Origin of the sequence: Paracoccus salsus (genome assembly GCF_021556615.1) — a bacterium.
Classification (GTDB): Bacteria; Pseudomonadota; Alphaproteobacteria; order Rhodobacterales; family Rhodobacteraceae; genus Paracoccus; species Paracoccus salsus.
This window is the reverse complement of sequence record NZ_JAKGGD010000001.1, coordinates 283,166-338,453: the sequence shown is the minus strand read 5'-3', so window position 1 is coordinate 338,453 and position 55,288 is coordinate 283,166. Positions and strand designations below refer to the sequence as shown.

The window sequence follows — 55,288 nt, the reverse complement described above, 5'->3', positions numbered from 1 at the left end:
CTTCCGCAACCCCGCCGGCCACAGCTCGACCGGCCGCGAGGACGACAGCCACGACCTGAAGGCGTGGTCTCTGATCGACCGCGCCGGCCTGCGCGGCCATAGCTGGGGCAGCGCGCAAATGTCTGAAAAACATCCCAACTTTCTGGTCAATACCGGCGGCGCGACCGCGACCGAGCTGGAGGAGCTGGGCGAACTGGTGCGCCGTCGCGTGCTGGAGGACAGCGGCCATGACCTGCAATGGGAGGTGATCCGCGTCGGCGAACCGCTGTCCGACAAGGACCCGCAGCACTAGGCCAACATTCTGCGCGTGCAGGCAAAAATGCTCTTTTGCGATTCCCGCTTTGCGGCTATCCTTGCCGGACAGGGCGCAGGATCGGGACGAACCCGGCCGCGCAACAACCGATGAAGCCCGGGGAAACTGGGCGATGAGGCGAAAACGTGGCGGGCAGGTCGAGCAGGACAGCCCACACCGTAGCCGTTCTGATGGGCGGACCCTCGGCCGAGCGCGAGGTGTCCCTGTCCTCGGGGCGCGAATGCGCGGATGCGCTGCGGGTGGCGGGCTATGATGTGGTCGAGATCGAACTGGGCAAGGACCGGGGCGGCGATATCGCCGCGCGCCTGGTCGATGCCCGGCCAGACATCGTCTTCAATGCCTTGCACGGCCGCTGGGGCGAGGATGGCTGCGTGCAAGGCGTGCTGGAATGGCTGGGCCTGCCCTATACCCATTCCGGGGTTCTGGCGTCGGCCATGGCGATGGACAAGACGGTCGCCAAGCGGGCCTTCCGCGATGCCGGGCTGCCTGTCGTCGAAAGCCTGATCGCCGACGCGGCCGAGGTCTGCCGGCGTCACGTCATGGTGCCTCCCTACGTGGTCAAGCCGAATGACGAGGGCTCCAGCGTCGGGGTCTATATCGTCCACGACGGGGCCAATCAGCCGCCGCAATTGTCGCAGTCCATGCCCGCCCGCGTCATGGTCGAGGCGTATGCGCCCGGTCGCGAACTGACCACGACGGTGCTGGGCGATCGTGCGCTTGGCGTGACCGAGATCCTGACCGATGGCTGGTATGACTACGACGCCAAGTACAAGGCGGGCGGATCGCGTCACGTGATCCCCGCGGACATCCCCGATCAGATCACACGGGCCTGCCTCGACTACGCCGTGCGCGCCCACGACGCGCTTGGCTGCCGCGGGCTGACGCGCACCGATTTCCGCTGGGACGAGGCGCGCGGGCTGGCGGGGCTGATCCTGCTTGAGGTCAACACCCAGCCCGGCATGACCCCGACCTCGCTGGCGCCCGAGCAGGCCGCCCATGCCGGCATCGATTTCCCCGCGCTGATGCGCTGGATGGTCGAGGACGCGCTGTGCCGGTCGTGATCGATCATCGCCCCCCGCGGCAGCCTGAACGGCCCGGTCAGCCGCGCCCAAGGCGCGACCCGGCGCCCTCGCGTCTGAAATATCGTCTGCAACGCATGTGGCTGACGCCGCTGTATCGGCGGATGGTCCGTGTCGGCGTGCCGGCGTTCCTGATCGCACTGACGGCGGGTCTGTGGCTGTCGGATGCGGACCGCCGCGGTGCCCTCACCGGCGGCGTGACTGCGCTGGTCGACCGGGTCCAGAGCCGCGAGGAATTCCAGGTCCGGATGATGACTGTCGAAGGCGCCTCGCCCGTCGTGGACAAGGCGCTGCGGGCGATGCTGCCTGTCGATCTGCCTGCATCCAGTTTCGCCATCGACCTGACGGCGTTGCGCCTGCAGGTGATACAGCTGGATGTGATCGAGGCGATCGACCTCCGGATCAAGCCTGGCGGGATCCTGTCGGCCGTGGTCACGGAACGTCAGCCGGCCTTGCTGTGGCGCCACGCGCGCGGGATCGAGATCCTCGACCGGACCGGCCATCGCGTTGCCAGCGTCACCTCGCGCGAGGTCCGGCCCGACCTGCCGCTGGTCGCCGGCGAGGGCGCGGACCTGGCCACCGCCGAGGCGCTGGAACTGATCGATGCGGCGGGTCCGATCCTGCCCCGGCTGCGCGGGCTGGTGCGCCGCGGCGAACGGCGATGGGACGTGGTTCTGGATCACGGTCAGCGGATCATGCTGCCCGAATCAAACGCGGTGATCGCGCTGGAGGCCGCGATCGCGCTGCATCGCGCGCAGGACATGCTGGGCCGCGACATCAGTGCCGTCGATCTGCGCGATCCCTCGCGGCCGCTGCTGCGTCTGGGAATCGATGCGCGCAACACGATCCGGCAGGCGCGGGGCGAACCGCTTCTGGGGCCCGACGGAACGATCCTCGAAGACGAGCAGAAGGGAGGCTGAGGCGATGACGGAACTGTATCAGACGCAACGGGCGATGCGGAACATCCGGCGCGCGGCCTTGCAGCGCGGGGTGATCGGCATCCTGGATATCGGCACCTCGAAGATCTCGTGTCTGGTGCTGAAATTCGACGGGACCGGCACGTTTCGCGAAACCGACGGCGTCGGCCCGATGGCCGGACAGGCCAATTTCCGCGTTATCGGCGCCGCCTCGACCCGTTCGCGTGGTCTGCGCTGCGGCGAAATCGAGACCATGGCCGAAACCGAGCGCGCCATCCGCACCGTCGTGACGGCCGCGCAGAAGGTCGCCGGCGTGCGGGTTGACCACGTCATCGCCTGCCTGTCCGGTGGCCGGCCCGCCTCTTATGGTCTGGCGGGCGAGATCGTTCTTGAATCGGGCAAGGTCGCCGAACACGATGTCGCCTCGGTTCTGGCCGCCTGCGATGCGCCTGATTTCGGGCGCGGCCGCGAAGTCATTCACGCCCAGCCGGTCAACTTTGCCGTGGACAATCGCAGCGGCCTTGCCGATCCGCGCGACCATGTGGGCAACCGGCTGGCCTGCGACATGCATGTGCTGACCGTGGACGGCGACGTGGTCGCCAATGTCGTGCAGTGCATCCGCCGCTGCGACCTCGAACTGGCGGGGATTGCCTCGGCCTCTTACGCATCCGCACGCGCCAGCCTGGTCGAGGACGAGCAGGAACTGGGCGCCGCCTGTATCGACTTTGGTGGCGGCGGCACGGCCGTTTCCATTTTCATCAAGAAACACATGATCTTTGCCGATAATGTTCGAATCGGCGGCAATCTGGTCACGCAGGATATCGCGCAGGGATTGCGGGTGCCGCTGCCGGTGGCCGAGCGGTTGAAGACCCTGAATGGCGGCGTCGAGGCCACCGGGCGAGACGACCGCGAGATGATCGAGGTCGGTGGCGAGACCGGCGACTGGGAATCGGATCGTCGTACCGTGAGCCGCGCCGACATCATCGGCGTGATGCGACCCCGCATCGAGGAGATTCTCGAGAATGTCCGGCAAGTGCTTGATGCGGCGGGCTTCGACTTCATGCCCAGCCAGCAGATCGTGCTGACGGGCGGTGGCAGCCAGGTGCCCGGCCTCGACGGGCTGGCGGCGCGGATCCTGGGGCCGAATATCCGCTGCGGGCGTCCGCTGCGAATCGATGGCCTCGCCCATCAACTGACCGATCCCAGCTTTTCCAGCGCGGTCGGTCTGGCGCTGTTCGCGGCCCATCCGCAGGACGAGTGGTGGGACTTCGAGATGCCGGCCGAGGCCTATCCGGCCCGCAGCCTGCGACGCGCCTATCGCTGGTTCCGCAACAACTGGTGATTGCAGGAAACTTTGGCTATGGGGGCAGGGTCGCCCAGCCACCATATTCAGGGGGCTTGGCAAGATACCGCCGATCCCTCCTGGCATGACTGCCAGATTTTGCGGTGAAGGACTGTTTTTCGAGTGACGCGGGGCCTCTGAGCCGCTACGATTACAGTTAATTCGGGGGATTCGAACGGGCGGTCCACGCTCGCGGCGAACTTAAGACAAAACAGGCGGAAACCATGAATCTCAATCTGATGATGAACGACGAAGACGAGCTGAAGCCGCGCATCACCGTGTTCGGTGTCGGCGGTGCCGGTGGCAACGCGGTCAACAACATGATCGAGAAACAGCTCGACGGCGTCGAGTTCGTGGTCGCCAACACCGACGCGCAGGCGCTGGCCGGGTCGCGCGCGACGAACCGCGTGCAGATGGGCCCGAAGGTTACCGAGGGCCTGGGCGCGGGCGCCAAGCCCTCGATCGGCGCCAAGGCCGCCGAGGAAACCATCGAGGACATCGTCGATCACCTGATGGGCGCTCACATGTGCTTCATCACCGCCGGCATGGGTGGCGGCACCGGCACCGGCGCCGCCCCGATCATCGCTCAGGCCGCCCGCGAGATGGGCATCCTGACCGTCGGCGTCGTGACCAAGCCCTTCCAGTTCGAGGGCACCAAGCGGATGCGGCAGGCCGAAGAGGGCGTCGAGGCGCTGCAGAAGGTCGTGGACACGCTGATCATCATTCCCAACCAGAACCTGTTCCGGCTGGCCAACGAAAAGACCACCTTTACCGAAGCCTTCGCGATGGCCGATGACGTGCTGTACCAGGGCGTCAAGGGCGTGACCGACCTGATGGTGCGCCCCGGCCTGATCAATCTTGACTTCGCCGACGTGCGCGCGGTCATGGACGAGATGGGCAAGGCGATGATGGGCACCGGCGAGGCGTCGGGCGACAACCGTGCGCAAGAGGCCGCCGAGCGCGCCATCGCCAACCCGCTTCTGGACGAGATCAGCCTGAACGGTGCCCGCGGCGTGCTGATCAACATCACCGGTGGCTACGACATGACCCTGTTCGAGCTGGACGAGGCCGCCAACGTGATCCGCGACAAGGTGGACAGCGATGCCAACATCATCGTCGGTTCGACCCTGGACCCCGACATGGATGGCAATATCCGCGTGTCGGTCGTTGCCACCGGCATCGACGCCAGCGCTGCCGCAGAGGATGCTCCGGCCCCACGCCGCAGCATGGCCGAGCCCCTGACCCAGACCCCGTCGGTTGCCCGCAAGGACGTGCCGGCCTCGGCGGATGACGAAATGCCGGTTCCGCCGCGCCGTGTGCCCGCAGCGGAGACGCGTCCCGCAGCCGCGCCGGCCTCGGCGGCGCGGCCTGAGGAGGACATGCCGCAACCGGCCTACAAGCCCAAGGACCTGTCGCGTCCGGCAGCCGTGCAGATCGACGACGATGCATCCGACTTTGTCGCGCCCCGCGCTCCGGCCGGTGGCCGGGGCCAGCCGGCACCCGAGGTGATGGAGCGTCTGCGCCGCGCGGTCGAACATCACGGCGAAGGCCGCGCCACCGCCCAGCCCGCAGCCCGCGCCGCGCAAACCCCGCAGCCTGCCGCCGACGCCAGAAGCAACCAGCATGGCCGGATGAGCGGCATCGGTCGCATGCTCGAGCGGATGGCAGGTCACGGGACCGACCACGATGGCCAGGCGGCCCAGAAGGCCTCTGCGTCGTCGATCGCCGAGCGTGTCAGCGACCGTGTGGCCGCCCGCGCACGCCAGCAGGACGCCGATTTCGACGATCTGGCCAACCCGGACCACGGCCAGGACAATGTCGAGATCCCCGCTTTCCTGCGCCGCCAGGCAAACTGAAGCGATCACATATCTGTCAGAAAGACTGACCCTGAGGGCCGCTTCAAGCGGCCCTTTTATTATTTTTAACAACGCCTTGGCGGTCCACACCCTAGGCGTGTGGCGTGCCCGCGCCGGAATGTTTCATGCCGTTACAATTCGTTAATTGAACGCCTGTACGGGTGAGCCTAGCTGGACCTGTACCAGAGCGATGGATTCTGGCCGAAATATTTGAGGCAGACAGGTCATGCAGGCGACGCTTGGAAAGATGGCGACTTTCTCCGGGGTGGGTCTTCACTCCGGTTCCCCCGCGCGATTGGTGCTTCACCCCGCTCCGGCAGGGCATGGCATCCTGTTTCGCCGGACCGATCTTGACCAGAGCGTCGACATCCCGGCGCGTTGGGACAATGTGACGCCCTCGAAACTGTGCACGCTGCTGGACAATGGTTCCGGCGTCACGGTCTCGACGGTCGAACATGTGATGGCCGCGCTGGCCGGGACGGGCATCCATAACGCGCTGGTTGCGGTGGACGGGCCCGAAGTGCCGATCCTCGACGGCTCGGCCGCGCCGTTCGTTCGCGGAATCCTGCGGGCGGGCATCGCCATGCAGCCGGTCGAACTTCGGGCGATCCGCGTCCTGCGGCCGATCGAAGTTCGCGATGGCCTGTCGTTCGCGCGGCTGGCGCCGGCCGATCACCTCGAGATCGAATTCCAGATCGACTTCGTCGACGCCGCGATCGGCCATCAGGAAAAGCGCCTCGACATGGCCAACGGTGCGTTCCTGCGCGAACTGGCGGACAGTCGTACCTTCTGCCGTCAGGCCGATGTGGACGCGATGCGCAAGAACGGGCTGGCTTTGGGTGGCACCTATACCAACGCCGTTGTCGTCGATGGCGCGCAAGTGCTGTCGCCTGGTGGCCTGCGCCATGCGGACGAGGCCGTGCGCCACAAGATGCTGGACGCGATGGGAGACCTGGCGCTGGCCGGCGCGCCGCTGCTGGCACGCTATACCGGCCACCGCGCGGGCCATGCCATGACCAACCGTCTGTTGCGTGCGCTGTTCGCGGACCCTTCCGCGTGGGTCTGGGAAACCTGTTCTCCGGCGCTGGAGGATCGACTGCCCGGCGCCGGCGTCGCGGCCTATGGCGATCTGGCCGGGACCCAGGCGGTCGCGCTTTAGGGGACCGACACCGCAGCTGAGTCGCGCGTGCCGGCTGCGATCAATCGGACCTCGCCGGCCAGCAGAAAAATCACGCGCCGAATTCAATGGATTGCCATTTTGCGCCCTCTGATGTTCTGTGCTAGGACGTGCCGGCAGCCCGGCCTGAAACGGGCGGTCGCACGGCAGAATCGCAGGGCAGGGTAAAGATGGCGCGCTCGAAAATCTCGGCTTCCTTGATGGCTGCGGTGCTTGCGTCCATGACGCTGGCCGCGTGTTCCTCGTTCGGTTCGGGCGACGATGACAAGCGCAACCTGGAACGTTTCACGGCCGAGCAGATCTACAAGCGTGGCGAATACGAGCTTGAGAACAGCAGGAAGCCCAAGGACGCGGTCTTCTATTTCAGCGAGGTCGAGCGGCTTTATCCGTATTCCGAATGGGCCAAGCGCGCGCTGATCATGCAGGCCTACGCCAATCACCGCGCCCGGAACTATGAAGAGGCGCGGGGGGCGGCGCAGCGTTTCATCGACACCTATCCCGGCGATGAGGACGCAGCCTATGCCCAGTATCTGCTGGCTCTGTCCTATTACGACCAGATTGACGAGGTGGGCCGCGATCAGGGGCTGACCTTCCAGGCGCTTCAGGCGCTGCGTGCCGTGATCGAGCAATATCCGGACAGCGAGTATGCCCGCAGCGCGATCCTGAAATTCGACCTGGCCTTCGACCACCTGGCCGCCAAGGAAATGGAGATCGGTCGCTACTACCTGAAGCGCGGGCATTACACCGCCGCGATCAATCGCTTCAGGGTCGTGGTCGAGGAATTCCAGACGACCACCCTGACACCCGAAGCCCTGCTGCGGCTGGTCGAGGCTTATCTGGCGCTTGGCCTGAATGACGAGGCGCAGACGGCGGGCGCGATCCTGGGCTACAATTTCCAGTCCTCTCCCTTCTATGACGATGCCTATCGGCAGTTGCGCGGTCGGAATCTGGCGCTGGAGGCGCGCGGCGAAAGCTGGCTGACCAACATCTATCGCCAGATGATCCAGGGCCGATGGTTGTGACGTCCACCCGGGCGAGGTCGAGCGCGGCCAGCGGCTAGGACCATGCTGCGATCGCTGGACATCCGCGACATGCTGCTGATCGACCGGCTGGAGCTTGCCTTCGGCCCGGGTCTCAACGTGCTGACCGGCGAGACAGGCGCCGGCAAGTCGATCCTGCTGGATTGTCTCGGTTTCGTGCTGGGCTGGCGCGGGCGCGCCGATCTGGTGCGCCAGGGTGCGTCCCAGGGCGAGGTGACGGCGGTGTTCGACCTGGCCGACGGACATCCCGCGCGCGCGGTGCTGGCCGAGGCCGGCATCAGCGCCGAGGATGACGAACTGATCCTGCGCCGCGTGAACGGCGGGGACGGGCGCAAGACCGGCTTCGTGAATGATCGCCGGGTGTCGGGCGACGTGCTGCGGCTGCTGTCGGGCGCTCTTGTCGAACTGCATGGTCAGCATGATGATCGCGGCCTTCTGAACCCCCGCGGCCACCGGGCGCTGCTGGATGCGTTCGGCGCGCTGGACACGGCCCGTGTCCGGCAGGCCTGGGCTGCACGGCGCGAGGCGGGCAAGGCGCTGGAGGCCGCGCGCAAGGCGCTGTCGGCGGCACGCGAGGAAGAGGATTACCTGCGCCACGCGGTGAAGGAGCTTGACGACCTGGCCCCGCAGGAAGGCGAAGAAGCATCGCTGGATACCGATCGCCGCGCCATGCAGGCCGCGGAACGGATACGCGGCGACGTCCGGCGCGCGCTTGAGATGCTTGGTCCGGCGGGTGCCGAGGGCACGATGCTGGACGCGACCCGCTGGCTGGAAACCTCGGCCGAGGGGGCGGACGGGCGTCTGGACATGCCGATCGCCGCAGTGTCCCGGGCGCTGATCGAACTGGGCGAGGCCCATGCCGGCGTGGAAGATGCCTTGTCCGCGATGGATTTCGACCCCTCGGCGCTGGAGAACACGGAAGAGCGGCTTTTCGCGCTGCGCGCCCTGGCGCGCAAGCATGGTGTTCTGGCCGACGACCTGGCCGGGCTGGCGGATCAGCTGCGTGACCGGCTTGACCGCATTGATGCGGGCGATGCCGCCATGGCTGACCTGCAAGCCGCCGCCGACCAGGCGGATGCGGCCTATGAGAAAGCCGCCTCGGACCTGACCGCGATGCGGGTTGCCGCGGCCGCGCAGCTGGACAAGGCCGTGTCGTCCGAACTTGCCCCGCTGAAGATGGAGCGCGCGGTGTTTGAAACCCGCCTCGGTCCCGCGGATCCCGGCCCCGAGGGTCGGGACGCCGTGGCCTTTACCGTGGCGACAAATCCCGGCGCGCCGGCCGGGCCGCTGGACAAGATCGCGTCGGGGGGCGAGCTGTCCCGGTTCCTGCTGGCCTTGAAGGTCTGCCTGGCGCGCGGGAACGAGGCGCTGGTCCTGATCTTCGACGAGATCGACCGCGGCGTCGGCGGCGCGACCGCCGACGCGGTGGGCCGGCGCCTGAGACGGCTGGCCGAGGATTCTCAGGTTCTGGTCGTCACCCACTCACCGCAGGTCGCAGCGCAAGGCTGCCACCATTTCCGGGTCGCGAAATCCGTCAGCGGTGGCATGACGACCTCGACCGTCACGGCCCTGGACGAATCCGCGCGCGTGGATGAGATCGCCCGCATGCTGTCCGGCGACCGCATCACGGATGCCGCCACACATGCCGCCCGAGCCTTGCTGGCGGGATGATCGCGCGGGCAGGCAGGCGCCTGTCCTTGGCGGGTCAGGCGGACCTCACCGCCTCGCGGACAAGAGCGCCGTGGTGCAGGATGACCCGGCGGCTCAGATCATGGGCCTTGCGGATTGCCGTGGCCGGATCGGCGCCGTTCAGTGCCGCCGCCAGATAGCCGGCGTTGAAGCTGTCGCCGGCCGATGTCGTATCGACCGGCGTCACCCTGGGCAGATCGCAGATCACCCCGGCCCCGGCCGCCCCCGCGAAACTGACCGGACCATCGCCGTTCTTGATGATCACCTGCCCGGCGCCCAGACGCAGATAGCGTTCGGCGGTGACGTGCGCATCCGCATCCCCGAAATGCGTCATCTCGTCTTCGAGGCTTGGCAGGACAAGGTCGGCCCGTGCCGCTGCGTCCTCGACCCAGCGGCGCATCGGCGCGGCGTCGGTCCAGAGCCGCGGGCGCAGATTGGGATCGAAAACGATGCGGCATTGCGATGCGCGCGCACGGTCAAGCGCCTTCAGCAGGTTCCGGCGGCCGGCATCGGGCAGGATCGCCATCGTGATACCCGAGAAATAGGCGGTGCCACAGGCGGCAAGCGCGGCATCCAGACTGTCGGGATCATCCGCCAGACCCCGGGCGGCGGAACTGTCGCGCCAATACGAGAAGCTGCGTTCACCATCCTTCAGCGAAATCGCATAAAGCCCGACCTCGCGCAGGGGATCGCGGCTGACCAGATCGGTCTCGATGCCTTCGGTCTGCATGAAATCCAGAAGTTCCCGCGAGAACTCGCCGTTTCCGACGCGGCTGAAATAGCCCACCCGCCATTGATGGCCCAGCAGCCTGCGCAGGTACCAGGCGGTGTTCAGCGTGTCACCGGCAAAGCCCATCCGCCAAAGGCCGGGACCGTCCGCCCCTGACAGCTCGACCATCGCTTCGCCGATGCACAGGATCAGGTTGCGCGTCACGATCTGGCCCCTTTCGCGATGTGATAGCGCTGTGGCGAGACACGCCCGGACCACCTTGCATGCCGGACGGGGCATTGCCGCGGACGACCATGGCCACAGCCAGGACAGCGCGTCCGGGCGCCGTGGGCCGGGCCACCCACCCGACCTCTGCCTTGCCCCCCCGGGGCCGTGCAGAACCGGCCGGCGCGGTCCCTCCTCGCGATCAGCCGACCCGCTCGATCGCAAGCGCGGTGGCCTCGCCCCCGCCGATGCACAGGCTCGCCATGCCGCGCGTCAGGCCGTGCGTCTGCAGGGCCGCCAGCAGCGTGACCATGATGCGCGCGCCCGAGGCGCCGATCGGATGCCCCAGCGCGCAGGCGCCGCCGTGGATGTTCACCTTGTCATGCGGCAGGTCCAGCTTTTTCATCGCGGCCATCGCCACGACCGCGAAGGCCTCGTTGATCTCGAACAGGTCGACATCCGCAAGGTTCCAGCCGGTTCGATCCGCCAGCCCGCGCAGCGCGCCGACGGGTGCGGTCGGGAACAGGCTGGGCTTGTCGGCGTGCGTCACATGGCCACGGATGATCGCCAGCGGCGTCAGCCCCTCGCGTTCGGCCCGCGACCGGCGCATCAGGACAAGCGCGGCGGCCCCGTCCGAGATCGAGCTGGAATTCGCCGCCGTCACCGTCCCGCCCGCGCGAAAGGCGGGCTTGAGGCCGGGTATCTTGTCGGGACGTGCCTTGCCGGGCTGTTCGTCGGTATCGACGCGATGGTCGCCCGCGCGGGTCGCGATGGTGACCGGCGTTATCTCGGCCGCGAACCGGCCCCCCGATATCGCCGCCTGTGCCCGTTCCAGCGAGGCGATGGCATAGGCATCCTGGTCCTCGCGGCTCAGAGAAAGCTCTTGCGCGCAATCCTCGGCGAAGGTGCCCATCAGGCGGCCCTTGTCATAGGCGTCTTCCAGCCCGTCAAGGAACATGTGGTCCAGAACCTGGCCGTGGCCCATCCGATAGCCGCCGCGCGCCTTGGGAAGCAGATAGGGCGCATTCGACATGCTCTCCATGCCGCCCGCCACGGCCACGCCGGCGCTGCCGGCGATCAGCAGGTCATGCGCCAGCATCGCGGCCTTCATCCCCGACCCGCACATCTTGTTCACCGTCGTCGCGCCCGTCGACACTGGCAGTCCGGCGGCAAGACCGGCCTGACGTGCCGGGGCCTGACCCTGACCGGCGGGCAGAACGCAGCCGAACACCACCTCGTCCACGGCATCGGGCTGCAAGCCGGTGCGCGCGACCGCGGCGGAAATCGCCGCCGCGCCAAGCGCGCTGGCGGTCGCGCCGGCCAGATCGCCCTGAAAACCGCCCATCGGCGTGCGGGCCATGCCCGCGATCACGATCGGATCATCCATGCTCATTCTTCCATCTCTCCCCTGGTTTCGGGCTCAGCGCGGCGGCATCCGCAACGCGCCGTCAAGCCGGATCACTTCGCCGTTCAGCATGCGGTTGCCGATGATGTGCTCGACCAGCGCGGCGTATTCCGCCGGGTCTCCGAGCCGCGCGGGAAACGGCACGCTGGCCCCCAGCGCATCCTGCACATCCTGTGGCAGCCCGGCCATCATCGGCGTCGCGAAGATGCCGGGCGCGATGGTGACGACGCGAATGCCGTGCCGCGCCAGTTCGCGCGCGGCGGGCAGGGTCAGCGCCGCGACACCGCCCTTCGACGCGGCATAGGCTGCCTGGCCGATCTGCCCATCCTGGGCGGCGATCGACGCGGTGTTGACGATCACGCCCCGCTCTCCGTCCGGGCCCGGCTGCTGTCGCGACATGGCGTCAGCCGCCAGGCGCAGCATGTTGAACGTGCCGATCAGGTTGATCGAGACGGCGCGCGCAAAGCTGTCCAGGCCGTGCGGGCCGTCGCGTCCGACGATCTTCTCGCCCGGCGCGACGCCGGCGCAATTGACCAGCCCATCCAGTTGCCCGAAGGCTTCGAGCGCGGCGGCGACCGCGGCCGTTCCATCGGCATCGCTGGTGACATCGGTGCGCCGAAAGCGTGCCGTCTCGCCCAGTTCCACGGCCACGGCGCTGCCAGCCGCCTCGTTGATGTCGGCCAGCAGCACCCTGCCGCCAAGCGATGCAAGGCGCCGCGCCACCGCCGCGCCCAGTCCCGATCCTGCACCCGTGACAATGAAGCTCTTGCCTTCGATCTGCATCCTGTCCTCCGTCTGACTGCGCGATCCCGGCGACCGGCAGGGTCGATGCGGATCTTAATCCGAACGATGTGGCATTCAATGACGCTGGCGGTCTTGCAACCTGATCGAAAATGCCATGCGGTGATCGCATGGAACACAATGGCATCGCCGCAGGATTTGTCGAGGACGCTCTGGCCTGCCTGCGCGCCAGCGGTCGCGATCCGGCCCCGGTGATTGCGGCGGCGGGGATCGGGCCCTTGGCAGGACCTGTGTCGCCGCAGTGCTACAGTCGCCTCTGGCTGGCGATCGCCGCCGCCATGCAGGACGAGTTCCTCGGCCTTGGCGCGAGACCCATGCGTCCGGGCAGCTTCGCGCTGATGGGTCATGCGGTGCTGCACGCCGGCACGCTGGAGAGGGGTTTGCGGCGGGCGCTGCGATTTCTGAATGTCGTTCTGGAATACCCGCGTGGCCGGCTGGATACGCGGGCCGGCGAGGCGGTGATCCTGCTCGAGGATCCCGATACCGAGCGTGGCGCCTTTGCCTATCGGACATATTGGCTGATCCTCATGGGGCTGGCGTGCTGGCTGGTCGGGCGCAGGATCCCCCTGCGGCGACTGGATTTCACCTGCAACGCACCGCCCCTTCGCCAGGATTACCGGCAGTTCTTCGGCGCCCCGGTCCGGTTCGATCAGCCGCAAAGCTGCCTGCAGTTCGACGCCGAACATCTGCGCCTTCCCACGATCCGGTCCGAGGCCGCGCTGAAGAGCTTTCTGAGCGCGGCGCCGGGCAACATCCTGATGCGCTATCGCCACGACGGCGGGCTGGCGGCACAGCTGCGTGCCCGTCTGGCGGCACGCGAGCCTGGCGACTGGCCGGACTTCCTCGCCCTTGCCGGCGAGATGGGCGTCGCGCCCGCGACCCTGCGGCGCCGGCTGAAATCGGATGGACAGAGCTTCATGGCGATCAAGGACGAGCTGCGTCTTGCCATGGCGCAGCGCCTGCTGCGCGAGACCGGGCAGGGCGTGGCCGATGTGGCGGTCCGCCTTGGCTACAGCGAGCCGGGCGCCTTTCATCGGGCGTTCAGGTCATGGACGGGACAAAGCCCGGGCGCGTTTCGCCGGAACCTGAAAGACATGTGATCGCGGCGGGCAGGGCTGATGCGGGCGTTGGCTTGACCGGGCCGCCCGGCTTCGGTATCAGCGCGCGGTGCCCGGATCGGGTACCGACTCAACGCAGCAAGAAACGCCGTGTCCGTCCTGTATCGCTTCGGGGATGTGTCCGGCTTAGGAGAAGCGACATGAAACTGCACGAAATTCGCGACAACGAAGGCGCGAACCAGTCCAAGAAGCGCGTGGCGCGTGGCCCCGGTTCGGGCAAGGGCAAGACGGCCGGCCGTGGTATCAAGGGCCAGAAATCGCGCTCGGGCGTTGCCATCGGCGGCTATGAGGGCGGCCAGATGCCGCTCTATCGGCGCCTGCCGAAGCGCGGCTTCACCAAGCCGAATGCGAAATCCTTTGCGGTCGTCAATCTGGGCCAGATTCAGGGCTTCATCGACGCCGGCAAGATCGACCCCAAGGCGGAACTGACCGAAGACGCGCTGGTCGCGTCGGGTCTGGTGCGTCGCAGGCTGGACGGAATCCGCCTGCTGGCCAAGGGCGAGTTGAAGGTCGGCCTGACCATCGCGGTCACCGGCGCGTCGAAATCCGCCGTCGAGGCGGTCGAGAAGGCGGGCGGCAAGGTTTCGCTTCCGGCCGAACCGGCGGCGGCGGAATAAGCTGTTGTATGGGGCGTTCGCGCCCCATAGATAGCGGACAGGTTTTCCAGGCGCCGCCGGTCCCCGGAAACGGGCCGGCGGCGCTGTCATGACACGGGACGTAAAAAACATGGCGTCAGCCGCAGAACAGATGGCCGCGAACCTTTCTTGGGGTGCATTCGGCAAGGCCACGGAACTTCGCCAGCGCATCTGGTTCACGATCGGACTGCTGATCATCTATCGCGTGGGCACCTACATCCCGGTTCCGGGCATCGATGGCGCCGAATTGCGCAACTTCATGGAACAGGCGCAGTCGGGCATCGGTGGCATCCTGTCGATGTTCACCGGCGGTGCGCTGGGGCGGATGGGTGTATTCGCGCTGGGGATCATGCCCTATATCAGCGCCTCGATCATCGTGCAGCTGCTGGCCTCGATGGTGCCGGCGCTCGAGCAGATCAAGAAAGAGGGCGAGCAGGGCCGCAAGAAGATCAACCAGTACACGCGCTACGGCACCGTGCTGCTGGCGCTGTTCCAGGCCTACGGGCTGGCGCGCAGCCTGGAGGCAGGCGGCCTGGCCCACACGCCGGGCCTGTTCTTCCAGGCATCGGTCGTCATCACGCTGGTCGGCGGCACGATGTTCCTGATGTGGCTGGGCGAACAGATCACCGCCAGGGGCATCGGCAACGGCATCTCTCTGATCATCTTCGTGGGCATCGTCGCGGAAATTCCGGCTGCGCTGGCGAATTTCTTTGCGCAGGGCCGTTCGGGTGCGATCTCGACCCCGGTCATCCTGGGCGTCGTGGCGATGGTCATCGCGGTGATTGCCTTCGTGGTGTTCATGGAACGCGCGCTGCGAAAGCTTCGCATCCAGTATCCGCGGCGCCAGGTCGGCATGAAGATGTATGACGGCCAGTCCAGCCACCTGCCGATCAAGGTGAACCCCGCAGGCGTCATTCCGGCGATCTTCGCCAGTTCGCTGCTGCTGCTGCCGATCACGATCTCGACCTTTTCGGGCAACCAGACCGGCCCGATCATGTCCACTGTTCTGGCCTATTTCGGCCCCGGGCAGCCGCTTTACCTGGTCTTCTTCGCCGCGATGATCGTGTTCTTCACATATTTCTACACCCAGAATGTCAGCTTCAAGTCGGACGACGTCGCCGACAACCTGAAGAACCAGGGCGGCTTCATTCCGGGCATCCGGCCCGGCAAGCGGACCGAGGAATATCTGGACTACGTCGTCAACCGCCTGCTGGTCATCGGCTCGGGCTATCTGGCGGCGGTCTGTCTGCTGCCCGAGATCCTGCGTCACCAGTGGTCGGTGCCGTTCTATTTCGGCGGCACGTCGGTGCTGATCGTGGTGTCGGTGACGATGGACACGATCAACCAGGTGCAAAGTCACTTGCTGGCGCATCAGTATGAAGGTTTGATTGAGAAATCCCAGCTGCGTGGTAAACGGAAGTCGGGAACCGCGAAACCGCGCCGCGCGCCTTCGCGGCGCTGAGACTGACTGAACCGCAGCCAGCCGAGGGGGACAGGCTTTCATGACGACCAACATCATTCTTTTGGGGCCTCCGGGTGCCGGCAAGGGAACGCAGGCTCGCAAGCTTGAGGAGGGGCGCGGGCTGATGCAGTTGTCCACCGGTGACATGCTGCGCGCGGCGCGCACATCGGGCACCGAGATGGGCCAGCGCGTCGCAGAGGTCATGGACCGCGGCGAGCTTGTCACCGACGAGATCGTCATCGGCCTGATCCGCGAAAAGCTGGCCGAAGGCGGCAACGGCTTCATCTTCGACGGCTTTCCGCGCACGCTGGCGCAGGCCGATGCGCTTGGCGCGCTTCTGGACGAAACCGGCATGACGCTGGACTCGGTGATCGAGATGCGCGTGGACGACGAGGCGCTGGTCCGCCGGATCACCGGCCGCTTTACCTGCGGCAATTGTGGCGAGGTCTATCACGACGACACCAAGCCGACGGCGAAACCGGGCATTTGCGATGTCTGCGGTTCGGACGATCTGAAGCGCCGCGCCGATGACAACGAGGACAGCCTGAAGACCCGGCTGCTGGAATATTACAAGAAGACATCGCCGCTCATCGGCTACTACTATGCCAAGGACAAGCTGGCGCCCGTCGATGGATTGGCCGAGATCGACGAGGTCGCACGCCAGATCTCAGCCGTGCTGGACGGAAAATAGATCGGCGCTGCAAGGTTCCTGCGGCATGTCAAGTGTTTTCGACCCACGCCCTTGACGGGGCGTGGGTCACGCTTTAGATCACGGCATCTCGCAAGAGAATCATCCGGTCCGTCCGGGTGGACCATAGACTGGCCCGAAGGCATGGCTTTCGGGCTTTAAGTTGTGAAAAAAGGTTCCGGCGCTACGGAACCGCAACCGAAAAGGATAACGCGTGGCTCGTATTGCTGGCGTCAACATTCCGACGGGGAAGCGTGTCCCCATCGCCCTGACCTATATCCACGGCATTGGCACGATGTTCGCCAATCAGATCTGCGAGGCCGTCGGCATCGACCCGGCCCGCCGCGTGAACGAGCTTTCGGATGCCGAGGTTCTTCAGATCCGCGAATATATCGACGCGAACCTGACCGTCGAAGGCGACCTGCGCCGCGAAGCGCAGATGAACATCAAGCGCATGATGGACTTGGGTTCCTATCGCGGCCTTCGTCACCGTCGTGGCCTGCCGGTCCGCGGTCAGCGCACCCACACCAATGCCCGCACCCGCAAGGGCCCGGCGAAGCCGATCGCCGGCAAGAAGAAGTAAGGGGTAACGGACATGGCACGCGAAAAGACTCGCATGAAGCGCAAAGAGCGCAAGAACATCGCCACCGGAGTGGCGCATGTGAATTCCAGCTTCAACAACACCAAGATCCTGATCTCGGATGTGCAGGGCAACGCGATCGCGTGGTCGTCGGCTGGCACGATGGGCTTCAAGGGGTCGCGCAAATCGACCCCCTATGCCGCGCAGATGGCCGCCGAAGACGCTGGCCGCAAGGCTCAGGAACATGGCGTCAAGACGCTGGAAGTCGAAGTTCAGGGCCCCGGCTCGGGCCGCGAATCGGCGCTGCGTGCGCTGGCCGCAGTCGGCTTCAACATCACCGCCATCCGCGACGTGACGCCGATCGCCCATAACGGTTGCCGTCCGCCCAAGCGCCGTCGCGTCTGATCCTGGATCATTACGAACCGGACCGCGTGTAATCCGCGCGGTTCGGACTTTTCGCATTTCACCTCGGGCGTTTCCGGCCTTGGTCATGGGCCGGAAACAAGTATGGAGGAAAATCCATGATCCACAAGAACTGGGCCGAATTGATCAAGCCGACGCAGCTTGTCGTCAAGCCGGGCGCGGACGCCACGCGCACCGCGACACTGATCGCCGAGCCGCTGGAGCGGGGCTTCGGCCTGACGCTTGGCAACGCATTGCGCCGCGTGCTGCTGTCGTCGCTGCAGGGTGGGGCGATCACCTCGGTGCAGATCGACAACGTCCTGCATGAGTTCAGCAGCGTGCCCGGCGTCCGCGAGGACGTGACCGACATCGTGCTGAACCTCAAGGGCGTCACGCTGAAGATGGATGTCGATGGTCCCAAGCGCCTGACCCTGTCCGCCAAGGGCCCGGGCGAGGTCAAGGCCAGCGCCATCCAGGAAACCGCCGGCATCACGGTGCTGAACCGCGATCACGTCATCTGCCATCTGGACGACGGTGCCGAACTGAACATGGAACTGACCGTTCAGACGGGCAAGGGCTATGTCGCCGCCGACAAGAACCGTCCCGACGACGCGCCCATCGGTCTGATCCCGATCGACGCGATCTTCTCGCCGGTCAAGCGCGTCAGCTATGAAGTCACCCCGACCCGTGAGGGCCAGGTTCTGGACTATGACAAGCTGACCATGAAGATCGAGACGGACGGGTCGCTGACCCCCGAAGACGCCGTGGCCTACGCCGCGCGCATCGTCCAGGATCAGCTTTCGGTGTTCGTGAACTTCGACGAGCCGGAATCGGCCAATCGCCAGGACAGCGACGACGGGCTGGAATTCGATCCGCGCCTGCTGAAGAAGGTGGACGAGCTGGAATTGTCTGTCCGCTCGGCCAACTGCCTGAAGAACGACAACATCGTCTATATCGGCGATCTGATCCAGAAAACCGAGGCCGAGATGCTTCGGACCCCGAATTTCGGCCGCAAGTCCCTGAACGAGATCAAGGAAGTGTTGTCGGGCATGGGACTGCATCTGGGCATGGACGTGGTCGATTGGCCGCCAGAGAACATCGAGGACCTGGCCAAGCGTTTCGACGATCAGTTCTAAGAGCAGGGCAGGGCGCGTCAGCGCCCCGCCAACATGGGCTCCACGCCCCAAGGAGAGTGGCCCGCCACGCATGGGCCGCCGGACAAAGCAAAACACGCTGTAGGAGAAAATCATGCGTCACGCTCGCGGCTATCGCCGCCTCAACCGCACCCACGAACATCGCAAGGCGCTGTTCGCCAACATGGCCGGCTCGTTGATCGAGCACGAGCAGATCAAGACGACCCTGCCCAAGGCCAAGGAACTGCGCCCGATCATCGAGAAGCTGATCACGCTGGCCAAGCGCGGCGACCTGCATGCGCGCCGCCAGGCCGCCTCGCAGCTGAAGCAGGACATGCATGTCGCGAAGCTGTTTGACGAGCTGGGTGGCCGCTACAAGGATCGTCAGGGCGGCTATGTGCGCGTCCTCAAGGCCGGTTTCCGCTATGGCGACATGGCGCCGATGGCGATCATCGAGCTGGTCGATCGTGATCCGGCAGCCAAGGGCGCCGCTGACCGTGCGCGTCTGGATGCCGAGATCGAGGCCGAGGACTGATCAATCCGGGGTCGGCCCCCCGGGGGGCGCGACCTTCACGAATCACAAGCCCCGCTGCTGCACAAGTAGCGGGGTTTTTTCTTGGCTTGACGGTGGGTTGACGAAAATCAACTGCTGCATAAGTGCCACGCCCACCTCGTGGGTTTCCACTGAGTCCAGAAGGCCGGCCGTTTCGAATGCAAGCAATTGCTGACGCAAACCGGCAGGCAGGTATAGCGGTCGATCCGAAGTGGCCATGCGTTGTACCCCAGACAATTAACTGACTAGCAACTAATTTGTTCCATGCTTACTTTGTACGTTGACGGTAACGAACTCAATTTGTCTAAAAAGTCATGTCATCACGCGCAGATATAAACGCCGGATTGCGGAAGCTGGGCAAGTTTGCCCCCTCAGGCTATTTTGTTGGCCTGCACATCCGTTTTGCGGCACCCCTGATGCAATTCCAGACCTACCCCGAGGCATGGTCGGAATTCTATTCCCAGAACGGCTACGCCCTCAGGGACCCGACGATCGCCTGGGGCTTCTCGACGACCGGCGCTTGCCGCTGGTCCAGCCTGCCGATCCCGGACCCGTTCAACATCCTTCAGGACGCGGCCGATCACGGGCTGACTTTCGGGCTGACGGTATCTCACGGGCCAATCGCTTCTCGCACCATCGCCAGCTTTGCCCGCGATGACCGCGAATTCACGGATGACGAGATCGCTGAGATCTCGGCGACTGTACGACGGCTTCACGACATCACGGAGCCGCCGGCGAGCCTGACAAAGGCTCAAAAAGAAGCCCTTCGTTGCATCGCGGAGGGCGACCGTCACGCAGCAGCGGCTGCCAAACTTGGCATTACCGAAAGCGCGTTCAAGGCAAGGTTGATTTCGGTCCGGGAAAGACTGAAGGCGCGTACCACTGCCGAGGCGCTGCAGAGGGCCAAGGAATACCGTCTGTTGTAGGCGTTCGCCCAGGGGATCCGTGCGGCGGTGAGGGGTACCTCACACCCCAGGAGTACGTAAGAAATGCAGACGACGACCCTTTCATTCTCGAATCTCCACAACCACGGAGAACTGTTCGCGAACCTGTTTCGCGCGCGCAAGCAAAGCTTCATCATCCAGAAGAACTGGGACCTGCCAGAGGCAGAGGACATGGAGTTCGACCAGTATGACACGCCGCAAAGCCGCTGGATCGCGATCCATGACATGGGCGAGGTGCTGGCCGGCATTCGCTTGACGCCCACGACGGCGCGCTGCGGAATCTACAGCTACATGATCCGCGATGCTCAGAAGGGCATCCTGGGTGGCTCGATCCCGCAGGACCTGCTCTATGCCGAAGCGCCGGTGGATCCGCAGACCTGGGAATGTTCGAGGGTCTTCGTCAGCCATTCGATTCCGCAGATGTATCGCCGGAAGGTGCACTTCAAGATGGTCGAGGCGATGACCGGCTCTGCCCGCGAACTGGGGGCGACCCGGCTGATCGCGCTGACCGGATCGAACTGGCCGCGCTGGTATGGCCGGTGCGGTCTCGAGGCCGAGGCGATCGGGCGCCGGATGTGGATCGACGACGGCGATTTCCAGTGCGTCTCGATCAATCTGGCCGGCAAGATGCACTGATCTGGCGGGGTGTGGGAAGGGGGCTGGCCGGCCCCCGGCCTCGCGCCTAGTATGGCATCGCCATGGCCGATCTTTTCGACACCGCCCCGTCCACCGACCCCTCGCCGTCTTCTGCGGTGAGACCCCTTGCTGATCGCATCCGCCCTATGCGCATGGCGGATGTGATCGGGCAGCGCATGATCCTCGGGCCAGACGGGCCGCTGGGGTCGATGCTGCTGGCCGGCAGCCTGTCCTCGCTGATCCTGTGGGGACCGCCGGGTGTCGGCAAGACCACCATCGCCCGGCTTCTGGCCGACGAGACGGATCTGGTCTTCGTTCAGATCAGCGCGATCTTCACCGGCGTGCCCGACCTGCGCAAGGTGTTCGAGGCCGCCAGGCTGCGCCGCGACCAGGGTCGCGGCACGTTGCTGTTCGTCGACGAGATCCACCGTTTCAACAAGGCGCAGCAGGACAGCTTCCTGCCGCACATGGAGGACGGCACGATCCTCCTGGTCGGTGCCACCACCGAAAACCCCTCATTCGAACTGAACGCCGCCCTGATGTCGCGCGCCCAGGTGATCGTCCTGGAACGCCTGAGCCTTGCCGATCTCGAGCGGCTGGCCCAACGCGCCGAGAAGGAACTGGGCCGCAAGCTGCCGCTGACGCCGCATGCGCGCGAGGCGCTGCTGGAGATGGCCGACGGCGACGGACGCGCCGCGCTGAACCTGATCGAGCAGGTGGCGGCGTGGAAGACCGATCAGCCCGTCGATGTCCCGGCCATGGCGCAGCGCCTGATGCGGCGGGCCGCGAAATACGACAAGTCCGGGGACGAGCATTTCAACCTGATTTCGGCTCTGCACAAATCCGTGCGCGGCAGCGACCCGGATGCCGCGCTGTACTGGCTGGCGCGGATGCTCGAGGGCGGCGAGGATCCGCGCTACCTGGCCCGCCGCATCACGCGCATGGCGGTCGAGGATATCGGGCTGGCGGACCCCGCCGCCGCCCGGCACTGCCTTGACGCCTGGGCCATGTATGAGCGTCTTGGCAGCCCCGAGGGCGAGCTGGCACTGGGTCAGGCCGTCATCTACCTGGCGCTGGCGCCGAAATCCAACGCGGGCTACGCAGCCTACAAGGCGGCCCGGGCCGAGGCGCGGCGCACAGGCAGCCTGATGCCGCCCGCCCATATCCTGAACGCGCCCACCAGGATGATGAAGGACCAGGGCTACGGCGCGGGCTACGCCTATGACCACGATGCGGAGGATGGGTTCAGCGGCCAGAACTACTTTCCCGACGGCATGAAACGTCCGGTCCTCTACACGCCCGTCGAGCGCGGCTTCGAGCGCGAGCTGAAGAAACGGCTCGACTGGTTTGTCGGCCAGCGGCTGAAGCGCGGAGGTTGACTTTGCGCCGCTTCCGGCACAGGACCACGCCATGATGAATCCGTTCCTTCAGGTCGCCATCGGAGGCGCGATCGGCGCCACCGCGCGCTATTCCGTCTATCGCGCCATGCCGTGGCACGGGCCGGGATTTCCCGTCGCCACCGGCGTGGTGAACGCCGTCGGAAGCCTGATCATGGGGCTGCTGGCGGCGTTCATGGCGCATCGCTGGAACAATCACTACGCCCCGCTGCTGCTGTCCGGGGTGCTGGGCGGATTCACGACGTTTTCGGCCTTTTCGCTGGACGCGCTGACGCTGTGGGAACGCGGGCAACCCTGGGGTGCGCTGATCTATGTGGTCGGTTCGGTCGTGCTGTCGCTGGCGGCGGTGATCGCCGGCCTGGCGCTGGGGCGGGGGCTGTGGGCATGAGCGGCGTCCAGACCCTGCGGGTGGGCAGCGACGAGGGCGATCAGCGCCTCGACCGCTGGCTGAAGAAGAAATTTCCGCAGTTGACCCAGGGCGCCGTCGAGAAGATGTGCCGGACCGGTCAGCTGCGTGTCGACGGCGGACGTGTCAAGGCCGCAAGCCGCATCGAGGCCGGGCAGGAGGTGCGCATCCCGCCGCTGCCCGACATGCAGCCGGCACCGATCAGGGCTGTCGCACCGCGCCTTGCCGACAGCGATCAGGCGATGATACAGGACGCGGTGCTGTGGAAGGACGAGCACATCATCGCGCTGAACAAGCCTCCGGGCCTGCCGTCCCAGGGGGGCAGTGGGCAGGGCAGCCGGCATGTGGACGGCCTGACCCGGGCGTTGATGTTCGGATACAAGGACCGGCCCAAGCTGGTCCACCGGCTGGACAAGGACACATCGGGTGTCCTGCTGCTGGCCCGGACCGACCGCGTCGCCCGCGCCCTGTCCGAGGCGTTCCGGTCTCGCGAGACGCGCAAGATCTACTGGGCGGTGGTTGCCGGCGTGCCGACCCCGCGCATGGGCACGATCCGCTATGGCCTGGTCAAGGCCCCCGGGCACGGAAGGGGGGGGGAGGGCGAGAAGATGGTCGCGGTTCACCCGCGCGACATCGACAGCACCGAGGGCGCCAAGCGCGCCACCACCGACTATGCCGTGCTGGAGGCATTGGGAACCCGCGCCAGCTGGTGCGCGCTGGTGCCGATCACCGGGCGGACCCATCAGCTGCGCGCCCACATGGCCGAGCTTGGCCACCCGATCGTGGGCGACGGCAAATATGGCGGTTCGGGACAGGAAAACCTGGGCGACGGTTGGGGCGCACAGCTTGGCGGCGAGATCAGCCGTAAGCTGCACCTGCACGCTCGCAGCCTGTCCTTCGATCATCCGATCACCAGGAAACGCATCACCCTGACCGCGCCCTTGCCCGATCACATGAAACGCACCTGGAAGACGCTTGGCTGGAACGAGGCGGACGTGCCCGACGACCCCTTCGCGGAGGATGCATGAGGCTTGTCGTCTTCGATGTGGACGGCACGCTGGTCGACAGCCAGCATCTGATCTGCGCGTCGATGGATCGGGGCTTCGCCGGTGTCGGACTTGAAGTGCCGCACCGCGAGCGCATCCTGTCCTGTGTGGGACTTTCGCTGGATCAGGCGGTGGCCGAACTGGCTCCTGACGCAGATGGGACGGCGCGGCGCCGGATCGCGTCGGGGTATCGCTCGGCCTACAGGTATGGGCAGATGGCCCACACGGCGCCGCTCTATCTCGGCGCTCTCGAATGTCTGGATCGCCTGGCTGCGCGCCCGGACATGCTGCTTGCCGTCGCGACCGGGATGTCCCGGCGCGGACTGAACGCGACAATCGCGGAACAGGGTCTCGAGGGCCGGTTTGTCAGCCTGCAAACGGCCGATGACCACGCCTCGAAGCCGGATCCCGCGATGCTGCTGGCGGCCCTGTCCGAGACCGGCGTCGATGCCGCGAACGCCCTGATGATCGGCGATTCCGGCGCCGACATGACCATGGCGCAGTCCGCCCGGGTCGCCGGCTTCGGGGTCGGCTGGGGGTATGAGACGGCCGGGGCCCTGCGCGCGGCGGGTGCGGTCCATGTGGCCCCCGATTTTTCCGCGCTGACCGCCGCCATCGAGGAGTGGGCTGCATGAGCGAATGGAAGGCACGTCGGTTCTGGCAGTCCGCCAGCGTCCGCGACCTGCAGGAAGGCTGGGAGGTGGCGCTGGACGACCGCCCGGTCCGGACGCCGGGAAAGCACCCGCTGATCCTGCCCACGCTGCCCCTGGCGCAGGCCATCGCCGACGAGTGGGATGCCCAGGTCGATGTCATCGACCCTTACAGCATGCCGCTGACACGCGCCGCAAATTCCGCCATCGAAAAGGTGGCGCCGCAATTTTCCGCCATCGCCGCGATGCTGGCCGACTATGGGGGCACCGACCTTCTGTCCTATCGTGCCGATCAGCCCGAGATGTTGATCCGCATGCAGGCCGAGGGCTGGGATCCCCTGATCGACTGGGCTGCGACCGAATTGCGGGCTCCGTTGCGCATCACCCACGGGGTGATCCCCGTCGCACAGGATCCCGAGGTTCTGAAAAGGCTGCGGGACGAAGTCGAGGCACTGGACAGTTTCGGGCTTACGGCGCTGCACGATCTTGTGACCCTGCCCGGATCGTTGATCATCGGATTGGCGGTGCTTCGGGGTCGCATCGACGCGGACCATGCCCACCGCCTGTCGCGCATCGACGAGACCTACCAGGCACGCCAGTGGGGCGAGGACGAAGAGGCGATGGCGGCTGCCGAAAACCGACGGCGCAGCATCCTCTCGGCCGCGCGATTGTGGGAGTTGTCACGGCCGCGATGACAGCGACATGACCTAAATGGTCGGGTTGACCTGCCAGACGGTATCGGCACAATGATGCCGACTGGGAAAGTTCGTGAAGGTCGGCTGTTTCCCTCACGACAAGAGGTGCGAACACGGCGTCTTGGCGCGCATCCAGGGTCCGAAAAGAGGGGCGGTTATGATTGCATGGACGATACTGGGCGCTATGACCGCCATCGGGCTGGCCGCAGGGGCGGCGTCCGCGGACGTGCTGGCGGATGTCAAGGCACGCGACGAGTTGCTGTGCGGCGTGAATCCCGGACTTGCCGGCTTTGCCGCGCCCGATGCCAACGGCAATTGGTCCGGGTTCGACGTGGCGTTCTGCAAGGCGGTCGCCGCGGCGGTGCTCAGCGATCCTTCCAAGGTCAGGTTCGTGCCAACCGATCTGGAAAGCCGCTTTCAGATTCTGAATGAAGGCCAGGTCGACCTGCTGGTCCGCAACTCGACCTGGACCTTCTCACGCGATACGGCGCTGAAGCTGGAATTTACCGGACTGAACTACTATGACGGCCAGGGCTTCATGGTCCGCAAGGAACTGGGCCTGACCTCGGTCAAGGAACTGGAAAACGTTTCGATCTGCGTGCAGCGGGGTTCCACGAGCGCGCAGAATCTGGCGGATTACTTTCGCACCCACGGCATGACCCTGGCGCAGGTGGATGTCGAAAGCGACGCCGAGGGCGAGCGGCGCTACAGTGCCGGCGACTGTCAGGCCTATACCACCGACGCATCCGCGCTGGCCGCGACCCGCGCGGCGTTCGCCGATCCCCAGAACCACATCGTGCTGCCCGAGATCATCTCGAAAGAGCCGCTGGGGCCGGTTGTCCGTCAGGATGAAGGAGAATGGGCGGATGTCGTGCGCTGGGTCCTGTTTGCCTTGATCGCTGCCGAGGAATACGGCGTAACGTCGAAGAATATCGAGGAACTGGTCAAGTCATCCGGAAACCCCGAGGTGCAGCGGCTTCTGGGCGTCAGCGACAATCTTGGGGCGATGATCGGCCTCGACGCCGCCTGGGCCAGGCGCGCCATCCAGGCCGGCGGCAATTATGGCGAGATCTTTGCCGCCAATATCGGGGAACAGACGCCGATCGGTCTTGCGCGCGGGCTGAACGCGCAATGGACGCAAGGCGGGCTGCTTTACGCGCCGCCATTCAGGTGAGTCCCGCGATACCGGGCCGGGCCTGAGCGGGGGCGCAAACGCCGCCCCGGCGCTGGCCGGCCCCAGACCTGCGACCCGCGCGCCAGCGCAGCGGGGAAGCCTCGGTCCTCAGGCCCGACCGTCAAGGCGCACGAAATCCATCACGCTCCCCTCGCCGGGCTGCAAGTCGGACCAGCTTTCGATCTGGAAATCCACAACCAGCGTTGCCCCCGTCGGGTAGCGCCGGAAATCGGGGTCCAGAGGGGGTCGGGCCGGCAGCAGGGCTGCAAATTCCGAGATGCCCGGATTGTGGCCGAGCATCATCACGGTGGGATGGCTGGCAGTGCGCAGGATCGTCAGCATCTTGTCCGGTCCGGCGTGGTACAAGCCCGGCTCAAGGCGAATCAGCGGACGCACCTCAAGCGGAGCACCGGCGATCATCGCCCAGGTTTCCTGCGTGCGCTTGGCCGAGGAACACAACACTTCCTCGGGCTCGTAGCCACGGCTGGCCATCCAGTCTCCAAGCGCCCTGGCAGAGCGCCGCCCACGCTCGTTCAGGGGGCGGTCGTGATCGGACAGGGTCGGATCGTCCCAGGCCGATTTCGCGTGGCGGGTCAGGATCAGGCGTCTGTGTCCAGAGGGGATCATGTGTGGAACTGCCTCATATGCCATGCCGATTGTTCAGGCAGCCTGCCACAGCCCTTGCTGATCGGGCAAGCGCGTCTGACACGGCAACCCGAATTCATGCAATCCAGGCCGTCTTTTCCGTCCAGCCACGCATGACATGCGTTCACGTCATAGCCCTCGGCGAAGGCAGAGGCCGGACAGGCCGTCAGGCAGGGGCGATCGCAGTGCGCGCAGGGATCCGGGAATGATGTGGTTCGCGTCGCCTCTTCGGGAAGGATGATCGCCCCCCGAAAGCTGATGAAAAGTCCCATCCGCTCATGGACCAGCATGGCCACGGGCGAGGATCGGCAGCGACCGGTGGCCAGGGCCCAGTCCGTGAAGGGCGCATAGGGCGGTCCGTCCGAGGGAAAAACCGCCTCGGCGCCGAGGCCTGCCGCCCACCCTCCGATCACCCGTCGCGACCAGCGATCCAGCGGGTCCGGCGCATGATCGGCGAATTCGGGGGCGGCCGTGAAAACGCCCCAGAAGCGCGGCTCGTCAGGGGCGATCAGGGCGAGGGTGCGTCCGTCCAGCGGCGCCAGCCCGGCGACCGTCAATCCGTCAGGCGGCTTCAGCCGCACCTCACAATCCATCCTCGCCCTGCCGCAGCCCGCGTGGCTTGACGAGCGGTTCGGTCGAACGGATCAGCGAACCTGCACCGTGCTCGGTGAACAATTCCAGCAGGCACGCGTTCGGCACGCGCCCATCCAGGATCACGACGGCGCGCACCCCCTCTTCGATAGCCTTCAGCGCGGTTTCGGTCTTGGGGATCATCCCGCCCGCGATCTGCCCGTCGGCGATCATGCTGCGGACCTGATCGGGGTGAAGCTGTGTCACCACCTGGCCAGAGGCGTCCTTGACGCCGGCCACATCCGTCAGCAGCAGCAACCGGTCGGCCCGCAGAGCCCCTGCGATCGCCCCGGCGGCGGTGTCGGCGTTGACGTTGAACGTCTCGTTGTCCTCCATGCCGGTGGCGACCGGCGCGATGACCGGGATCATCCCGGCGGTGTAGAGATCGCGGATGATCTGGACGTTCATTTCGACCGGGCGGCCGACGAAGCCCAACTCGGGGTCGTCCGCCTCGCAGACCATCATGTCGTCGTCCTTTCCGCTGATGCCCACGGCGCGCCCGCCGGCGTCGTTGATCGCCTGCACGATGCGCTTGTTCACAAGGCCCGACAGCACCATTTCGACGACCTCGACGGTCTCCTTGGTGCTGACGCGCTTGCCCCTCACGAAGCGGCTTTCGATGCCCAGCTTCTCCAGCAGCTGATTGATCATCGGGCCGCCGCCATGACAGACAATCGGGTTCATTCCGACCTGCTTCATCAACACGATGTCGCGGGCGAAATCGCCCATCGCCTGATCGTCGCCCATGGCATTCCCGCCGAACTTCACGACGACGACCGCCCCCGAATATCGTTGCAGATAGGGCAGTGCCTCGGACAGCGTGCGAGCAGTGGCGATCCAGTCCCGGTTCATTTTCTGTGTTCTCATCCTTGCGGCCCCTATGCGACGACACGGACCCTAGGACGCCGGGCGCGGTCAGTCCAGACCGGCGATGATCGCGCGAAGCGTCGCGATCCCGTCGGCCTTTTCCGACGAGGTCAGGACAAGCTGCGGAAACGCGGCGGGATGCTTCTGCAGTTCTTCCCCGACCTGCGCCAGGACCGGCTTGATGGCGTTCGGACCCAGCTTGTCGGCCTTGGTGAGAACGACCTGGAACGGAACCGCCGACCTGTCGAGCAGGGTCATGATCTCGTGATCCACGGGCTTGACGCCGTGACGCGAGTCGATCAGGCAGAAGGCGCGGCGCAGCGTGGGGCGGCCCGACAGATAGGATTTCAGCAGCCCCTGCCATTTTGCCACGACCGCAACCGGCGCCTTGGCGAAGCCATAGCCCGGCAGGTCCACCAGGTAGCTGCGCTCGCCCAGAGTGAAATAGTTGATTTCCTGTGTCCGGCCGGGCGTGTTCGATGCCCGTGCAATGCCCTTGCGCCCTGTGAGCGCATTGATAAGGCTGGACTTGCCGACATTGCTGCGGCCGGCGAAGCAGACTTCGGGTCGGTCGGCCGGCGGCAGCCCGTCCATGGCGACCACCCCCTTGAGGAATTCGACGGGGCCGGCGAACAGTTGCCGCGCGCTCTCGGCTGTTTCGGGTTCGGGTTCGCCGGCGACCGGAAATGCAACCTTCATGCGGTCACCTCGTCTTCCGATGCGATGCGCCCGCCCGTCACGACCTCGGCGAAGACGCCGAATTCGGTATGACCGAAAAGCCGTTGCAGTGAATCGACCATGTCGATATCGCGTTCGCCGCTCTCGGTATCGGCGCTGGTCGCGTCGCAGCGGCCGATATGATCGGTGACGCGCAGCTCGACTTCGCCGATGCGGATGATCCTGCCGACCAGGTCACGTTCCGCAAAACCCGTCCAGCCCTTGATCCACAGGTTCCCACGCCAGCGATGGATGCCAAGCCGCCGCCCGACCCATCGCTCCAGCTCGGCCAGGCTGTCCAGCGACAGGATCGAGATCCACGGCCATTTGCTGTCGGTCCAGATGGCTGCGCCCTTGACCAGCCGCGAGGGGGGCGCCGCATCGGCGGGCCATAGCGGCCGAAGCCAGTCGATCAGCCGGGCTGCCTCGGTTTCCGGGTCGAAGATCAGCTCAGCCCGGGTCGGATGGCGCAAGGCGATCCGCCCCTGCTGCCAGCCGCCGTCGATGGCCTGGACCTGTGCCGAGGACACGCCGCGGACAAAGCAGGATTTCGGCAGCCAGCGATCGGGCGCGCCATCGGTCTCGCTGGCCCTTGCGTTTCGCTCGCCCGTTTCGGTCAGGACCGCGTATTCGCGGTCACCGGGCAGCCGCCGCGCGGGTCTCAACATGACATTGTCCAGCCCCTCTGCGCCGATCGACTTGATCGGATGCCGACGGATATGGGCCAGCCGGGCCGTCACTTGCCCTTGCCTTTTCCCTCGGGCTTTCCGTCCTTGGTCGCACCACCATCGGCCCGTGAGCGCTTGGGTATTGCGGCCTTGATGTTGCCGAACAGATCGGGCCGGTGGCCATGCATCGACATGATCGAATACTGCTGCATGATGGTGATGACGTTGTTGGTGATCCAGTACAGCACCAGCCCCGAGGCAAATCCGCCCAGCATGAACATGAAGATCCACGGCATCCAGGCGAAGATCATCTTCTGCGCGGGATCGGTCGGTGTCGGGTTCAGGCGCTGCTGCATCCACATGCTGACCCCCAGCGCTATCGCCAGGACCGGCAGCGACAGCGAGTGCAGCAGCGTGCCTTGTGCCGGCGGCGAGAAGGGCAACAGGCCGAACAGGTTCAGCAGGCTGGACGGATCGGGCGCGGCAAGGTCGCGGATCCAGCCGATCCACGGAGCGTGGCGCAATTCGATGGTGACGAAGATCACCTTGTAGAGCGCGAAGAAGATCGGGATCTGCAACAGCACCGGAAGGCAGCCGGCGGCCGGGTTCACCTTCTGGGTCTTGTAAAGCTCCATCACCTCTTTCTGATACTTCATCCGGTCGTCGCCGGTCCGCTCCTTGATCGCCTCCATCTGCGGTTGCAATTCCTTCATCTTGGCCATCGAGATGTAGGATTTGCGCGCCAGAGGGAAGACCAGCAGCTTGAGGATGAAGGTCAGGGCGATGATCGACCAGCCCATGTTTCCGATATGCGTGTTCAGCCAGTGCAGCAGGCTGAAGATGGGTTTGGTCAGGAAATAGAACCAACCCCAGTCGATCGAGTCGACAAATCGCTGGATGCCCGGCGTTTCCTCGTAATCGCGGATGATCTCGGTCACCTTGGCGCCGGCGAACAGATAGCCGGTCGAGGTCAGCTGGGTCCCCGGCTGGACCGTCTGCATCGGATAGCGCGCCTCGGTCTGGTAGATGTCGGCAGCTTCGGCGTATTTGATGACGGCGGTGAAGGCCTGGCCCGGGGCGGGCGCAAGCGTGGTCATCCAGTATTTGTCGGTGAAGCCGATCCAGCCATTCTCGTTCACCGGAATGAGATCGGCGCGGCCTTCGCGTTCAAGCGGGTCAAGATCGACGATCTTCTTGTATTTCAGCTCTACCAGTTCGCCATCATGCATCCCCACGGCACCCTCGTGCAGCACGAAGAAGTTCTGGGTGTCGGGACGGCCGTGACGGGCGATGATGCCATAGGGCGCCGCGCTGAAGGCTGCGTCGCCATTGTTCTCCAGACGTTGCGACACGGTGAAGAGATAATTCTCGTCCAGTTCGAACACGCGGCGGAAAACCTGACCTGCGCCGTTGTCCCAGACCAGCGTGACCGGCTGGCCGGGTGCCAGCGTCTCGCCGGATTCCACTGACCAGACGGTCGAGGGGCCGGGCACCAGACCCGGGTCTGTGCCGGCCGACGCCGTCCAGCCGTAGACGGCGTAATAGGGTTTTGCGCCTGCGGTATCGAGCGCCGGATCGGCGGTGGCCGAGGAGGGGGCCAGCAGCCTGACATTCGAGGAATTCGGGTCAAGCGTCTCCTGGTACTGGGTCAGAAGCAGGTCGTCGACCCGCCCGCCGGCCAGCGAGATCGAGCCTTCCAGCGATGGCGACTTGATGAGGACGCGACCGACGCTGGCCTCGGCGCCCGCGGCGGCGTCACCGCCCAGATCGGCGGTCGTCGTGGCCGAAGGGGCGGTCGGCGTCGCTGGGGCGACGGTCTGGCCCTGTTCGGTGACCGGCTGCCCGCCGCTCTGTTCGGCCGGTGGCTCTGGCGCGAAGACGGTGTACCAGATCAGGATCACCAGAAACGACAGGACCGTCGCCAGGATCAGATTTCGGTTGTTGTCTTCCATCAGGTCACCACTGTCATCGCGTCAGTCGCGCCGGTTCAACAGAAGGGGGGGTCAAAGGTCAAGCGCATTTGCCGCGAAGCGGGGAACAAGGCCAAGAAATTCAGGGCAGATCCGGTCGGATCGGGCTTTCCGGGTGACGGAGAACCCCGGCTTGGGCACCGCGGAGCCGTGAGTGTGGACCCTGGCGCATGATGTTGAACGGGGCGCCGAGGGCCGGTCCTTCACCGCCGTGGATCGTCATCGGCGGCTGGCTCAGCCGGCGCTGCGGCGCGGCATGCCGGGCAATTCGCCCGCATTCCGTTCCTGATTTGCCAGGAATTGCAGTGTCTCGGGCAGCGGCATCGGCCGCGCCACCGCATAGCCCTGGACCTCGTCACACCCCATCTGCGCCAGGAAGCCATGCTCTTCACGCGTTTCAACGCCCTCGGCCAGCGCCGAGATGTTCAGCCGTTCGGCCAGCGCCAGAATGGCCAGGATCATGCGCTGCTGGCCGGGGTCGATATCGCAGCCCATCACGAAGCTGCGGTCTATCTTGATCCGGTTGACGCCGAACTGACGGATCGCGTCCAGACTGGCATAGCCGGTGCCGAAATCGTCCAGATCCACGCGGCAACCTGCCTTGGTCAGCAGGGACAGATTCTGACGGGCCTCAGAGCCGCTGGTGACCGGAGCGACGCTTTCCAGAACCTCCAGCACCACCCGGTCCGGACGGACATCCTGCCGGTCGAGTTCCCACAGCAGGCTGTTGGCAAAGTCCGGATCCGACAGCTCGCTGTTCGATATGTTGACCGAGACGGTCGGGACCTGGCAGCCCTGGGAATCCCAGAATTTCAGCGCCTCGATCGACTGGCGGATCATGCGTCGGGTCAGGGCCTTGTGATCGGCATCGACCATGCGCGACATGAACGCGGCGGGCAGCAGCAGCCCGCGGGTGGGATGGTTCCAGCGGGCCAGAGCTTCGAAGCCTGTGACGCGGCCTGAATCGCAGCAGATCTGCGGCTGGAAATAGGCGACGATCTGGCCTGTCCCGGCGGCCTCGGCCACCGTCGCGGGCAGGTCGCCGCCTTCAAGGGCCGGATCGTGTTCGAACAGGCTTACGCCACCCAGTCGATCCACGCCCAGTTGCGCCAGACGGCAACGCGCATTCCGGATCGTTTCGTCCAGATCGGCTTGCCTGGCGCCTTCGGCATGTATGAGGACGCCGGTCAGGACCGGGGTGATGGAGAGGCCGGAAACCGCAAGCGGCTGTTGTGCGCGCCCTTGCAGACGCTGCGCGACCCGCATCGCTTCGGCCTCGCTGCGGTCGGTCAGCACGATGGCGAATATTCCGGTTTCGGGGATCTTGACGGGGTCTTCGGGTCGGATCGCACGGTTCAGCCGAACCGACAGGCTGACCAGCAGATGTCCGAACCCCGCCTTGCCCAGATGCGCCGACAGCGTGTCCATGTTTTCCAGCCGCAGAAGCAGCAGGCTTCTTGCACCCGGCGCCGCCGACGCGGGCCGTAACGATCGCGATCGCTGCCACAGCCTCTGCCCGGTTCTGATCAGCCTCGCCAACATCGCGGCCCCTTCCAGGAAACTTCAGGACCCGGTCTAGGCAAGAAAGATTTGTGTCCCGTTAATGGTCCTGAGGCGCCTTCCGCAAATTTAGCTTGGATTTGAATCTTTGGGTAACAATGAAACGAAATCAAACAGTTGTGGATCAAGCAGGTGGGAGGGGCGGACATTCATCAGCGATCGGAACATGACCTGCCGGCGGCCGGGCGAGCGTGCCTCCCATTCATCCAGCAATTTCTTGACCTGGACACGCTGCAGACCCTCCTGGCTGCCGCACAGGTCGCAGGGGATGATCGGATATCCCATCGAACGCGCGAATCGGTCGCAATCCGCCTCGGCCACATAGGCCAGCGGACGCAGCACGGTCAGGTCCCCCTCTTCGTTCAGAAGCTTGGCAGGCATGGCGGCCAGCCGCCCGCCGTGGAACAGGTTCATGAAGAAGGTCTCGAGGATGTCGTCGCGATGATGGCCCAGCACAACGGCGGAACACCCCTCTTCGCGCGCGATCCGGTACAGATTGCCGCGCCGCAGCCGCGAACACAGCGCGCAGTAGGTGCGCCCCTGCGGAACCTTTTCCATGACGATCGAATAGGTGTCCCGGTATTCGATGCGATGCGCGACGCCGCGCTCGGTCAGGAATTGGGGCAGGACAGTCGCCGGAAAGCCCGGCTGCCCCTGATCCAGATTGCAGGCCAGCAGATCGACCGGCAGCAATCCGCGCCATTTCAGCTCGTGGAGGACCGCCAGCAACGTATAGCTGTCCTTGCCTCCGGACAGGCAGATCAGCCAGCGGTCGCCGGGACGGACCATCCCGTAATCCTCGATCGCCGCCCGGGTCTCTCGGACCAGTCGCTTGCGCAGCTTGCGGAACTCGGTCGAGGACGGGGCGCCCGCGAACAGCGGATGGATCTCGGCGTCGTCGGCATCATCCAGCATCGGAATGTCTTTCATGGGCGGGATCATCGCCCGGGACCGGGTCATACCCACGCCCGCCCCAAGGGTGACAGCGCGCAATGCGCCGAACGGCCAGCCAGCTTCCCCGGATCGCTCCGTGACGCCGCAACGCGTTCAGCGCATAGGCCGAGCAGGTCGGCTGGAACCGGCAGCCATGCCCCACCCAGGGCGAGGCGACCAGACGGTAGGCCCGCACCGGCAGCGCAAGCATATGGGCCAGTGGGCTCATCGGTGCATTTTCCGCAGCGCGCGGCACAGATCGTCGCAAAGCGCCGCAAAGTCGCGGCTGGCGGTCACGTCCGGTCGGCCGACCAGCACATAGTCCCATCCAGGCCGCGCAAGCCGGGACAACCGCAGGCGAGCGACCTCGCGCAGGCGACGCTTGGCCCGATTGCGCATCACGGCGTTGCCGAGTTTCTTCGAGCAGGTGAACCCGACACGCGCCGGTCCGTCATCGCCGCGATCGCGGGCCTGCAGCAGAAAACCCGGCATGCCCTGCCGCAGCGACCTTGCTGCGGCCAGGAAATCGGCACGTTTGGTCAGGACGGGCGGCATCGAAAGCCGCGACCCGGACATGCGAAATGCCGCCGTGCCGTCATCCACTGGCCGAATTTCAGCGTGGGGATCGGGCAAGGGCGGCATGTCCAAGGCCTTTCGTCGGCGGGTTCGAAACCCGCCGGACACTGTCAGGCCGACAGGCGCTTGCGGCCTTTGGCGCGGCGGGCATTCAGCACGCGGCGGCCGCCTTTGGTGGCCATGCGGGCGCGAAAGCCGTGACGGCGCGCACGAACGAGGTTCGAAGGTTGGAAGGTGCGCTTCATGGTCAGGTCTCCGGGTCGGTGCTTGCGGTTGGCGGTCCAGTGGGGCATGACAAAAAGCCACGGACCCGCACGCAGACATGCCGGTTGTTCGAAGCCCGCTGGATAGTGCAAGGTGGGGGTGGCGTCAACCGCCAAGACCTGCGTTTATGACGCCTGTGAAATCGTCGTCCTGCGGAACCTGGGCGCGATCACATTCGTTTGATGTGCAATCGCCGACATGCCCGGCAAAAGCGGACGCCACGATCCCACGACCCGGAAAAGATGCGACTGAACACCATATCTGGCCGATTTGCTGCCTTGACGATGATCTTCGTCGTGTTGGCCGAGCTGTTCATCCTGTTGCCGGCCCTTGCCGGCTTTCGGCTGGACTATGTCGAATCGCGGCTCGAGCGGGCGCAGATCGCCAGCCTTGCGCTGCTTGCGACCGACGAATCGCTTGCCCTCGATCTGGAATCCGAATTGCTGCAGAATGCCGGGGTCTTCAACGTCGTGCTGCGGCGTAACGATATCAGGCAACTGGTGCTGTCCTCGCCGATACCGGGGCCCGTCTTCGCGACCTACGACCTGCGGGACGTGAATCTTCTTGAGGCCATGCTCGACGGCGTGGCAACGCTGCTGGACGCCAAGGACCGGGTGGTCCGCGTGATCGGCGCACCGGTCAACCAGGCCGGGCAGCTGATCGAGATCACCATGCCGACCGCGCCGCTGCGTACCGCGATGGTCGATTACGGGCTGCGGCTTCTTGCCGTGTCGGCGGCCTTTTCGATCCTGACCGCGGTTCTGCTGAACCTGGCCGCGCAGCGGCTGATCCTGGTCCCGATCCGCCGCGTGATCAGCAACCTGTCCGCCTATGCCGGCGCGCCCGAGGATCCGCGTCACATCATCCGTCCCGATGCGCGTCTGGCGGAGCTGCGCGAGGCCGAGACCGCGCTCGAGGCGATGCAGAAGACCGTCACATCGTCGCTGAAGCAGAAGGAACGCATGGCGTTGCTGGGACAGGCCGTGGCCAAGATCAGCCACGACCTGCGCAACATCCTGACCACGGCCCAGATCTTCGCGGACCGTCTGGAGGACAGCGCCGATCCCAAGGTCAGGCGCGCCGCGCCCAAGCTGGTCAACTCGATCACCCGCGCCGTGCACCTGTGCGAAACCACCCTGGCGTTCGGCAAGGCCGAAGAGCCGCCGCCGACCCTGTCGCGCTTCAACCTCTCGCAGCTGGTTGCCGAGATGGTCGAAGCCGAGTCGCTGGCCGGGCAGGCCGAGGGCCGGGTCGAGTTTCTCAGCGATATTCCTGCCAGCCTGATGATCCGCGCAGACCGCGATCAGCTGTACCGAGTGCTGACCAATCTGGTCCGCAACGCCCGCCAGGCCATCGAGGGCAGTTCAAAGCCCGGCATTGTCGAGATCGGCGCGGGCGAGACCGACGCCGAATGGTGGATCAGGGTGGGCGATTCAGGGCCGGGCCTGCCGGAAAAGGCGCGCGAGTTCCTGTTCAAGCCCTTCACGGGCAGTGCGCGCAAGGGCGGGACGGGGTTGGGGCTGACCATCGCGGCGGAGCTTGTGCGCGGACATGGGGGCCGGCTGGACCTGATCCGCAGCGATGCCGAAGGCAGCGAATTCCTGATCCATGTGCCGCGCGACGCGGGCATGGAGGCCCTGCGACAGGCCGGTTCCGCGCGCTGAGAGCCAGGCCAACTTTTTCGCGCTGCCCCCTTGCATCCCCCGAACCACAGCGATAGATCAGCCCCCTACGACGGACCCGTAGCTCAGCTGGATAGAGCACCAGACTACGAATCTGGGGGTCGGGCGTTCGAATCGCTCCGGGTCCGCCATTCATCCTATTGATTTCAATGCTTTTTCGGCAGTGCTGATCGGCCCCATCCGGTTCGGTTGCAGACCGCATGTCCGGGCTGCTTTCAAGGCCATGATCGCGTCCCGCCACAAGGCGGGCGTCATGGCAAGATCCCGTTTCAGGATGCGCCTGCGGGATCGCAGCCGGTGGCCACGCGCGGCGCAGATCTGCGACAGACCCTCGCCCGGATCCGATCGTAGCGCGACAGCAGTCCCACGCGGGTCCTTCAACCGCAGATGCGCGGCTGTTTCGCCCTGAGGCAGATCCGCATCTCGTTTTGGGGACGCAGGCCGCGAGCAACCGCATCGGCCAACCTTTGAGAGCCTGAGGCAGCCAGGCAGATCGGCGCGGCTCTGTCGCGCATCCGGCAGATCTCTTGACCCGTTCGCCCGGTTTTCAGCGACGAGAAGAAGCCCGGGATCGCAGGATTGTCCCGGACATGTCCGGCACGATCACGGACTGGTCTCTGCGAGCATCTCGGCCGGCCTGCCGGACATCTCGAGGGGGTTCGCTGTGGCAGGCTCGTGGGGTGCGATCCTCAGGGCACGCAGCGCGTTCAGGATCACGGCGACGTCGATCACCTCCTGCAACAATGCCCCCTGCACCGGCGTGAGATAGCCGAAGGCGGCGGCGATCATGCCGAGGACCGAAAGTCCAATGCCGGCGACGACGCTTTCGACGGCGATCCGACGCGAGGCCCGCGCGATCTCGATCCCCGGCCCGAGCCGGTCGATCCGATCGACCAGCAGCACCACGTCGGCGGCCTCGGCCGAGGCGGCGGCCCCGCGCGCTCCCATGGCGACGCCGACATCGGCCGCCGCCAGAGCGGGGGCATCGTTCACACCGTCGCCCACCATCATGACGGGCCCGTGCTTGCGCTCGGAAAGGACAAGCATGACCTTCTGATCGGGCGTGAGCCCGCTGCGCAGTCCGTCCAGTCCGAGCCCCTCGGTCACGCGCTCTGCCACCGCGGCGCGGTCGCCGGTCGCCAGAAGAATGCGCGCGATCCCTTCGCGGCGAAATCCGGCAAGCATGGCGGCAATGCCATCACGCAGCGGATCGGCCATCACGAGACGTCCCGCCATCTGGCCGTCGACCGCCACGGCGACGAGGACGGATCCTGCCTCGATGGCTGTATGGTCCTCGCTCCCCTTGCGCCCCACGCGCTTCGCGACGAAGCCGTCGCCGCCCACAACGACCTTGCGGCCTTCGACGCGACCCTCGACGCCTTCGCCGGGAAACTCCGCCACCTCCGAAGGGACGGGCAGCGCGAGGCCCCGCGCCTTCGCGGCTGCGACGACGGCTTGCGCCACAGGATGCTTGGATGCCTGATCGAGTGCGGCGGCGAGGCGCAGGATGTCGCCCTCGTCCATGCCGTCGTGACGGTCGATCGACACGATCTCGGGGCGGCCTTCGGTGAGCGTGCCGGTCTTGTCGAGAATCAGGGTGCGGATGCGCGCCATCGCCTCAAGCGGGCCAGCACCCTTGATCAGCACGCCGAAATGGGCCGCGCGCGAGAGGCCCGCGACCAGCGCCACGGGCACGGCGAGGATCAGCGGGCACGGGGTGGCGACGACCAGCACGGCGACGGCCCTGATCGGATCACCGGTGAACCACCAGGCGGCAAGGGCGATGACGACCGTGACGGCGAGAAAGCCAAGGGACCAGCGGTCGGCCAGCCGGGACATTGGCGCCTTCGACCGCTGCGCTTCCTCGACCAGCCGGACAATCCCGGCATAGGTGCTTTCCTTCGCGCGGTGCGTCGCGGTCAGGTCGAACGCCTCGCCAGCATTCGTCGAGCCACTCATGGCCTCGGCCCCGCGTTCCAGCCGCGCGGGCAGCGATTCGCCGGTCAGCGCCGAGGTATCGAGGAAGGCCTTGTCCGAGGCCACGGTGCCGTCCACGGGCACGACGTCGCCCTGCCGGATCAGAAGACGGTCGCCCGGCGCGATCTCGTCAAGAGGCACCTCCTCGAGCCCGCCGTCGAGATGGCGCGTTGCCGTCCGGGGCACGCGCGACAGCAGGTCGTGCATCTCCCGCCGGGCGCGGCCTTCCGCGAAGCTTTCGAGGAAGCTGCCTCCGGAATACATCACCGCGACAACCGCCGCCGCAAGCGTTTCACCGAAGACCAGCGCCGCGGTCATGGACAGCGCCGCAACGATGTCCAGCCCGACCTCGCCCCGACCGATGCTGCGCAGGATCTCGAAAAGAAGCGCGGCGAGCGCGGGAACGACCCCGGCGATCCAGAAGAGGTTGGCGATGTCGGCCTGGCCTGCGACGCGGAATGCAAGACCCGCCATCAGGCCGATCGCGGCCAGCAGCAGGATTGCGGTCTTGAAGCGATCGGTGCCAGTCTGCTCCACGGGGCTCATCCTTCCTCGGCAAAGGGTGTTGCCGCTGGCTTCTGGCAAGAAAGCCGTCCGACGCTGACACCGCTTGTGCGACCTTCATCATCGCGCAGCAGGAACAGCGCGTCGAGGCCGCGTTGTCTTGCCAGTGCGGCCCCCTTGTCAACGCCAAGAACCATGAGCGCGGTCGCCCGGGCATCGGCCTGGGCACCGCTGCGGGCCACGACCGTGACCGAGGCCGGCGAAGCGATCAGCGCTGCGCTTCGGATCCATGCTGTGCGAAAGGCGACGGCCCCGCAGTTCGACCCCGTGACGGTAGTCGCCCGAGGTCGCCACCGCGGCGTCCCGAAGCGCGAGAGAGGCGCCGTCGCCGCCAGGGTCGTTGAGGGTCGTTGTCAGCGTCACCGGCCTTGCCACGGCGAGGCCGGGCAGCGTCAGCGCGGTGGTCAGCGCAAGCGTTGCAAGAAGCGATTTCATCGGATGAATCCTCGTTGGGAGAGGTTCCAAGGAGCGGATCAGTTCACCTGAACCTGCGGCGGAGCGCCATGACCGAAGTGCCCGTTCTGCGGCGGTGCGGCAGTACCTGCCGGTACGGGATTGCGAGCGCCGCCACGACAATCGTCATCACCGTCGTGACCGCGCCGCGCGCCTTCGCGCCAGCCGCGATCGTCATCGTCACGGGCAAGAGCCAGCAGCATCGCGTGCGAGCCCTCTTGGAAGAGCGCGGCGAAAGGTGGAAGGCCGCCGCCGGCGGGGGCCATCCTCGCGCTGCGGGCCGCGACGCCGATGGCGGCGGTCAGCGCCGTGGACGCGACAAGAAGTGTCAGGATCGTGTTCATGGCAGGGCCTCCTTGCGTCTGCTCGGGACGATCTGGCGAGCCGACCTGGGGGCTTCCACACGGCGAAGCGACTTCCGCTTCCGCTTGTCGTCACGAAGAACAGGGCCCCGCCTGTGACAGCGGGCCGGGTAGAGGCCGACGGAACGTCGGCCCCGGGATTTCCGTCTGTCGTGGAGGACGCAGCAGCGGGACCAGTTCCCGGACCTTGCCCGGCCTCCCGATGTTGATCTGCGCTGTGTCCTGCGCGGTGGCATCAGTCATCGCCGTCCGCTTCGCGATCCCCTTGCGGGCGCGCATCGTCGTCCTCATCGTCGTCCTCGTATTCGAACTCGATCACCTGAAGCGTGGCCGGATGGACCTTTACCTCGATCCGGCGCCCCTCGGCGTCGCGGCCGTCGATCTCGTAGCAGCCGTCGTCGATCTTGATGCGGCCCACGGTCCAGCCGTTTTCTTCGGCCAGCCGGACGATGGAATCACGCGGCTGCCAATCGGCCATCGGTGAGAAGCAGTCGTCGTCCGCCAGCGCGAACCCGGCCGGGAAGACGGCGAGAAAGCCGAGAATCGTCACGGTCGTCTTCATGGGCCAAACTCCTTGGCAGGGCCATCTTGAGGCAATTCATGCGCCGCGAAGCTGACGGCAGCCTGAAGGGGGTGCGCACGCCGGCGTCAGTGTGGCGCAAGCCAGGCGGATCATGACGGGTCATCGGGAAAAGGAACGGGAACCACCATGCGCATCCTGCTGATCGAGGACGACACGACTCTCGGGGCCGCCGTGCGCGATCAGATCGGGGCCGATGGCCAGTCGGTTTACCGGGTCACGCGCCTCGACACGGCAGGCCACGCGGTGCGCGGCAGGTCCTAAGATCTGATCCAGCTTGACCGCATGAGAATGGGCGCTGCTGGACGCCTTCCGCACACGGCCGGGTCGGCTGTTGTCGAAGCCGCAACTGCAGGAAAAGCTCTACGCTTTCAACGCAAAGGTCGAGGGCAACACCATCGAGGTCCATGTCAGCCGCCTGCGCAAGAAACCGGGCGCGCAGGTCATCGAAACCGAGCGCGGCATCGGCTATCGGCTGGGCAGGCCATGAGGTCTCCGCGCAGCCTTCAGGCGCGGCTGGCGCTGTCGCTCGGCGTCTTGCTGAGCCTGCTTCGGATCGCTGCCGCTTCCGTGACCGCCCTCCTGCTGCGGCACGAGATGGACGAGGTCTTCGACTCGGCCCTGCAGGAAACCGCGCCGCGTCTCTTGCCGCTGGCGGTGGTGGCTATCGTGGGACGAGAGGACGATGGCGTCACCCAGCGGCTTGGCGCGGTCCGCGCACATGACGCGTTCCTCTCATACATCGTCCGCGACGCGGATGGGCGCGTCCTGCTTCAGTCGCTTGCCGGCGCAATCGCGCAGGCGCAGCGGTTGCCGTCGGAAACCCGCGAACCGGCCGCCTTGGCACGGCCAGCCGATATCGAGGCGACGCTCAAGCGGCTTGCGCGCGTGTCGGAACGCTTCATGCAGCCTGCACGGGCCGAGGACGGGCAGCGTCGCCTTGATCGTGCCACCGATCTGAGTGCCGTGGCGCGCGTCATGGTCGACGATCTTGCACGAAACGAGGTTGCCGGTCGGGTCGCGCCGACGCTGCCAGAGGGGCCAGCGATGTCGGATCCGGGTCCCGTCGCGTTCGGAATCCTGCGCCGGAACCTTGTGCAGAGCGCCCTGCGTCACGGCGCGGCGGGCCTGCCTGTCGAGGTGACGCTGATGCCGGATGGGCGTTTCAGCATTGCAAATGAAGGTCCGATCGTGCCGCCTGAAACGCTGGCCCGTCTGGCCGCCCGCTTCGAGCGCGCGGGCGCTGACAGCGACGGCAGCGGAGTTGGCCTCGCGATGGTCGTCGCCATTGCGGATCGTATCGACAGCCCGCTGGTTGCGCGTTCGCCAGGCCCTGGCGCTCGGTCCGGGTACCAGGCGTCCGTCACGTTGCCGACAGAGGTTGCGAACACCCGAAAGTGAACCGGCACCCCGCCGCGCGGACGACAGGCGCGGCATATCTGCCGCCTTCTACATGGACATCCCGGTGAGCGATGCCTATCTTTGCGCCATGCTCACGCGTGTCATCGCCCTGTTGGCCATCGTTGCAATCACCGTCCTCACGACGACGGTGTCAGGGCATGCTGCGCGCATGAATGGCGAGCCGGCCCACGCTGTCCCGGTCGGCGAGATGATGCATGGTGCCGACGGCGGCGAACGCTCGTGTGACACCGGACCGCGTTGCGGATCGACCGATGCCGCGATGTGCGAGTTCGTCTGCGCGGGCCTTTCGGCCATCCTGACCTCGCCAGGCGGGGAATGCGGGCATGTCTTCGGCAGCGCCAGTCATGACCTCCCGTCCGAGGCAATCCACGTCTGCCATGCGCCGGGACTGAACGAACGACCCCCAAAGCTCCGTCTCCTCTGAGCGCGCGCCCGGGCCGATGCCCGCGGCGTCCCATCGGCCTTGATGAACGGGACGGCATGTCCCGAGGAGACGACCATGAACATGCTTTCACGACGCGGCTTTCTGGCCGCAAGTGCTGCCGCCTTTGGCATGGCACACATGCCCCGGATCGCCTTCGCGCAAGGGGTGGTGCCGATCAGCCTCGCCGCCGCGAAACGGACCCTCGATATCGACGGGCGCGCGGCCACCGTGTTCGGCCTTGCCGGTCCCGGCGGCCAGGGGCTGGTGCTCGACCCCGGCCAGAGGTTCCGGGTCGACCTGACAAACGATCTCGACGTCGGAACGATCATCCACTGGCATGGCCAGATCGCGCCCAACGCGCAGGACGGCGTGCCGGACCTGCCGATGCCCCTTCTCGCGCCGGGAGAGACGAGGAGCTACGATTTCGAGGCGCGGCCGGGCACCCACTGGATGCACAGTCATGTGCCGATCCAGGAGATGCGGTTGCTCGCGGCGCCATTGATCGTTCGTTCGCAGGATGATCTTGCCGCCGACCGGCAGGACATCGTGATGTTCCTGCATGACTTCTCGTTCAAGTCTCCCGAGGAGGTTCTCGCCGAAATCGGCGCTGGTCATGGCGTTGGACACGGCGCTGGCCACGGGACAGGTGCGCAGCCCGATCAAGGAGCGCCAATCGGTGGCATGGGCGCGACGCAGGGCATGGATCATGGCGCCATGGGCCATGGCGCAATGGGCGGCGTGCCGATGGGCAACATGCCCGGAATGGGCGGGATGATGGGCATGGGCGGCCAGACGGGCGGCATGGCCATGGACCTGAACGACCATGACTGGGATGCCTATCTCGCCAATGACCGGACGCTTTCGGACCCCGAAGTGGTGCAGGTCGAGCGCGGCGGCCGCGTCCGCTTGCGGGTGATCAACGCCGCCGCGGCGACCGTGTTCTGGATCGACACCGGCTTGGCGCAGGCCAGACTGGTTGCGGTGGACGGACATCCCGTCCAGCCTCTCTCGGGTGCGCGGTTCGGCCTGGCGATGGGCCAGCGGCTGGACATCGAGATCGACCTGCCGAACGAAGGCGGCGCCTGGCCGATCCTCGCATTGCGCGAAGGTGCGCGGGAACGCACCGGCCTGATCCTCGCCACGCAGGGTGCCGAGGTCCGGCGCCTCGATGCCCTGGCAGAGTCCGAAGCGCCCGCGTTCGACACCGATCTTGCGCAGGAGGCGCGCCTGATCGCCCGCGACGCCCTGCCGGACCGGCCGGTGGACCGCCGCCAGATGCTGATGCTGGGCGGCACGATGCAGCCCTATGTCTGGACGATCAACGGGGCCGTCTGGGGCCGGCACCAGCCGATCACCGCGCGAAGCGGCGAACGGGTCGTGCTGTCCTTCCACAACATGTCGATGATGGCCCACCCGATGCATCTGCACGGCCATGTGTTCCAGGTCGTCGGGCTGAATGGCCGCGCCGTCGCGGGCGCGATGCGCGACACGGTTCATGTGCCGCCGATGTCGATGGTCGATATCGCGCTTGATGCCGGCGAAACCGCGCGCTGGATGCTGCATTGTCACCACATGCCGCATCTTGCGAGCGGCATGATGACCGAGTTCGCGGTCGACGCATCGGCCTGATCGGGGCGGGGCGTTCGGACCCGTCGCCCCGATACCGACCATGTGCCGTACTGTCCCGCTCCCATGAGGTCGCAAGGGCGGGTCACAAGGCACAGCCTTCCGCTGTAAGAACAGGAGGACGAGATCATGAACTGGAACGAAATGGGCCACGGAATGGGTTTCGGAATGGGGTTTGGATGGCTGTTCGGGCTGCTGATCCTTGCCCTTGTGGTTTTGGCCATAGCTGCGCTGATCAAATATCTTCGGAAATGAGAGAAAGGACGTCTCGATGGCTTATACAATCAATCGCACGATCCCTGATGCCGGGATCGACGACGTCGACGCCCGCGCGCGAAAGGCGCTTGCGGATCACGGCTTCGGAGTTCTGACCGAGATCGACGTCAAGGCGACGATGAAGACGAAACTGGATGTCGAGATGCCGGCCTATCGCATCCTTGGCGCCTGCGACCCCCGGATGGCGCATCGGGCGATCGGGATCGAGCCCAGGGTCGGCGCGATGCTGCCCTGCAACGTCATCCTGCGCGAGGTCGAGGGCGGTGTGGAGGTCAGCGCCGTCGACCCGGTGGCGTCGATGCAGGCGATCGAGAACGCCGACCTGACGGCCCTCGCGGCTGAGGTGAGGGACTCTCTGGCCAAGGCCGTCGCGGCGATCTGAGATGAGCCGGCCCGACATCATCTTCGTGGCCGTGGTGATCCTTGCGCTGGTCCTGCTCGGCGTCTGGCTGTTGGCGCCTTCGGTGCTCATCGAGGCATGCGGACTGATGGACGGCAAGCGTCTCGAAGCGCCGGTCGCGCGCGCTGGTCTCTGGGGGCCGGTCGTGAGCGTCACGCTCATGACCGTCACTGTCGTGGCGAGCCCCATCCCCGGCGCGCCCATCGCGCTGGCGGCCGGGGCGGCCTGCCTGCATCCACGGGGGACAAGGCAGGTCGTGACCGGTGCCGGGATCGGGGCGCTGATCCGCTAATCGTCGTGATCGGCGGGGTCTGCTTGGCGGTGGCGTTCCAGTTCGTCGGAGTATTCCTGGCGCAATCCTGTCTGGGAAAGCGCTCACGACGAGCAACAACAAGGGCTTGAGCTTCCAGTTTCTGGACGCCGCAAGCTGAAACAAGCGATTGAAAGGCCGACAGACCATGGAGCACGATCACCATCACGCGTCGCCCGAGATCCCGGCGGGGACCGAGACGGCGAAAGACCCGGTCTGCGGGATGACGGTCGCGGTCAAGACGGACGGGCGTCACGCCGGGTTCCAGGGAGAGACCTTTCATTTCTGTTCGGAGAAATGCCTCGCGAAATTCAAGGCGGATCCCTGGTTCTACGCTACGGGCCGGGCCGCAGCGCGCCCGAAAGCGGCCCCGGCGGACGTCCAGTATACCTGCCCGATGCATCCCGAGATCGTCCGGGATGCGCCTGGGGCCTGCCCGATCTGCGGCATGGCGCTGGAGCCGATGGTCCCTTCGGACGAGCCAAGCGAGGAACTGACCGACTTTACACGCCGGATGTGGATTTCGGCCGCCGCCGCGGTGCCGCTTGTCATCCTGACGATGGGCGAGATGGTCGCGCTGCCGGTGCGCGACTCGATCGGGCATCAGACCGCAAGCTATCTGGAATTCGTGCTGGCCACGCCGATCATCCTCTGGGCGGCCTTGCCATTCTTCCGGCGCGGCCGGGATTCGGTCGTGAACCGCAGCCCGAACATGTGGACCCTGATCAGCCTCGGCGTGGCGGCGGCCTATCTCTATTCGATCGTCGCGACGTTCCTGCCGGGGCTGTTCCCGCAGCAATACCGGATGGGCCACGGTGTCGGCACCTATTTCGAAGCCGCTGTGGTGATCGTGACGCTGGTCTTCGTGGGCCAGGTGCTGGAGTTGCGGGCGCGCGAACGCACCGGAGACGCGATTCGGGCGCTTCTGGACCTCGCCCCCAAGACCGCGCGGCGCATCCTGCCGGATGGAACCGAATACGATGCACCGTTGGAAAACATCATGGAAGGCGACCGGTTGCGCGTGCGCCCCGGCGATGCGGTCCCCGTCGATGGGACAGTGATCGAGGGACGCTCGTCTCTGGACGAAAGCATGCTGACCGGCGAGTCGATGCCGGTCGAAAAGGGCCCGGGCGATGCGGTGACCGGGGCGACGATCAACAAGAACGGCTCTCTGGTGATCGAGGCGGGCAAGGTCGGGTCCGATACCGTGCTGGCGCAGATCGTCGCCATGGTGTCGAACGCGCGCCGGTCCCGCGCGCCGATCCAGGGTCTGGCCGACCGGGTCTCGGCGGTATTCGTGCCAACCGTGGTCGCCATTGCGATATTTGCCTTCGTGGTCTGGATGATCTTCGGCCCGGAGCCCGCGCTGGTCTTCGCCATAGCATCCGCCGTTTCGGTCCTCATCATCGCCTGCCCCTGCGCGCTGGGGCTTGCGACACCGATCTCGATCACCACGGCCGCGGGGCGCGGCGCACAGGCGGGCGTGCTGATCAAGGACGCCGAGGCGCTGGAGCGCATGGCGGGTGTCGATACTCTGATCGTGGACAAGACCGGCACGCTGACCGAGGGCAAGCCGACGCTGACGGATACCGTGGCGCTGGCGGACGTTCCCGAGGCTGACCTGCTGTCGCTGGCTGCGGCGCTGGAGCGCGGCTCGGAACACCCGCTGGCCGAAGCCATCGTCGAGGGGGCAGAAGCACAAGGGGCGCAACGGAAGGAAGCCACAGACTTCGAGGCGGTCACCGGCAAGGGTGTGCGTGGCAAGGTTGGCGGCCGTGCCGTGGCGCTTGGCAATGCGGCAATGATGCGGGAGATGGGGCTCGACTCCACGCAGGCCGAGGCAAAGGCCGACACCCTGCGCGCCGAGGGCAAGACGGCGATGTTCATCGCGCTCGATGGCGCGCTCGTCGGCATTGTGGCGGTCGCCGACCCGATCAAGCAGAGTAGCGCGCAGGCCATCAAAGAACTGCACGCCCAGGGACTGCGGGTCATCATGGCGACGGGCGACAATGAGCGCACGGCGCAGGCGGTCGCGGGAAGGCTCGGCATCGACGAGGTGCGCGCCGGCATCCTGCCCGAGGCAAAGAAGGATCTCATCGACCAGCTTCGCCGAGAGGGCCACAAGATCGCAATGGCGGGCGACGGGGTGAACGACGCGCCCGCGCTGGCTGCTGCCGACGTGGGCATCGCCATGGGCACCGGCGCGGATGTGGCAATGGAAAGCGCAGGCATCACCCTCCTGGGCGGCGACCTGATGGGCATCGTGCGGGCGCGCAAACTGGCCCGTGCCACCCTGCGCAACATCAAGCAGAACCTGTTCTTCGCATTCGCCTATAACGCTCTCGGCGTCCCCATCGCAGCAGGACTGCTCTACCCCGTGACCGGCCTTCTACTCTCGCCGATGATCGCGGCGGCGGCGATGAGCCTGTCGTCGGTCTCGGTGATCACCAACGCTCTACGGCTCAGGCGGGTCGATCTCTGACCTGTCAGTCCACCCATGCAATCTCGAAAGGAAGATCAGATGACCCGACACACGTTCTCCCGCCGCACCCTTCTGATCAGCGCTGCTGCGCTAATGGCTGCGTCGCCCTTGAGGACCCTGGCACAAGGCGCCGGTCCGGCAATCCACGTGATGAAGGACCCGAACTGCGGCTGCTGCTCGGCCTGGATCGAGATCCTCGAAAACGACGGTTTCGCAGTCACGACCGAGGCGAGCGGGGGAACGCTCCTGATGCGCTACAAGCTGGACAACGGCATCCCGCAGGAGATGGTCTCCTGCCATACGGGTCGCGTAGATGGCTACATGATCGAGGGCCACGTGCCCGTTGCCGACATACGCCGTCTGCTGGACGAGCGTCCGGACGCAGTCGGTCTCGCAGTGCCCGGCATGCCCTATGGCTCGCCCGGCATGGGTCCGGAGTCGCAGCGAGAAGCCTATGTCGTCTATCTGATCCGTCGTGACGGCACGGCAGAGACATTTTCAAGCTATCAGGCGGCCTGAGATTTGCATGGCATTCCGGGTCGCGCCTTGGCGGCCTCTCAGAGCTGTGACGACCAGCGGGGATGCTGGTCGTCCACGACGAACGGATGCGCGTGACGCCGCGCACCCTTGAGATGGGGGTGGTCGAGCGGCAGGTTGTCATGGCTGTGCTCGAGGATCTCTGGATCCTCCTTTGGCCAGAGGCGCAGAGCCGATAGCGCGCCGACGCCTGCCAGCGCCGCAAGCGTCCCGAGGGCCGCGACCGGTCCGAACTGCGTCATCAGCCAGCCGGAAAGCGGATAGGTCACAAGCCAGCAGGCATGGCTGAGCGCGAATTGGGCGGCGAAGAGCGCGGGGCGATCCTCCGCATGGGCGGACCGTCGCAGCAGGCGGCCTGAGGGTGTGAGCACCGCCGAATACCCCAGGCCCACCAACAGCCACGCGCCAAGGAGGACGGGCCAGTTCAGCCCAAGGGCGGCGACCTCTCCGGCGAGACCGAGGAGCGTCAGGACCATGAGCGCGGCCCCGGCGACCATCACCGGCCGGTCCGGCACGCGGTCGAGCAGCTTCGGCAGCGCAAGGGCTGCCAACATCGAGCCCGCGCCGAAGGCGAACAGCGTCCATGCCAGCGCGGATGCGTCCAGCCCCAGCGTGCTGCGCACCAGCACCACCGAGTTCACCAGCACCATCGCACCCGCAGCGGCGGCGGCGAGATTCAGCGCCAGCAGGCCGCGCAGGCGTGGTGTCGCGAGGTAGATGCGGATGCCGCGCGTCGTGCGGTCGTAGATGCCGCGCGGCTCGGCTGGTTTCGGCGAAGGCAGCAGGACCGAGACGACCAGCGCCGCCGAAGCCGCAAACCCCACCACCGTTCCAAGGAAGAGGGAGTTGTAGCTCACCACCGCCAGCAGGAGCCCGGCCAGCATCGGGCTGACGATGTTCTCGAGGTCATAGGCCAGCCGCGACAGCGACAGCGCCCGCGTGTAGCGCGCCTCGTCGGGCAGCACGTCCGGGATGGTCGCCTGGAAGGTCGGCGTGAAGGCGGCAGACGCCGATTGCAGCAGGAAGATCAGCACGTAGACCTGCCAGACCTCGGTCACGAAAGGCAGGCACAGCGCGACACCCGCCCGAACCAGATCCAGCGCAACCAGAAGCGCCCGACGGTTCACCCGGTTCGCGAACGCGCCGGCGATCGGGGCGATGCCGACATAGGCCACCATCTTGATGGTGAAGACCGTGCCCAGCACCATCGCCGCGTTATCGCCCGCCAAATCGTAGGCCAGAAGCCCGAGCGCGACAGTGGCAAGACCCGTGCCCAGAAGCGCCACGACCTGCGCGGCGAAGAGATGGCGATAGGTCCGGTCGGCAAGGACTTCCAGCACGGGGGCCTCAAAGGTAACGGGAGATGGTTTTCAGTTCATCGCGGTCCGCGAGCGAGTGATCGGCATCCAGGCAATGGTCCACGTGGTCGTGGATCAGCGCCCGCTTGGCGTTCACCACCGCCTTCTCGACCGCCTGAAGCTGCTGCGCGATCTCGAGGCAGGGCTTGCCCGCCTCGATCATGCCGATCACGGCGCGCAGGTGGCCGTCGGCACGTTTCAGCCGGGCGATCAGGGCGGGATGGGTTGCGTGCACATGCGGCCTTGTCATGGAAGGACGCTATCCTCCCCGAGAGGATAGAGCAACTCAGCCCGCGCACGCGATCGCGAACTGACGACGGGCGGGCGGCCCCGCGTCACCTGATCAGGCCGGCCGCCATGACCCGTGACCCATGACCCGCATCGCGCCCGCGCTGGCGCAGAATGTCGGCCACGGCGAACGGCTCCGTCCCGGCCGAGTACGGCACCTGGAGCTATCCTGTCGCGCGCGAACACGATTCAGTTGCCGATGATCGTCAGATCGAAGCCCGGCAAGCCCGGACGGAACCGCAGCACGGCCCGTGACCGGCCATGGCACAGCGCATTCAACTGCGCGCGACGGGTGCCTGACTGATCGGTCGAATTCTGTTCGGGCGCCTCGCCGCTCGGCTTCCATCTCGCGCTTGCTGCGGGTGGAAGACCCAAAAGATCCACTTGAGCGTAAAAACGGCTATAGACATCAATGTGTTCTATCCTTAGCCTTTTACAATTGCGCTGAAAATCGTGTAAGGTCGGCGTCGCATATCAGCCAGCTGTGTCGTTTTGTCACGGTCATCTGGGACGCCATGGCGTAAGAAAGGCCGTCCGCGCCAGCTTTTGTGAACCGGCTGCACGGCTGATCGGGCCGAACCAAAACAGTGAGGAGGAAACGTCATGTTCAAGAAAATTCTGGTCCCGGTCGATCTGGGCCATCTGGACCGATTGCAGAAGGCATTGGCTGTCGCCGCCGCCGAGGCCGGGCATCATGCGGCAAGCGTTGTCTATATGGGCGTGACCGAAGAGACGCCGGGCGCCGTTGCCCACAACCCGAAGGAATACGAAGCCAAGCTTGCGGACTTTGCCGCCGAGCAGGCCAAAGCACATGGCATCACGGCCGAGGGGCTGGCGGTCGTCAGCACCGATCCGGCGGCCGAGATCAACAAGCTGATCCTGAAGGCCGTGAAGGATACCGGCGCCGATCTGGTGGTGATGGCGAGCCACCCGCCCCGGATGCTGGACTGGATCCTGCCGTCGCATGGCGGGCATGTCGCCGAGCATGCAGAGATCTCGGTTTTCGTCATACGCTGAAGCGACCAGCGAAAGAATTGCACACACGAGGAGGGACAAGATGAACGAAAACGAACAGGATCCACAGGTCGAACAGCCGGAGGTCGAGGCGATCCCCGAACCTGAAGGCGAAACCGAGATCATTCAGACCAATTACGACATCGGCCAGGACAATTTCAGCGGCACCGTCGCGCTCGACTGGGACATCCACAAGATCGTCTTTTCGGTCTCCGCGGTCAGCATCATGCTTTTCGTCTTTCTGACGATGGCTTTCCAGACTGAAGTCGAGCCATTGTTCGTCGGCCTGCGCGATTGGCTCACGGGCAATCTGGACTGGTTCTTCCTGCTGTCGGGCAACATCTTCGTCCTCGTCTGTCTGGGACTGATCATCTCGCCTCTGGGCAAGGTGCGCCTTGGCGGGACCGAAGCCACGCCGGATTTCAGCTATATGGGCTGGTTCTCGATGCTGTTCGCGGCGGGCATGGGCATCGGGCTGATGTTCTATGGCGTGTCCGAGCCGATGTCGCATTACTCGTCCGCGATGGGCGGCATCACCGTCGGCGAGGACGGGTTGCGCACCGACTGGGCGCCCCTGGGCGGCGCCGAAGGAAACGAAGTCGAGTCGCGGCGGCTGGGCATGGCGGCGACGATCTTCCACTGGGGTCTGCACCCCTGGGCGATCTATGCCGTGGTCGCGCTGTCGCTGGCGCTGTTCAGCTACAACAAGGGCCTGCCGCTGACGTTGCGGTCGTGCTTCTATCCGATCTTCGGCGAACGTGTCTGGGGTTGGCCGGGCCACATCATCGACATCCTGGCCGTGCTCGCCACGATTTTCGGGCTGGCCACCTCGCTGGGGATCGGCGCGCAGCAGGCGGCGGCAGGGCTGAACTTCCTGTTCGGTATGGGAACCGGCAATTCGATGCTGATCCTGCTGATCATCGTGATCACGCTGATCGCCATCGTTTCGATCATCCGCGGGCTTGAAGGCGGGGTCAAGGTGCTGTCCGAGGTCAACATGGGTCTTGCGGCGCTGCTGCTGGCCTTCGTGATCCTGGCCGGGCCGACCATGGCCATCCTGACCGGGTTCTTCGACAACCTGGTCGCCTATGGCCGGCACCTGCCGGCGCTGTCGATGCCCTTCGGGCGCGAGGACAGCAACTTCGCCAGCGGCTGGACGGCCTTCTACTGGGCCTGGTGGATCAGCTGGTCACCGTTCGTGGGCATGTTCATCGCCCGCGTCAGCCGGGGCCGGACGGTGCGCGAGTTCCTGATCGCCGTGCTGATCGTGCCGACGGTGCTGTCGGTGCTGTGGATGACCGCGTTGGGCGGGACGGCCATCGGGCAGGTGGTGAACGATGGCTACACGGCCGTTCAGGATGCCGCGCTGGAGCTGAAGCTGTTCCAGATGCTGACCCAGCTGCCGCTGACGGCGATCACCTCCTTCATCGGGATCGTTCTGGTGGTGGTGTTCTTCATCACCTCGTCGGACTCCGGCTCGCTGGTGGTCGACACGATCGCCGCAGGGGGCAAGACCAACGCACCGGTGTTCCAGCGCGTGTTCTGGGCCAGCTTCGAGGGCGTGGTCGCGATTGCGCTTCTCCTTGGCGGCGGGCTGGCAGCGTTGCAGGCGATGGCGGTGTCCACCGGCCTGCCGTTCACAGTGGTCCTGCTGGCCGCCTGCTACGCGGTCGTGCGCGGGCTGCTGAACGAACCGCGCTGACACAAGACGTCCCGGCGCTGCATCGTTGCAGCGCCGGGATGCCGCCGACACGTCGCGCGGAATATGCCCTGGACCCTGCCGCTGACCGTGTCACCCGGGTCGGAGTCTGGAAAAGACAGAGGCGGCAATTCCCTTTTGCGCAAGAACGGCGGCTCTGATCTTGTCGGGGCTATGCAGAGACGCGAGCCCTTCAGATGACCACCCCGCAGATGCTGATCCTTGCCATCCTCATCGCGACGATGGGCCTGTTCCTGTGGGGCCGGTTCCGACACGACATCGTGGCGCTGATGGCGCTGATGGCCTGCGTGGTCACCGGGTTGGTGCCGGCGGCGGACGCCTTTGCGGGCTTCGGTCATCCGGCGGTGATCACCGTGGCCTGCGTCCTGATATTGAGCCAGGGCCTGAAGAACACTGGCGCCGTCGATTGGCTGGCGCGGACCGTGCTGCCGCAGAAGGCCGGGCGATTGACGAGCATGGCCACGCTGATGGGGCTGGGCGTGCTCTTGTCCGGGTTCATGAACAACGTCGGCGCCATGGCGCTGTTGATGCCGGTTGCGGTGCAACTGTCGGATCGGCTGGAGCTGACCCCGGGACAGGTGCTGATGCCGCTGTCCTTCGGCACCATCCTGGGCGGCATGACCACACTGATCGGCACGCCGCCAAACCTGATCGTCTCGGGGTTTCGCGCCGAGGCGGGGCTGGGCGATTTCGGCATGTTCGACTTTGCCCCGGTGGGCGCGGCGGTGGCGGTTCTGGGCGCGGCCTTCGTGGCGCTGGTCGGCTGGCGTCTGGTGCCGATACGCAAGGCGGCCAGGGCAGAAGGGTTCGAGACAGGCTCCTATCTGACCGAAGTCTGCGTGCCGGAGGACAGCAAGGCCGTTGGCCTGACCCTGCGCCAGTTCGAGAGCAAGATCGAGGACAGCGAGGCGCAGATCGTGGGCCTGGTGCGCAACGAGGTGCGGATGACCGCACCGTCTGGCGGCCGCCGCATCCGCGAAGGAGACATCCTGATCCTGGAGGCCGATGTCGAGACCCTGGCCAAGGCGCTGTCGGTCTTTGGGATCAAGCTGGAAGAAGAGGAGGCGTCCTCGAAAGACGACGACAGGACAGAAGCAGAATCAGCCAACGCCGGGAAGGACGGGAAAACATCCAGCGAGGCACAGGATGACGCGGAAGACGATGACAGCAAGCCTGACGACAGCATCGTGCTTCGCGAACTGGCCGTGCTCCCCGGTTCCAGCATCGTGGGAAGTTCGGCCAGCGACCTGCGGTTGCGCACACGCTACGGGCTGAATCTTCTGGCGGTGTCGCGCAAGGGGCAGCCACCGAAGACACGGCTGCGCACGCTCAAGCTGAAATCGGGCGACCTGCTGCTGATGCAGGGTCCCGCCGAGGTGATCTCGGAGTTCGTCAACGACACCGGCTGCGTGCCGCTTGGCGAGCGCGAATTGCGCATTCCCGACAAGCGCATGGCAGTCATCGCGGGTGCGATCATGCTGGGATCGGTGGGTATCGTCACCGCCGGCTTGCTGCCGGCAGCGGCGGCCTTCACGCTTGGGGTGATCGCGTCGATGCTGTTGCGCACGCTTCCCCCGCGGCAGGTCTATGCCGCGATCGACTGGCCGGTGATCGTGCTTCTGGCGGCCCTGATCCCGGTCGCGGGGGCGATGCAAGTCACGGGTACCGCCGACCTGCTGGCGCGGTTTCTGGTTGAGACCATCGCGCAGGGCAACCCCGTCGCCGCGCTGGCGGTGGTGCTGGTCACCACCATGTTCCTGTCGGACGTGATGAACAACGCCGCCACCGCCGCAGTGCTCTGCCCCGTCGCCATCGGCATCGCCGCCACATTGGGTGTCAATCCCGACAGCTTCCTGATGGCCGTGGCCATCGGCGCCTCTTGCGCCTTCCTCACCCCCATCGGCCACCAGAACAACACCCTGATCCTCGGTCCCGGCGGCTTCGGCTTCGGCGACTACTGGAGACTTGGCCTGCCGCTCGAGGTGCTTGTGGTCGCGGTCAGCATCCCGCTGTTGCTGATCGTCTGGCCATTGTAAGGGGCCGCAGACAGCCGAGATCGGACTGGTTCCTGCAACTCGGCTGGTCGCGCCGGCTTTCGTCGTGACCCGATGGGTCCGGATGGACCTCGTGGCGCTGCTGGGACTGTCGGCGCTGGCGCCTGGCGGGCTTGTGACCCGGGCCAAGGCGTTCTCGGAATTTTCCCACCCCGCCATCACCACCGCCTGGTCAAGCTTCATCATGAGCGTGGGCCTTGCGCGCATATTGCCCATGTCGGCGCACTGCCCGGTCGCAGCGGAAAATGCGAACCTGGCCTTCGTATCCCAGCCGGTCAGTCGTCTTCGTCAACCTTGTCGGGCAGATTTTCGTGCGAGGTGGCGGCGAAGTCTTCAAGTTCCTCTTCCGTCATGGTGTCGAACATCTCTTTCGACGCGCCTTTCAGGCTGGACTTGTCGGCCTCGCCCCGCTTGACGGCGAGGGCGGCCCCGGCCGCCTTTTGCTGTGCTTTCGATCTGGCTGGCATGGCTGTCTCCTGGCAATGTGGCCGACGCGCCGTGGATGAGGGAAGGACACGACGCGCGCGTTGGAACGATAGCCGTGGTCCCCTGGCTCTGTCCGGGATGCGGGGACGCTGGCGCAAACCGTGTGCGGCCAAGCGGACGGTCCGTGACCCCGACCGCCATTTGCCGATCAGAAATCATATCACCCTGCTCGATGATTGCACAGCCGGCCAGCAGGTCTCGGCGGCCGTGCCTTGCGATGGGCAAGATCGTGCAGATGGCGGCGATCCGCGCTGCGATCAAGATCAATGCTGCCAGGGGCATCGTCACCGAAGGGACGTCCGTCCGGTCGATGGAGGCGCTGCGCAGCCTCGGCGTGCTTCCGCCATGCCGGTTCCTCCAAAGGGCAAAGC

At 65.9% G+C, this 55,288-nt stretch carries 62 protein-coding genes, 1 tRNA gene and 1 pseudogene (2 of these 64 cut by a window edge); 40 read left to right on the top strand and 24 right to left on the bottom strand.

Annotation, left to right across the window (positions count from 1 at the left end; translation table 11 throughout):
• From murB to recN, 8 genes are all read left to right on the top strand, one after another.
• Positions 1-292, top strand: the 3' portion of a protein-coding gene (gene murB, locus L1965_RS01675; RefSeq protein WP_235754669.1) for a UDP-N-acetylmuramate dehydrogenase. 653 nt of this gene lie to the left of the window's left edge; only the last 292 of its 945 coding nucleotides appear in the window; its start codon lies off the left edge, out of view; it ends in the stop codon at positions 290-292.
• A gap of 191 nt (positions 293-483) precedes the next feature.
• Entirely contained in the window at positions 484-1,374 is an 891-nt protein-coding gene (locus tag L1965_RS01670) for a D-alanine--D-alanine ligase (RefSeq protein ID WP_235754982.1), read from the top strand.
• Positions 1,362-2,312 (top strand): cell division protein FtsQ/DivIB, encoded by a 951-nt coding sequence (locus L1965_RS01665; protein WP_235754668.1) that lies wholly within the window; start codon positions 1,362-1,364, stop codon positions 2,310-2,312. The genes L1965_RS01670 and L1965_RS01665 overlap by 13 nt, the downstream gene beginning before the upstream one ends.
• A gap of 4 nt (positions 2,313-2,316) precedes the next feature.
• Positions 2,317-3,651: a cell division protein FtsA gene (gene ftsA, locus L1965_RS01660; RefSeq protein ID WP_235754667.1), complete on the top strand. Its 1,335-nt coding sequence runs from the start codon at positions 2,317-2,319 to the stop codon at positions 3,649-3,651.
• A gap of 224 nt (positions 3,652-3,875) precedes the next feature.
• The gene (gene ftsZ / locus L1965_RS01655; RefSeq protein ID WP_235754666.1) at positions 3,876-5,507 is read left to right on the top strand and encodes a cell division protein FtsZ; all 1,632 of its coding nucleotides are present in this window, start codon (positions 3,876-3,878) and stop codon (positions 5,505-5,507) included.
• Between the two features lie 226 nt (positions 5,508-5,733).
• Positions 5,734-6,666: a UDP-3-O-acyl-N-acetylglucosamine deacetylase gene (gene lpxC / locus L1965_RS01650; RefSeq protein ID WP_235754665.1), complete on the top strand. Its 933-nt coding sequence runs from the start codon at positions 5,734-5,736 to the stop codon at positions 6,664-6,666.
• A 188-nt stretch (positions 6,667-6,854) separates the two neighbouring features.
• Positions 6,855-7,706 carry an outer membrane protein assembly factor BamD gene (locus L1965_RS01645; protein WP_277882924.1) on the top strand — a complete coding sequence of 284 codons (852 nt, stop codon included), beginning with the start codon at positions 6,855-6,857 and terminating at the stop codon, positions 7,704-7,706.
• Between the two features lie 42 nt (positions 7,707-7,748).
• The gene (gene recN, locus L1965_RS01640) at positions 7,749-9,395 is read left to right on the top strand and encodes a DNA repair protein RecN (RefSeq protein ID WP_235754664.1); all 1,647 of its coding nucleotides are present in this window, start codon (positions 7,749-7,751) and stop codon (positions 9,393-9,395) included.
• Positions 9,396-9,429: 34 nt separating this feature from the next.
• On the opposite strand, the gene L1965_RS01635 is transcribed toward recN, so the two are convergent.
• From L1965_RS01635 to L1965_RS01625, 3 genes are all read right to left on the bottom strand, one after another.
• Positions 9,430-10,347, bottom strand: a complete 918-nt coding sequence (locus tag L1965_RS01635) for a sugar kinase (RefSeq protein WP_235754663.1) — start codon at positions 10,345-10,347, stop codon at positions 9,430-9,432.
• Positions 10,348-10,549: 202 nt separating this feature from the next.
• Positions 10,550-11,734: an acetyl-CoA C-acyltransferase gene (locus L1965_RS01630; protein WP_235754662.1), complete on the bottom strand. Its 1,185-nt coding sequence runs from the start codon at positions 11,732-11,734 to the stop codon at positions 10,550-10,552.
• A gap of 33 nt (positions 11,735-11,767) precedes the next feature.
• Positions 11,768-12,535, bottom strand: a complete 768-nt coding sequence (locus L1965_RS01625; protein WP_235754661.1) for an SDR family NAD(P)-dependent oxidoreductase — start codon at positions 12,533-12,535, stop codon at positions 11,768-11,770.
• A gap of 128 nt (positions 12,536-12,663) precedes the next feature.
• Between L1965_RS01625 and L1965_RS01620 the strand changes: the two genes are divergently transcribed.
• The 8 genes from L1965_RS01620 to rplQ all read left to right on the top strand — a co-directional run bounded on the left by L1965_RS01620 (position 12,664) and on the right by rplQ (position 19,106).
• Positions 12,664-13,653, top strand: coding sequence for an AraC family transcriptional regulator (locus tag L1965_RS01620; protein ID WP_235754660.1), 990 nt, complete (start codon positions 12,664-12,666; stop codon positions 13,651-13,653).
• A 158-nt stretch (positions 13,654-13,811) separates the two neighbouring features.
• Complete coding sequence (gene rplO, locus L1965_RS01615) at positions 13,812-14,288, top strand: 50S ribosomal protein L15 (protein ID WP_235754659.1); 477 nt, start codon at positions 13,812-13,814, stop codon at positions 14,286-14,288.
• Between the two features lie 109 nt (positions 14,289-14,397).
• Positions 14,398-15,768, top strand: a complete 1,371-nt coding sequence (gene secY / locus L1965_RS01610; RefSeq protein ID WP_235754658.1) for a preprotein translocase subunit SecY — start codon at positions 14,398-14,400, stop codon at positions 15,766-15,768.
• 40 nt (positions 15,769-15,808) lie between these two features.
• Positions 15,809-16,459 (top strand): adenylate kinase, encoded by a 651-nt coding sequence (locus L1965_RS01605; RefSeq protein ID WP_235754657.1) that lies wholly within the window; start codon positions 15,809-15,811, stop codon positions 16,457-16,459.
• A gap of 211 nt (positions 16,460-16,670) precedes the next feature.
• Positions 16,671-17,039, top strand: coding sequence for a 30S ribosomal protein S13 (gene rpsM / locus L1965_RS01600; protein WP_235754656.1), 369 nt, complete (start codon positions 16,671-16,673; stop codon positions 17,037-17,039).
• Positions 17,040-17,051: 12 nt separating this feature from the next.
• A complete protein-coding gene (gene rpsK / locus L1965_RS01595) occupies positions 17,052-17,441 on the top strand; it encodes a 30S ribosomal protein S11 (RefSeq protein WP_235754655.1) in 390 nt (129 codons plus the stop codon).
• Between the two features lie 116 nt (positions 17,442-17,557).
• Positions 17,558-18,574, top strand: a complete 1,017-nt coding sequence (locus L1965_RS01590) for a DNA-directed RNA polymerase subunit alpha (RefSeq protein WP_235754654.1) — start codon at positions 17,558-17,560, stop codon at positions 18,572-18,574.
• A 112-nt stretch (positions 18,575-18,686) separates the two neighbouring features.
• Positions 18,687-19,106, top strand: coding sequence for a 50S ribosomal protein L17 (gene rplQ, locus L1965_RS01585; protein WP_235754653.1), 420 nt, complete (start codon positions 18,687-18,689; stop codon positions 19,104-19,106).
• A 42-nt stretch (positions 19,107-19,148) separates the two neighbouring features.
• Here the strand turns inward: rplQ and L1965_RS01580 are convergent, their stop codons facing one another.
• Positions 19,149-19,343 carry a hypothetical protein gene (locus L1965_RS01580; RefSeq protein WP_235754652.1) on the bottom strand — a complete coding sequence of 65 codons (195 nt, stop codon included), beginning with the start codon at positions 19,341-19,343 and terminating at the stop codon, positions 19,149-19,151.
• A 95-nt stretch (positions 19,344-19,438) separates the two neighbouring features.
• Here L1965_RS01580 and L1965_RS01575 point away from each other — a divergent pair, with 95 nt between their 5' ends.
• From L1965_RS01575 to L1965_RS01540, 8 genes are all read left to right on the top strand, one after another.
• On the top strand, positions 19,439-20,050 hold the full coding sequence (locus L1965_RS01575; protein WP_235754651.1) for a helix-turn-helix transcriptional regulator: 612 nt from the start codon (positions 19,439-19,441) through the stop codon (positions 20,048-20,050).
• A gap of 63 nt (positions 20,051-20,113) precedes the next feature.
• A complete protein-coding gene (locus tag L1965_RS01570; RefSeq protein WP_235754650.1) occupies positions 20,114-20,704 on the top strand; it encodes an acyl-homoserine-lactone synthase in 591 nt (196 codons plus the stop codon).
• Positions 20,705-20,766: 62 nt separating this feature from the next.
• Positions 20,767-22,083: a replication-associated recombination protein A gene (locus L1965_RS01565; protein ID WP_235754649.1), complete on the top strand. Its 1,317-nt coding sequence runs from the start codon at positions 20,767-20,769 to the stop codon at positions 22,081-22,083.
• Positions 22,084-22,114: 31 nt separating this feature from the next.
• A complete protein-coding gene (gene crcB / locus L1965_RS01560; protein ID WP_235754648.1) occupies positions 22,115-22,489 on the top strand; it encodes a fluoride efflux transporter CrcB in 375 nt (124 codons plus the stop codon).
• Positions 22,486-23,535 carry an RluA family pseudouridine synthase gene (locus L1965_RS01555; RefSeq protein ID WP_235754647.1) on the top strand — a complete coding sequence of 350 codons (1,050 nt, stop codon included), beginning with the start codon at positions 22,486-22,488 and terminating at the stop codon, positions 23,533-23,535. Before crcB ends, L1965_RS01555 begins: the two co-directional genes overlap by 4 nt.
• Complete coding sequence (locus tag L1965_RS01550; protein ID WP_235754646.1) at positions 23,532-24,188, top strand: HAD-IA family hydrolase; 657 nt, start codon at positions 23,532-23,534, stop codon at positions 24,186-24,188. Before L1965_RS01555 ends, L1965_RS01550 begins: the two co-directional genes overlap by 4 nt.
• The gene (locus L1965_RS01545) at positions 24,185-24,898 is read left to right on the top strand and encodes an ATP12 family chaperone protein (protein WP_235754645.1); all 714 of its coding nucleotides are present in this window, start codon (positions 24,185-24,187) and stop codon (positions 24,896-24,898) included. The genes L1965_RS01550 and L1965_RS01545 overlap by 4 nt, the downstream gene beginning before the upstream one ends.
• A 157-nt stretch (positions 24,899-25,055) precedes the next feature.
• On the top strand, positions 25,056-26,072 hold the full coding sequence (locus L1965_RS01540; protein WP_235754644.1) for an amino acid ABC transporter substrate-binding protein: 1,017 nt from the start codon (positions 25,056-25,058) through the stop codon (positions 26,070-26,072).
• A 108-nt stretch (positions 26,073-26,180) separates the two neighbouring features.
• Here L1965_RS01540 and L1965_RS01535 read toward each other — a convergent pair whose 3' ends face one another.
• The 11 genes from L1965_RS01535 to rpmH all read right to left on the bottom strand — a co-directional run bounded on the left by L1965_RS01535 (position 26,181) and on the right by rpmH (position 34,883).
• Positions 26,181-26,699 carry a SixA phosphatase family protein gene (locus L1965_RS01535; protein ID WP_235754643.1) on the bottom strand — a complete coding sequence of 173 codons (519 nt, stop codon included), beginning with the start codon at positions 26,697-26,699 and terminating at the stop codon, positions 26,181-26,183.
• Positions 26,696-27,298 carry a ferredoxin gene (locus tag L1965_RS01530; RefSeq protein ID WP_235754642.1) on the bottom strand — a complete coding sequence of 201 codons (603 nt, stop codon included), beginning with the start codon at positions 27,296-27,298 and terminating at the stop codon, positions 26,696-26,698. Before L1965_RS01530 ends, L1965_RS01535 begins: the two co-directional genes overlap by 4 nt.
• A gap of 1 nt (position 27,299) precedes the next feature.
• On the bottom strand, positions 27,300-28,199 hold the full coding sequence (argB, locus tag L1965_RS01525) for an acetylglutamate kinase (RefSeq protein ID WP_235754980.1): 900 nt from the start codon (positions 28,197-28,199) through the stop codon (positions 27,300-27,302).
• Between the two features lie 63 nt (positions 28,200-28,262).
• Positions 28,263-28,913, bottom strand: a complete 651-nt coding sequence (gene yihA, locus L1965_RS01520) for a ribosome biogenesis GTP-binding protein YihA/YsxC (RefSeq protein ID WP_235754641.1) — start codon at positions 28,911-28,913, stop codon at positions 28,263-28,265.
• Positions 28,910-29,671 (bottom strand): MOSC domain-containing protein, encoded by a 762-nt coding sequence (locus L1965_RS01515; protein ID WP_235754640.1) that lies wholly within the window; start codon positions 29,669-29,671, stop codon positions 28,910-28,912. The genes yihA and L1965_RS01515 overlap by 4 nt, the downstream gene beginning before the upstream one ends.
• Positions 29,668-31,551, bottom strand: coding sequence for a membrane protein insertase YidC (yidC, locus tag L1965_RS01510; RefSeq protein WP_235754639.1), 1,884 nt, complete (start codon positions 31,549-31,551; stop codon positions 29,668-29,670). Before yidC ends, L1965_RS01515 begins: the two co-directional genes overlap by 4 nt.
• Positions 31,552-31,803: 252 nt before the next feature.
• The gene (locus L1965_RS01505; RefSeq protein ID WP_235754638.1) at positions 31,804-32,997 is read right to left on the bottom strand and encodes a GGDEF domain-containing phosphodiesterase; all 1,194 of its coding nucleotides are present in this window, start codon (positions 32,995-32,997) and stop codon (positions 31,804-31,806) included.
• 201 nt (positions 32,998-33,198) lie between these two features.
• Complete coding sequence (gene ttcA / locus L1965_RS01500) at positions 33,199-34,044, bottom strand: tRNA 2-thiocytidine(32) synthetase TtcA (RefSeq protein ID WP_235754979.1); 846 nt, start codon at positions 34,042-34,044, stop codon at positions 33,199-33,201.
• On the bottom strand, positions 34,034-34,291 hold the full coding sequence (gene yidD / locus L1965_RS01495) for a membrane protein insertion efficiency factor YidD (RefSeq protein WP_235754637.1): 258 nt from the start codon (positions 34,289-34,291) through the stop codon (positions 34,034-34,036). The genes ttcA and yidD overlap by 11 nt, the downstream gene beginning before the upstream one ends.
• The gene (rnpA, locus tag L1965_RS01490) at positions 34,288-34,638 is read right to left on the bottom strand and encodes a ribonuclease P protein component (RefSeq protein ID WP_235754978.1); all 351 of its coding nucleotides are present in this window, start codon (positions 34,636-34,638) and stop codon (positions 34,288-34,290) included. Before rnpA ends, yidD begins: the two co-directional genes overlap by 4 nt.
• A gap of 110 nt (positions 34,639-34,748) precedes the next feature.
• On the bottom strand, positions 34,749-34,883 hold the full coding sequence (rpmH, locus tag L1965_RS01485) for a 50S ribosomal protein L34 (RefSeq protein WP_028725980.1): 135 nt from the start codon (positions 34,881-34,883) through the stop codon (positions 34,749-34,751).
• Positions 34,884-35,144: 261 nt separating this feature from the next.
• On the opposite strand from rpmH, the gene L1965_RS01480 reads away from it, so the two are divergent.
• Positions 35,145-36,566: a sensor histidine kinase gene (locus L1965_RS01480; protein WP_235754636.1), complete on the top strand. Its 1,422-nt coding sequence runs from the start codon at positions 35,145-35,147 to the stop codon at positions 36,564-36,566.
• A gap of 72 nt (positions 36,567-36,638) precedes the next feature.
• A tRNA-Arg gene (locus tag L1965_RS01475) sits at positions 36,639-36,715 on the top strand.
• A gap of 472 nt (positions 36,716-37,187) precedes the next feature.
• Here L1965_RS01475 and L1965_RS01470 read toward each other — a convergent pair.
• The 6 genes and pseudogenes from L1965_RS01470 to L1965_RS01450 form a co-directional block, all read right to left on the bottom strand.
• Positions 37,188-39,107: a heavy metal translocating P-type ATPase gene (locus L1965_RS01470; protein WP_235754635.1), complete on the bottom strand. Its 1,920-nt coding sequence runs from the start codon at positions 39,105-39,107 to the stop codon at positions 37,188-37,190.
• Positions 39,104-39,307: a hypothetical protein gene (locus tag L1965_RS16225; RefSeq protein ID WP_439332031.1), complete on the bottom strand. Its 204-nt coding sequence runs from the start codon at positions 39,305-39,307 to the stop codon at positions 39,104-39,106. The genes L1965_RS01470 and L1965_RS16225 overlap by 4 nt, the downstream gene beginning before the upstream one ends.
• Complete coding sequence (locus L1965_RS16220; protein WP_439332041.1) at positions 39,246-39,419, bottom strand: hypothetical protein; 174 nt, start codon at positions 39,417-39,419, stop codon at positions 39,246-39,248. The genes L1965_RS16225 and L1965_RS16220 overlap by 62 nt, the downstream gene beginning before the upstream one ends.
• 12 nt (positions 39,420-39,431) lie before the next feature.
• Positions 39,432-39,560: pseudogene (locus L1965_RS01460) on the bottom strand (DUF2271 domain-containing protein); the annotation flags it as partial.
• A 38-nt stretch (positions 39,561-39,598) separates the two neighbouring features.
• Positions 39,599-39,922 (bottom strand): hypothetical protein, encoded by a 324-nt coding sequence (locus tag L1965_RS01455; RefSeq protein WP_235754634.1) that lies wholly within the window; start codon positions 39,920-39,922, stop codon positions 39,599-39,601.
• A gap of 253 nt (positions 39,923-40,175) precedes the next feature.
• Complete coding sequence (locus L1965_RS01450) at positions 40,176-40,502, bottom strand: PepSY domain-containing protein (protein ID WP_235754633.1); 327 nt, start codon at positions 40,500-40,502, stop codon at positions 40,176-40,178.
• 147 nt (positions 40,503-40,649) lie between these two features.
• Here L1965_RS01450 and L1965_RS16215 point away from each other — a divergent pair, with 147 nt between their 5' ends.
• From L1965_RS16215 to L1965_RS01410, 10 genes are all read left to right on the top strand, one after another.
• Positions 40,650-40,784: a hypothetical protein gene (locus L1965_RS16215; RefSeq protein WP_277882923.1), complete on the top strand. Its 135-nt coding sequence runs from the start codon at positions 40,650-40,652 to the stop codon at positions 40,782-40,784.
• A 70-nt stretch (positions 40,785-40,854) separates the two neighbouring features.
• Complete coding sequence (locus L1965_RS16210) at positions 40,855-41,010, top strand: winged helix-turn-helix domain-containing protein (protein ID WP_235754632.1); 156 nt, start codon at positions 40,855-40,857, stop codon at positions 41,008-41,010.
• Positions 41,007-41,921 (top strand): sensor histidine kinase, encoded by a 915-nt coding sequence (locus tag L1965_RS01440; protein WP_235754631.1) that lies wholly within the window; start codon positions 41,007-41,009, stop codon positions 41,919-41,921. The genes L1965_RS16210 and L1965_RS01440 overlap by 4 nt, the downstream gene beginning before the upstream one ends.
• A gap of 64 nt (positions 41,922-41,985) precedes the next feature.
• Positions 41,986-42,366 (top strand): hypothetical protein, encoded by a 381-nt coding sequence (locus tag L1965_RS01435; RefSeq protein ID WP_235754630.1) that lies wholly within the window; start codon positions 41,986-41,988, stop codon positions 42,364-42,366.
• A 75-nt stretch (positions 42,367-42,441) separates the two neighbouring features.
• Positions 42,442-43,995, top strand: coding sequence for a multicopper oxidase family protein (locus L1965_RS01430; protein WP_235754629.1), 1,554 nt, complete (start codon positions 42,442-42,444; stop codon positions 43,993-43,995).
• A gap of 126 nt (positions 43,996-44,121) precedes the next feature.
• Complete coding sequence (locus L1965_RS16005; RefSeq protein ID WP_277882922.1) at positions 44,122-44,247, top strand: hypothetical protein; 126 nt, start codon at positions 44,122-44,124, stop codon at positions 44,245-44,247.
• Positions 44,248-44,263: 16 nt separating this feature from the next.
• Positions 44,264-44,650 (top strand): DUF302 domain-containing protein, encoded by a 387-nt coding sequence (locus L1965_RS01425; protein ID WP_235754628.1) that lies wholly within the window; start codon positions 44,264-44,266, stop codon positions 44,648-44,650.
• A gap of 1 nt (position 44,651) precedes the next feature.
• A complete protein-coding gene (locus L1965_RS01420) occupies positions 44,652-44,960 on the top strand; it encodes a hypothetical protein (protein WP_235754627.1) in 309 nt (102 codons plus the stop codon).
• A gap of 166 nt (positions 44,961-45,126) precedes the next feature.
• Positions 45,127-47,460, top strand: a complete 2,334-nt coding sequence (locus L1965_RS01415; protein WP_235754626.1) for a heavy metal translocating P-type ATPase — start codon at positions 45,127-45,129, stop codon at positions 47,458-47,460.
• Between the two features lie 39 nt (positions 47,461-47,499).
• Complete coding sequence (locus L1965_RS01410) at positions 47,500-47,979, top strand: DUF411 domain-containing protein (RefSeq protein WP_235754625.1); 480 nt, start codon at positions 47,500-47,502, stop codon at positions 47,977-47,979.
• Positions 47,980-48,017: 38 nt separating this feature from the next.
• Here L1965_RS01410 and L1965_RS01405 read toward each other — a convergent pair whose 3' ends face one another.
• Entirely contained in the window at positions 48,018-49,337 is a 1,320-nt protein-coding gene (locus tag L1965_RS01405) for an MFS transporter (RefSeq protein ID WP_235754624.1), read from the bottom strand.
• Between the two features lie 7 nt (positions 49,338-49,344).
• Positions 49,345-49,605: a metal-sensing transcriptional repressor gene (locus L1965_RS01400; RefSeq protein ID WP_235754623.1), complete on the bottom strand. Its 261-nt coding sequence runs from the start codon at positions 49,603-49,605 to the stop codon at positions 49,345-49,347.
• A gap of 641 nt (positions 49,606-50,246) precedes the next feature.
• Between L1965_RS01400 and L1965_RS01395 the strand changes: the two genes are divergently transcribed.
• The 3 genes from L1965_RS01395 to L1965_RS01385 all read left to right on the top strand — a co-directional run bounded on the left by L1965_RS01395 (position 50,247) and on the right by L1965_RS01385 (position 54,413).
• Positions 50,247-50,660, top strand: coding sequence for a universal stress protein (locus L1965_RS01395; RefSeq protein ID WP_235754622.1), 414 nt, complete (start codon positions 50,247-50,249; stop codon positions 50,658-50,660).
• Positions 50,661-50,700: 40 nt separating this feature from the next.
• Positions 50,701-52,359: a BCCT family transporter gene (locus L1965_RS01390; protein ID WP_235754621.1), complete on the top strand. Its 1,659-nt coding sequence runs from the start codon at positions 50,701-50,703 to the stop codon at positions 52,357-52,359.
• A 194-nt stretch (positions 52,360-52,553) separates the two neighbouring features.
• Positions 52,554-54,413 (top strand): SLC13 family permease, encoded by a 1,860-nt coding sequence (locus tag L1965_RS01385; protein ID WP_235754620.1) that lies wholly within the window; start codon positions 52,554-52,556, stop codon positions 54,411-54,413.
• 293 nt (positions 54,414-54,706) lie between these two features.
• On the opposite strand, the gene L1965_RS01380 is transcribed toward L1965_RS01385, so the two are convergent.
• On the bottom strand, positions 54,707-54,898 hold the full coding sequence (locus tag L1965_RS01380) for a DUF3008 family protein (protein WP_235754619.1): 192 nt from the start codon (positions 54,896-54,898) through the stop codon (positions 54,707-54,709).
• Between the two features lie 236 nt (positions 54,899-55,134).
• On the opposite strand from L1965_RS01380, the gene L1965_RS01375 reads away from it, so the two are divergent.
• Positions 55,135-55,288, top strand: partial view of a hypothetical protein gene (locus L1965_RS01375; protein WP_235754618.1) — the 5' portion only. It continues 101 nt past the right edge of the window; the window shows 154 of its 255 coding nt (coding positions 1-154); it begins with the start codon at positions 55,135-55,137; its stop codon lies off the right edge, out of view.

Coding starts and splice junctions, on each gene's coding strand:
- secY (WP_235754658.1), top strand. CDS start 14,398: ATGGCGTCAGCCGCAGAACAGATGGCCGCGAACCTTTCTTGGGGTGCA.
- L1965_RS01565 (WP_235754649.1), top strand. CDS start 20,767: ATGGCCGATCTTTTCGACACCGCCCCGTCCACCGACCCCTCGCCGTCT.
- L1965_RS01415 (WP_235754626.1), top strand. CDS start 45,127: ATGGAGCACGATCACCATCACGCGTCGCCCGAGATCCCGGCGGGGACC.
- L1965_RS01590 (WP_235754654.1), top strand. CDS start 17,558: ATGATCCACAAGAACTGGGCCGAATTGATCAAGCCGACGCAGCTTGTC.
- L1965_RS01395 (WP_235754622.1), top strand. CDS start 50,247: ATGTTCAAGAAAATTCTGGTCCCGGTCGATCTGGGCCATCTGGACCGA.
- L1965_RS01450 (WP_235754633.1), bottom strand. CDS start 40,502: ATGAAGACGACCGTGACGATTCTCGGCTTTCTCGCCGTCTTCCCGGCC.
- rplQ (WP_235754653.1), top strand. CDS start 18,687: ATGCGTCACGCTCGCGGCTATCGCCGCCTCAACCGCACCCACGAACAT.
- L1965_RS01670 (WP_235754982.1), top strand. CDS start 484: ATGGGCGGACCCTCGGCCGAGCGCGAGGTGTCCCTGTCCTCGGGGCGC.
- L1965_RS01430 (WP_235754629.1), top strand. CDS start 42,442: ATGAACATGCTTTCACGACGCGGCTTTCTGGCCGCAAGTGCTGCCGCC.
- crcB (WP_235754648.1), top strand. CDS start 22,115: ATGATGAATCCGTTCCTTCAGGTCGCCATCGGAGGCGCGATCGGCGCC.
- argB (WP_235754980.1), bottom strand. CDS start 28,199: ATGAACCGGGACTGGATCGCCACTGCTCGCACGCTGTCCGAGGCACTG.
- L1965_RS01645 (WP_277882924.1), top strand. CDS start 6,855: ATGGCGCGCTCGAAAATCTCGGCTTCCTTGATGGCTGCGGTGCTTGCG.
- L1965_RS01555 (WP_235754647.1), top strand. CDS start 22,486: ATGAGCGGCGTCCAGACCCTGCGGGTGGGCAGCGACGAGGGCGATCAG.
- ttcA (WP_235754979.1), bottom strand. CDS start 34,044: ATGCTGGATGATGCCGACGACGCCGAGATCCATCCGCTGTTCGCGGGC.
- rnpA (WP_235754978.1), bottom strand. CDS start 34,638: ATGTCCGGGTCGCGGCTTTCGATGCCGCCCGTCCTGACCAAACGTGCC.
- lpxC (WP_235754665.1), top strand. CDS start 5,734: ATGCAGGCGACGCTTGGAAAGATGGCGACTTTCTCCGGGGTGGGTCTT.
- L1965_RS01425 (WP_235754628.1), top strand. CDS start 44,264: ATGGCTTATACAATCAATCGCACGATCCCTGATGCCGGGATCGACGAC.
- L1965_RS01575 (WP_235754651.1), top strand. CDS start 19,439: ATGTCATCACGCGCAGATATAAACGCCGGATTGCGGAAGCTGGGCAAG.
- L1965_RS01625 (WP_235754661.1), bottom strand. CDS start 12,535: ATGCAGATCGAAGGCAAGAGCTTCATTGTCACGGGTGCAGGATCGGGA.
- rpmH (WP_028725980.1), bottom strand. CDS start 34,883: ATGAAGCGCACCTTCCAACCTTCGAACCTCGTTCGTGCGCGCCGTCAC.
- L1965_RS01420 (WP_235754627.1), top strand. CDS start 44,652: ATGAGCCGGCCCGACATCATCTTCGTGGCCGTGGTGATCCTTGCGCTG.
- ftsZ (WP_235754666.1), top strand. CDS start 3,876: ATGAATCTCAATCTGATGATGAACGACGAAGACGAGCTGAAGCCGCGC.
- rplO (WP_235754659.1), top strand. CDS start 13,812: ATGAAACTGCACGAAATTCGCGACAACGAAGGCGCGAACCAGTCCAAG.
- L1965_RS01605 (WP_235754657.1), top strand. CDS start 15,809: ATGACGACCAACATCATTCTTTTGGGGCCTCCGGGTGCCGGCAAGGGA.
- L1965_RS01480 (WP_235754636.1), top strand. CDS start 35,145: ATGCGACTGAACACCATATCTGGCCGATTTGCTGCCTTGACGATGATC.
- L1965_RS01535 (WP_235754643.1), bottom strand. CDS start 26,699: ATGATCCCCTCTGGACACAGACGCCTGATCCTGACCCGCCACGCGAAA.
- L1965_RS01470 (WP_235754635.1), bottom strand. CDS start 39,107: ATGAGCCCCGTGGAGCAGACTGGCACCGATCGCTTCAAGACCGCAATC.
- L1965_RS01545 (WP_235754645.1), top strand. CDS start 24,185: ATGAGCGAATGGAAGGCACGTCGGTTCTGGCAGTCCGCCAGCGTCCGC.
- L1965_RS01540 (WP_235754644.1), top strand. CDS start 25,056: ATGATTGCATGGACGATACTGGGCGCTATGACCGCCATCGGGCTGGCC.
- yidC (WP_235754639.1), bottom strand. CDS start 31,551: ATGGAAGACAACAACCGAAATCTGATCCTGGCGACGGTCCTGTCGTTT.
- L1965_RS01455 (WP_235754634.1), bottom strand. CDS start 39,922: ATGAACACGATCCTGACACTTCTTGTCGCGTCCACGGCGCTGACCGCC.
- L1965_RS01385 (WP_235754620.1), top strand. CDS start 52,554: ATGACCACCCCGCAGATGCTGATCCTTGCCATCCTCATCGCGACGATG.
- L1965_RS01400 (WP_235754623.1), bottom strand. CDS start 49,605: ATGACAAGGCCGCATGTGCACGCAACCCATCCCGCCCTGATCGCCCGG.
- L1965_RS01550 (WP_235754646.1), top strand. CDS start 23,532: ATGAGGCTTGTCGTCTTCGATGTGGACGGCACGCTGGTCGACAGCCAG.
- recN (WP_235754664.1), top strand. CDS start 7,749: ATGCTGCGATCGCTGGACATCCGCGACATGCTGCTGATCGACCGGCTG.
- L1965_RS01570 (WP_235754650.1), top strand. CDS start 20,114: ATGCAGACGACGACCCTTTCATTCTCGAATCTCCACAACCACGGAGAA.
- L1965_RS01620 (WP_235754660.1), top strand. CDS start 12,664: ATGGAACACAATGGCATCGCCGCAGGATTTGTCGAGGACGCTCTGGCC.
- yihA (WP_235754641.1), bottom strand. CDS start 28,913: ATGAAGGTTGCATTTCCGGTCGCCGGCGAACCCGAACCCGAAACAGCC.
- L1965_RS01380 (WP_235754619.1), bottom strand. CDS start 54,898: ATGCCAGCCAGATCGAAAGCACAGCAAAAGGCGGCCGGGGCCGCCCTC.
- L1965_RS16215 (WP_277882923.1), top strand. CDS start 40,650: ATGCGCATCCTGCTGATCGAGGACGACACGACTCTCGGGGCCGCCGTG.
- L1965_RS01440 (WP_235754631.1), top strand. CDS start 41,007: ATGAGGTCTCCGCGCAGCCTTCAGGCGCGGCTGGCGCTGTCGCTCGGC.
- rpsK (WP_235754655.1), top strand. CDS start 17,052: ATGGCACGCGAAAAGACTCGCATGAAGCGCAAAGAGCGCAAGAACATC.
- ftsA (WP_235754667.1), top strand. CDS start 2,317: ATGACGGAACTGTATCAGACGCAACGGGCGATGCGGAACATCCGGCGC.
- L1965_RS01630 (WP_235754662.1), bottom strand. CDS start 11,734: ATGGATGATCCGATCGTGATCGCGGGCATGGCCCGCACGCCGATGGGC.
- yidD (WP_235754637.1), bottom strand. CDS start 34,291: ATGAGCCCACTGGCCCATATGCTTGCGCTGCCGGTGCGGGCCTACCGT.
- L1965_RS16005 (WP_277882922.1), top strand. CDS start 44,122: ATGAACTGGAACGAAATGGGCCACGGAATGGGTTTCGGAATGGGGTTT.
- L1965_RS01580 (WP_235754652.1), bottom strand. CDS start 19,343: ATGGCCACTTCGGATCGACCGCTATACCTGCCTGCCGGTTTGCGTCAG.
- L1965_RS01505 (WP_235754638.1), bottom strand. CDS start 32,997: ATGGACACGCTGTCGGCGCATCTGGGCAAGGCGGGGTTCGGACATCTG.
- L1965_RS01410 (WP_235754625.1), top strand. CDS start 47,500: ATGACCCGACACACGTTCTCCCGCCGCACCCTTCTGATCAGCGCTGCT.
- L1965_RS01390 (WP_235754621.1), top strand. CDS start 50,701: ATGAACGAAAACGAACAGGATCCACAGGTCGAACAGCCGGAGGTCGAG.